Raw genomic sequence first — 55,585 nt, forward strand, 5'->3', positions numbered from 1 at the left:
CACCGTCAGATCATCAGCGAAACGCCGGTCACCCGTCGCATCCGGCACATACTTCACACAGACAACGATCCTCAAGCTCACGCCGGCTCTCCTACTGCATCGTCTTTTCCGGGGGCTGCCTTATTGCTCGCAGCATAGGCGCCTGAAGGGGCGGATTCCGGTCAGGGCGACCGACGCCCCGACCGGAAATATTACTAGTCAGTACACCCAGTGCGCGGCACATCGGCAAGCGCGCGTACCTGTGATGTGCCCAACGTACGGCGACGTGCGCCGCCGGGGACGAATCAGTCCCGCAGCGCGTTGAACCGGCCCTGGTGGTAGAGGAGCGGGCGGCCGTTCCCGGCCGGGTCGCCGACCACGGCCTGGGCGACCACGATCCGGTGGTCACCCGCCGGGATCCGCGCGACCACGCGGCAGACCAGCCACGCCAGCACACCGTCGAGCAGTGGCACGCCTTCGGGGCCGCTGCGCCAGAAGGTGGACGGGCCGAACCGGTCGGCACCGCTGCGGGCGAACGTGGCGGCCAGCTCCCGCTGGTCCTCCCCGAGTATGTGGACGCCGATGTACTCCGCCTCGGCCAGGACCGGCCAGCTGGAGGACCCGGTGCCCGCCCCGAAGGAGAGCAGCGGCGGGTCGGCGGCGACGGAGCTGAGGGAGGTGGCGGTGAAACCGACCGGCCGGTCACCGGCGGCGGTGATCACGGCCACACCGGCCGCGTGCTGCCGGAAGACGGAGCGCAGGAGCTCGGGGGAGGCCTGGGCCGGGGTGCCGGTTTCGGGCGAAGCCGTCATGGAGATGTCCTTCTGCGGGGGAGGTGTACGGGACCGCGGATGCTCAGGCACCCGGACAGCGCGCACTCGCGTTGCGGGCGAGATCGACATGGACCCGGCCGTGGAGAAGGATTTCCGGCGACATAGCGTCAGGCTGACGATGCATGGCCGGTGCCGTCAAGAGTGTCCCGCAATGTGGGAGATGCATCACGGTCCGTCACATCGCCCGGCCCAGCGCGGCGACCACGTCGGCGGTGCGCGGCTGTCCGGCGGCACGGCGGACGATCCGGCCTCCGGCGTCGAGGACCAGCACGGTCGGTGTCCGGCTGATCCCGAGCTCCCGTACGAGCCCGAGGCGGGCCTCGGCGTCGATCTCCACATGGGCGACGCCCTCCACCATGCGCGCCACCTCGGCGAGCGTGCGGCGGGTCGCCCGGCAGGGCTGGCAGAACGCGCTGGAGAACTGCACGAGCGTGGCCCGCTCTCCCAGTTCCGCTCCGAGCCGGGCCGCGTCCAGCGGTCCCCCTTGTACCTGCCCGTCCACCGTCGGCCTCCTGTCAGAGTTCGTCACAGGGGGTCAGCACCGCAGGCCGGCCGGACATTCCCGGAGCTGGCACGTGACGAGAATCTCGCGTCCCGAGCCCGCTGAGACTGGCCACCGCGTCGCGCATGGGGCACGATCGGCGCCATGCCGCAAAACCTACGGCTGCGTAACTTCCGCCGGGAGCATCCTCCGCAGGCGCTGAAGAAGGGTCTTCCCCAGATGGCAGAACTCGTCTATCGACCGGTCATCGGCGCCGCTCGCACGTTTTTCAAGGCGCTTGACCTGAAGATCGACAGCCAGGGTTCCGAGTACATCCCGAAGACCGGCGGCGCGGTACTGGTAAGCAATCACATCAGCTATCTCGACTTCATCTTCACCGGGCTCGCGGCCCTGCCGCAGAAACGGCTCGTCCGCTTCATGGCGAAGGAATCGGTCTTCCGGCACAAGGTCTCGGGACCGCTGATGCGCGGGATGAAGCACATCCCCGTCGACCGCAAGCAGGGTGAGGACGCGTACGCGCACGCGCTGTCCTCGCTGCGTTCCGGCGAGATCGTCGGAGTGTTCCCCGAGGCGACCATCTCGGAGTCGTTCACGCTGAAGAGCTTCAAGTCGGGCGCCGCCCGGCTGGCCCAGGAGGCCGGTGTGCCGCTGATCCCGGTGGCGCTGTGGGGCACGCAGCGACTGTGGACCAAGGGCCGTCCGCGCAATTTCAAGCGCCAGCACGTTCCGGTGACGATCCGGGTCGGCGAGCCGGTGGAGGCGCCCACCGACCAGTACGCGGGTGCGATCACCCGGCGGCTGCGGGAGCGGGTCCAGGAGCTGCTGGAGGCGGCCCAGCGGGCCTATCCGGTACGTCCGAAGGACGCGGGCGACACCTGGTGGGTGCCCGCGCACCTCGGCGGTACGGCGCCGACCCCGGCCGAGGTGCGGGAGCGGGGCTGACCCGGCCGGAACGTGACTTCGGCCCGCTCCGCCCGGAAAACCGGGAGGAGCGGGCCGAAGGCGGACCGGGCGCGGTTACTTCGCCATCTCTTCCTTGAGGGCGAGGACGAAGGCGTCGACGTCGTCCTCCGTCGTGTCGAAGGCGCACATCCAGCGCACGTCGCCCGCCGCCTCGTCCCAGAAGTAGAAGCGGAAGCGCTTCTGCAGCCGTTCGCTCACCGCGTGCGGCAGCCGGGCGAAGACGGCATTGGCCTGGACGGGGTGGAGGATCTCCACGCCGTCCACCGCGCGCACGCCCTCGGCGAGCCGCCGGGCCATCTCGTTGGCGTGCCGGGCGTTGCGCAGCCAGAGGTCCCCGGCCAGCAGCGCCTCCAGCTGCACGGAGACGAAGCGCATCTTCGAGGCCAGCTGCATCGACAGCTTGCGCAGGTGCTTCATGGCGCGGACGGCGTCCGGGTCGAGAACGACCACGGCCTCGCCGAAGAGCGCTCCGTTCTTCGTGCCGCCGAAGGACAGCACGTCCACGCCGACGGTGTTGGTGAACGTGCGCATCGGCACGTTCAGCGACGCCGACGCGTTGGCTATCCGGGCCCCGTCCAGGTGGACCTTCATGCCGAGCCCATGGGCGTGGTCGCAGATGGCGCGGATCTCACCAGGGGTGTAGACCGTGCCGAGCTCGGTGTTCTGGGCGATCGAGACGACCTGCGGCATGGCGCGGTGCTCGTCGTCCCAGCCGAACGCCTGCCGGTCGATCAGCTCGGGGGTGAGCTTGCCGTCCGGGGTGGGCACGGTGAGCAGCTTGATGCCGCCCACCCGCTCGGGGGCGCCGCCCTCGTCCACGTTGATGTGGGCGGACTCGGCGCAGATCACCGCGCCCCAGCGGTCGGTCATCGCCTGGAGGGCGACGACGTTGGCGCCGGTTCCGTTGAACACCGGGAAGGCTTCGGCGGTGGGGCCGAAGTGGCTGTGCATGACGCGCTGGAGGTGCCCGGTGTACTCGTCCTCGCCGTAGGCGATCTGGTGGCCGCCGTTGGCGAGGGCGAGCGCGGCGAGGATCTCCGGGTGAGTGCCCGCGTAGTTGTCGCTGGCGAAGCCACGGACCCGCGGGTCGTGGTGGCGCCGTGCGTCGGTTCTTACGGTTGCGGGGTCAGCCACAGGCGCTTTCCGTTCACTTCCGGGGCAGGCCGGTCCCAGACGCCGGCGATGGCCTCGGCCAGCTCCTTGACGTCGGTGAAGCCCGCGAATTTCGCAGTCGGGCGCTCGGCGCGCATGGCGTCGTGCACCAGTGCCTTGATGACCAGGATGGCAGCCGCGGTCCTCGGGCCCTCCTCGCCCCCCGCCTTGCGGAAGGCGTCCGCGAGCGCGAGCGTCCATGCCTCGGCCGCCGCCTTCGAGGCGGCGTAGGCCGCGTTTCCCGCGGTGGGCTTGCTCGCCCCGGCCGCGCTGATCAGCAGGTAGCGGCCCCGGTCGCTGCGCTGCAGCCCCTCCTGGAAGGCCAGCGAGGTGTGCTGGACCGTGCGGATCAGCAGCTTCTCCAGCAGGTTCCAGTCGGCGAGGTCGGTCTCGGCGAAGCTCTTGCTGCCGCGCCAGCCACCGACCAGGTGGACCAGGCCGTCGATCCGGCCGAACTCCTTCTCGGTCTTGTCCGCCCACTCGCGGGCGGCACCGAGGTCCAGCAGATCGACCGTGTCACCGGTGACGGTGGCGCCTCCATGGGCGTAGCGCGCGGCGTCGACCGCCTCCGCGAGCCGGGTGGGGTCCGCGTCGGACGCGACGACCGTCGCACCGGCCTCGGCGAGCCTCAGCAGCGTGGCCCGGCCGGCCGGGCCCGCGGCACCGGCGACCGCGATCACGGCACCTTCGAGAGCTCCGCTGCCCTTGCCGTTTCCGTTCATGGCCACCGCCTCCTCAGACCGGGCGCTCACGCGGCTGCCTGCTCGGCATCCGCGGCGGTGATCCCCTTGGTGGAGGCGATCACTTTCTTCAGCTTCTTGGAGAGCGCCTCATAGAACATGCTCAGGGGAAACTCGTCCGGAAGCACATCGTCGACGAGCTTACGCGGCGGCTGCGACAGGTCCAGCGCGTCCGGGCCCTTGGCCCAGCGGGAGCCGGGGTGCGGGGCGAGGTAGGCGGAGACGAGCTCGTAGGCGGCGAACCAGTGGACCAGCTTGGGGCGGTCGATGCCGTCGCGGTAGAGCTTCTCGATCTCGGCGCAGAGCTGGTTGGTGATCTGCGGGGCCCGGTCCCAGTCGATCTTCAGCGTGTTGTCGGTCCACCGGACGACGTCGTGCTTGTGGAGGTAGGCGAAGAGCAGCTGGCCGCCGAGGCCGTCGTAGTTGCGGACGCGCTCGCCGGTGACGGGGAAGCGGAACATCCGGTCGAACAGCACGGCGTACTGGACGTCACGGCCCTGGGGGAAGCCGTCGGCCTCCAGCTTCACGGCCTCCTTGAAGGCGGTGAGGTCGCAGCGCAGCTCCTCCAGTCCGTACATCCAGAACGGCTGGCGCTGCTTGATCATGAAGGGGTCGAACGGCAGGTCGCCGTGGCTGTGCGTCCGGTCGTGGACCATGTCCCAGAGCACGAAGGCCTGCTGGCAGCGCTGCTGGTCGCCGACCATCTCCTGGATGTCCTCGGGCAGTTCGAGGCCGAGCAGGTCGACCGAGGCCTCGGTGACCCGGCGGAAGCGGGCCGCCTCGCGGTCGCAGAAGATACCGCCCCAGCTGAACCGCTCGGGGGCCTCGCGCACGGCGATGGTCTCCGGGAAGAGCACAGCGGAGTTGGTGTCGTAACCCGAGGTGAAGTCCTCGAAGGTGATGCCGCAGAACAGCGGGTTGTCGTAGCGGGTGGCTTCGAGCTCGGCCAGCCACTCGGGCCAGACCATCCGCAGGACGACCGCTTCGAGGTTGCGGTCCGGGTTGCCGTTCTGCGTGTACATCGCGAAGACGACCAGGTGCTGGAGACCGTCGGTGCGGTCCTTGGCGGGCTGGAAGGCGAGCAGCGAGTCGAGGAAGTCCGGTACCCCGAATCCCCCGGTGACCCAGCGGCGCAGATCCGCGGCCAGGGCCCGGTGGTAGGCGGCGTCGTGCGGCAGCAGCGGGGAGAGCTCCTCGACCGCGGCGATCACCCGGTCGACCGCCGAACGCGCGGTACCCAGGGACGGGGCGCCCTCGGCGTCGAAGTCGACGGAACCGTCCTTCGACTGCCAGGGGCGGATCTCTTCCACGGCATTCTTGAGCACGGGCCAGGCCGGGTGATCGACCACCGGCTGATCCGTAGCTATGCCTCCTCCGGCACCGTCGTGCACAAGAATTTCCGTCATAACACTTCCTCCACAAAAGAACCTCGCGTTAAGCAACCGTATCCATGCGCGGTTCCCCGAGACAAGTGGGGATCAATAAATTATCCTGCGGACCCCCATGGTCACCGCGATTCTTCCTGTCCCGACCGGGAAACGGGGCCAGTTCCACCGGCCGCCGTGGAAGCGGGCGGAGCCTTGCGCCGACTGCCCCACCGGCGTCATGCCGGGGTGCTCCGTGGGTAGGTACCGCACGCGGGAAGACTCTCGACGGAAGCGGGTTTGCCATGTCTCTTGTCACCATCGGACATCGCGGGGTGATGGGTGTCGAGCCGGAGAACACCCTGCGCTCGTTCGTCCGGGCCGAACGGGCCGGCATGGACGCGATCGAGCTGGACCTCCATCTGAGCAAGGACGGCGCGCTGGCCGTCATGCACGACGCGGAGGTGGACCGGACGACGGACGGCACTGGGCCGATCAGCGGGAAGACCCTGTCCGAGCTGCGCGAACTCGACGCCGGGCAAGGCGAGCGGGTGCCGGTCTTCGAGGAGGTGCTCGACGCCGTGCGCTCCCCGCTGCAGGCCGAGATCAAGGACGCGGCCGCGGCCCGTGCCCTGGCCGAGGTGATGCTGCGCCGCGACCTCGTCGACCGGGTCGAGGTGTCGTCGTTCCACGACGCGGCGGTCACCGAGATCGCCCGGCTGGTCCCCGGGGTGCGGACCGTGCTCATCGCGAGCCGCTGGCAGGGCGATGTGGTGGACCGGGCGAAGGCGGCGGGGGCGGCCACCCTGGCACTGAACATCCGCCGTCTCACCCTGGAGGCGACCGAGCAGGCCCATGCCGAGGGGCTGAAGGTCATCGGCTGGGTGGTGAACACCCAGGACCACCTGCGGCTCGCCCGCGCGCTACGGCTGGACGGCGCGACGACCGACTACCCGGAGATCCGCCGCGCCGGGCGCTTCACCGCCTGACGACCGCCCCGGCGGCCAGATCCTTGACCAGCAGCTCGAAAGCGAGGTCGTCACGCTGCGGGATACCGAAGCGCTCGTCGCCGTACGGGAACGGGCTGAGCTCTCCCGTACGGCGGTAGCCGCGCCGCTCGTACCAGGCGATCAGTTCGTCACGGACCGAGATCACGGTCATGTGCATCTCGCTCACCCCCCAGCTCTCGCGGACGGTGCGCTCGGCCTCGCCGATGATCACCTTGCCCAGACCCGCGCCCTGGAGCTCGGGCCGGACCGCGAACATGCCGAAGTAGGCGGCTTCGCCGCGGTGTTCGAGCTGGCAGCAGGCGACGATCACGCCGTCCCGCTCCACCACCAGCAGCCGGCTGCCGGCCGCTTCGACGACCTGCCGCACCCCGTCGGGGTCGGTCCGCTGCCCCTGGAGGATGTCCGCCTCGGTGGTCCATCCGGCCCGGCTGGCGTCCCCCCGGTAGGCCGACTCGATCAACGCCACGAGAGCGGGCACATCGGTGTCGACGGCGTCGCGGAAGACCAGCCGGTCCGGTTCCCGCGCGGAAGCTGCGTCCATGGTGGTGGCTCTCCGGTTTCTGTTCGGGCACGGCCGTGCCGGTGCAGCGTATCCCGGGGGATCACCCCCTAGGGTCCGAGCATGGTGCATGTGCTGAGCAGCCGGATCCTGCTGCATCCGGTCGATCCCGAACGGTCCCGGCGGTTCTACGGGGAGTGGCTCGCTCTGCCCGTCTACCGGGAGTTCGGCACCGGCCCCGAGCGGGGCACGGTCTACTTCCTCGGCGGGGGCTTCCTGGAGGTGTCCGGACGTGCCCCCGAGCCACCGGTGCCCGGTCTCGAACTGTGGCTGCAGGTCGCGGACGTGCGGGCGGCGCACGTGGAACTGTCCGGCCGCGGCGTCGAAGTGCTGCGGGAACCGGTGCGCGAGCCGTGGGGGCTGGTCGAGATGTGGATCCGTGATCCGGACGGACACCGGATCGTCGTGGTGGAGGTACCGGCTGGCCATCCACTGCGCTACCGCCCCTGACGCCACGCTCTCAGTGCGCGCCTCGGCTGCGCCGCGCGCAGTCGACGAGCACCGGCAGGGCACGGGCCAGTGCGCCGTCCCGGTCGGCGAACGGCAGCCGCACGTGGTGGCGGAAGCCGTCCACGGCGGAGAAGGCCGGACCGGGGACGATCAGCACGCCCGCGCGGCGGGCCAGCTGGGCGGTGGCCTCGGCGTCGGCACCGGGGATCTCGACCCAGAGGGCGGAGCCGCCGTCCGGCCGCCGCCAGCGCCAGCCGGGCGCCTCGTCCCGCAGCAGGCGTTCGGTCTCCGCGAGGCGTTCACGCAGCCGGGTGCGGCGATGCGCCCTGGCCTCGGGGAGCTGCCGGAGCAGCTTCACCGCCAGGATCTGGTCCACCACCGGGCAGGACAGGTCGACGGACTTCTTGATGTCGGCGAGGCGGCGCACGACCGTGGTGGAGGCGCGGATCCACCCGATCCGCAGACCTCCCCAGAAGAGCTTGGAGAGAGTGCCGACGGTGGCCGTGGCGGCGGGCGGCAGCAGTCCGGCCAGCGAGACGGGCGCGGCGTCGTGGTGCAGGGCCAGTTCGGCGTAGGCGTTGTCCTCCACCGTGTACAGGCCCTGGCCTGCGAGTACGGCTGCCCAGGCGCGGCGGGCGGGCTCGTCGGTGGCGCGCCCGGTGGGGTTGTGGAGCGAGGGCTGGAGGTAGACCAGGCGCGGGCGGACGTGGCCGGTCAGCCGGGCCAGTGCGCGGGCGCCGTCCGCGCCGTCGGCGGGCAGCGGGACGAGCCGGGCGCCGCGGGCGCGCAGCGCTTCGAGGGCGCCGCGGTAGGTCGGGTCCTCGACGACGACGGTGTCGCCGGGCTCGACCAGGCCCTGGGTGATCAGCCAGACGGCCTGCTGGGATCCGGTGGTCACCAGGATCTGATCGGCGGTGGTCGGCAGGCCCGCCGACCGGTGGTACCCGGCGATCCCCTCGCGCAGCTCGGGCAGCCCGTACGGGAGGTATCCGTCACCGGTCAGCGCGGCGGTGAGGTCGGCGGCCGAGAGCGCGTCGGCGGCCGCCGCGACGGCGCTCAGGCCGTCCAGCGCGCCGCTGGACAGGTCGATGCCGTCGTCCCTGGTGCCGAAGCTGGCCAGGCGCCCCTCGGTGGCGGGCTCGCCCACCGCCCCCGAGCCCCGCAGCCGGGAACCGCTGCCCTGCCTGCTCTCCAGCCATCCCTCGGCCTCCAGCAGGCCGTACGCGGCCGTGACCGTGGAGCGGCTGATGCCCAGCGCCGCGGCCAGGGCGCGCTGGGAGGGCAGCACCGTGCCCGGCGCGACGTCCCCGCGCTGGGCCAGTTCGCGCAGGGCCTGTGCCAGCAGGCGGGGCAGCGCGCCGGTGCCGTCCTTGGACCATCCGGTCAGCAGGCGGGAGAGCCGGGTGGGAGGAATCCGCTCCATGGCCCCATCATCGCCCGCCGCAGGCCAATTGCCGTCAAGTGGTCTTTGCCGCCGTCGGGCGGCTCACCCATGATCGGAAGGAACGCCGTTGCAAAGGAGCAAGACATGGCGACCGTGGTGCTCGTCGGGACACTGGACACCAAGGGGGCGGAGTACGCGTGGCTGTCGGAGCGGATTCGTGAAGCGGGCTGCGACGTGGTGCTCGTCGACGCCGGGGTGATGCCCTCCCCCACGGACGGACCCGCTGGCGACATCGACGCGGCGGCCGTCGCGCGCCGCGCCGGGCACGGTCTGGACGCGCTGCGGGCCGCCGGGGACCGGGGCGCGGCGGTCACCGCGATGGCCGAGGGCGTCGAACGGATCGTGGGCGATCTGCACCGCGAGGGGCAGCTGCACGCGGTGCTGGCCGTGGCCGGGAGCGGCGGCTCGTTCATCGCCGCGCGTGCGATGCAGGCGCTGCCCATCGGCGTGCCCAAGGTGCTGGTGTCCACCATGGCGAGCGGGGACGTGTCACCGTACGTCGGCAGCAGCGACATCACGATGATGTACAGCGTGGTCGACGTGGCGGGGATCAACTCCGTGTCCTCGCAGATCCTGGGCAACGCGGCCGCGGCGGCGGCCGGTATGGCCGTCCACCACGAGCGCAGCCTGCGCGATCCGGGGCCCCAGGGGCGTCCGCTGGTCGGTGCCAGCCAGTTCGGCGTCACCACCGCGGCGGTCGACGCCGCCCGGGAGCGGCTGGACGAGCTGGGTTACGAGGTCCTGGTCTTCCACGCCACGGGGGCTGGCGGCCGGGCGCTGGAGAAGCTCGCGGCGGGCGGGTTCCTCGCCGGTGTCCTGGACCTGACCACCACCGAGCTGGCGGACGATCTGGTCGGCGGTGTGCTGAGCGCCGGTCCGGACCGGCTCACCGCGGCGGGCCTGGCCGGTGTGCCGCAGGTGGTCGCACCGGGCGCGCTGGACATGGTCAACTTCGGCCCCGCCGACACCGTTCCGGAGCGTTTCGCCGACCGCCGTCTCCTGGTCCACAACCCCACCGTCACCCTGATGCGCACCACGCCCGGCGAGATGGCCGAGCTGGGCGCCTCCATGGGGCGGAAGCTGGCGGCGGCCCACGGGCCGACAGCGGTGCTGTGGCCGCTGGGCGGCGTCTCCGCCGTGGACACCCCGGGCGGCCCGTTCCACGACCCGGTGGCCGACGCGGCGGGGCTGGCGTCCCTGCGCGACGCGGTCCGCGGCAGCGCCGTGGACCTGCGGGAGATCGGCGCCCACCTCAACGACCCGTCGTTCGCCGTCGCCGCCGCCGACCACCTCCATCAGCTGATCACCGCCCGGCGCGCGACGCGCCCGCAGCCCTGAGAAGCCCGGAAGCACCGGCCGCGAACCCTCTCGCGCGCAGTCCCCGCGCGCTTCCGCGCGCGCATCCTCTCGTCCGAACAGGAGCCCATCCGTGAACCGCAAGCAAGCACTGGCCCGTCTGACCGAACAGGTCCGGTCCGGCCGGGCCGTCATCGGCGCAGGCGCGGGCACCGGTCTGTCCGCCAAGTGCGCGGAGGCCGGAGGCGTCGACCTCCTGATCATCTACAACTCCGGCCGCTACCGGATGGCCGGCCGCGGCTCACTGGCGGGCCTGCTGCCCTACGGTGACGCCAACGCTATCGTGCTCGACATGGCGGGTGAGGTCCTGCCGGTGGTGCGGGACGTCCCCGTGCTCGCCGGGGTGTGCGGCACCGACCCGTTCCGGATCATGGGCAACTTCCTCGACCAGCTGAAGGCCGTGGGCTTCACCGGTGTGCAGAACTTCCCCACCGTCGGCCTGTACGACGGAAAGTTCCGCGAGAACCTGGAGGAGACCGGGATGGGGTTCGGCCTGGAGATCGACATGATCCGCCAGGCCCATGAGCGCGACCTGCTCACCGCTCCCTATGTGTTCGACCCCGAGCAGGCCGCCGAGATGGCCCGGGCGGGCGCCGATGTGCTCGTCCCGCACGTCGGGCTGACCACCAAGGGGGCGATCGGCGCCGCGACCGCGCTCACGCTCGACGAGGCCGCCACCGCCGTGCAGGACATGCACGACGCGGCCAAGCGCGTCAATCCCGACATCATCGTGCTCTGTCACGGCGGGCCGATAGCCGAACCCGAGGACGCCCGTTACGTCCTGGAGCACACCTCGGGGATCGCCGGGTTCTTCGGTGCCTCGTCCATGGAGCGGCTGCCCACCGAGCGTGCCATCACCGAGCAGGCGCGCGCCTTCAAGTCCCTCACGCTCGGCTGACCGCGGGCCCGGACGCACATCGCGCGCGGAGGGAAACGCTCCCTCCGCGCGCTCCCCTGTACCCCAGTGCGCTGCGTACGGCAGTTCCCGTACGGGCATCGACTTGGGGGACCGCGTCGTACGTCCAGGGGGGTGTGCCGTGCACGGACCGGCGGTTTCGGGCTGGCTGCTGATGGCCTTGTGCGCGACGGCGGGGGCCTACTGCCTGCTGCGCACCCGCGGCGAGACCGGGCAGGGGCGCAGGACGGCGCGCGCGGAGGCGCTGATGGGCTTCGGCATGGCGGCGATGGCGGTGCCCGCGGCCGTCGTTCCGCCGCCCGCCTGGGGCTGGGCGGTATACGCGGCGCTGTTCGGCGCGGCCTGCCTGCGGGCTCTGTGGTTCGCCCGGCGCGACGCCCACCACCTGCATCATCTGGTCGGTTCCGCGGCGATGGTCTACATGGCGCTGACGATGGCCCCGGGAGGCGGCGCGGCGCACGGCGGTCACGCGGGCCACGGAGCCGTGGCGGCGGGGGGCGTCCCCCTGCTGACCGGGCTGCTGCTGGCCTACTTCGCGGTGTACGTGCTGCGCTCGGGGGCCCGGCTGATACCCGTGGCCGCGGCGGCCGGGGGCGGGTCCGCCGCGGACGGCTGGGGCGCGCGGCCCGAGCTGGCACTCGCCTGCCGTCTCACCATGGGGATGGCCATGTTCGCGATGCTGCTCAGCCTGTGAGACAGCCGCCGGGCAAACCGTGGCGTGCGTCACTTGCCGCGCAGAGCCATACCCGTGGCTGCCGCACCCCTCATAGGCTGGCGCCATGTTGGTCTCCCTCGCACTGCTGCTGCTCGGTGCACTGGCCGCCGTCCTGACCCCGCGGCTGATGGCCAGGGCGCGGTGGCCGGAGCGCGAGCCCGTGGTGGCGCTCTGGGTGTGGCAGTGCGTGGTGGCGGGGGTGCTGCTCTCCTTCGCGCTGTCCATGACGTTAAGCGCCGCCGCTGCCTGGCAGGCGGTGCGCGGGCATGTGTTCGCACCGGCGCCCCGGGGCGTGGTGGAGGCGTACGCGCTCGGCGGGCACGGCTCCTGGTCGGCCGCCATGGCGGTGCTGCTGGCCCTCGGCGGGGTGTGGTCGGCGGTGATGCTGACCCGGGAGATCCACCGGGCCCAGGCGCGCCGCAGGAGGCGGCGCACCGAACTGCTGGTGCGAGCCCCGCTGATGCCCGGCGAGGAGCCCGGCAACAATCGTCTGGTGGTGCTGGAGGGAGACCGTCCGGATGCCTGGTGGCTGCCGGGCGCCGCACCTCAACTGGTCATCACCACCACGGCACTCAGGCGACTGAAAGGCCGTCAGCTCGATGCGGTGCTGGCCCATGAGCAGGGACACGCGAGGGCGCGGCACGACTGGCTGCTGCACTGCTCCGGCGCACTGGCGTCCGGGTTCCCGCAGGTGCCGGTGTTCGCGGCGTTCCGCGACGAGATGCACCGGCTGGTCGAACTGGCCGCGGACGACGTGGCCTCGAAGCGTTTCGGCCGGCTGACGATCGCCCTGGCCCTGGTGGAACTCAACGAGGACCGGGGCGTGTTCGGCCCCTGCCCGGCGCCGGACGCGCAGCTGCCCTCGCGGGTGAACCGGCTGCTGACCCCGGCGGACCGGCTCACCGCGGGCCGCAGGCTCCGGCTGACCGCCGCCGCCGCGCTGGTTCCGGTGGTGCCACTGCTGGTCGCGTTCATCCCGGGACTCAGCGCGCTGCGATAGCGCGCTGCGACGGCGCGCTGCGACGACGCTCCGAAACGGCTCCCCGTGACGCCGCTCCGGGACACCGCCCCGCGATAGCCAGGACGGCCGGCCTTCCGCGAGGATCACCCCATGCCCTCCGCTCCGCTCGCGCCGCCACCGCTCCCCCGCACCCGTTCCCGGTTCACCGCGCTGCGCGCGGGCACGGTCTGCGCGCTGCTCTTCCTGGTCGTCCTGGTCCTGGTCGCCGTGCGGTGGTCGCCGCTGATGGCGCTGGACCGCAGCCTCGCGGACGCCCTGCACCGGCGGGCGGTGACCGAGCCGGGCCTGGTGCACGCCAACCGGATCCTGACCGACTGGGCCTGGGATCCGTGGACCATGCGCGCCCTGATCGCCGTGGCGGTGGTGGTGCTGTGGTGGCGCGGGGCCCGGCTGCTCGCGATGTGGGTGGCGGCGACGAGCCTGCTCGGCACGCTGCTGCAGCAGGGGCTGAAGTCCGTGGTCGGCCGGGCGCGGCCGCACTGGCCCGACCCAGTGGACTCCGCGCATTACGCGGCGTTCCCCTCCGGTCACGCGATGACGGCGGTGGTGACCTGCGGCCTGCTGCTGTGGCTGCTGCGCCGCTACGGCGCCGGGCCCCGGCTGTGGCGGGGGGCGCTGGCCGTGGCGGGCGTCTCGGTCGTCGGAGTGGGGGTGACCCGGCTCTATCTGGGTGTGCACTGGCTGAGCGACGTGCTGGGCGGCTGGCTGCTGGGGGCGGCTCTGGTGGGCCTCTCGGCCGCCGGGTTCGCCCGGCTGCGGCGTCGGCGGGACGGGGCGCGTACGCCCTGATGGACCCGAGCCCGGTGCCGGGGCGGCCTTGCCGGGCGGCCCCGGCGCCAGGAAGTATCACAGCCATGCAGATCAAGGGTGTGCTGTTCGACTTCTCCGGAACCCTCTTCCGTATCGAGCCGGTCCGCTCCTGGCTGCGCGCGGTCCTCACCGAACGCGGGATCGCGGTGGACGGCCCCGCCTTCGAGCGGTACGTGGGCGAGCTGGAGGCCGCCGGGGCGCTGCCGGGCGGCCCGGCTCCCCAGCAGGTCCCCGCCGCGCTCGCCACCGCGTGGGCCACCCGTGACACGAGCGCGCGGGCGCACCGGGAGGCGTTCACCGCGCTGGCCCGGCTGGTGGAACTGCCCGATCCCGGCCTGTACGACGCGCTGTACGAGCGGCACCGGACGCCCGCGGCCTGGCAGCCCTACCCGGACGCGGCGGAGGTGCTCGGGGCGCTGCGCGAGAGCGGCATCCGGGTCGGTGTGGTCAGCAACATCGGCTGGGACCTGCGCCCGGTGTTCCGGGCCCACGGTCTGGACGGGCTGGTCGACACCTACGTCCTGTCGTACGAGCACGGCGTGCAGAAGCCGGACTCACGGATTTTCCACATGGCCTGCACATCTCTCGGGCTGGATCCGGCCGATGTGGTGATGGTCGGGGACGACCGGGAGGCGGACGGCGGAGCCGCCGCACTGGGCTGTGACGTGCGGTTTGTGCGCCATCTCCCGGTGTCCGAGCGTCCCGGCGGACTGCGGATGCTCGAACTGGTACCGGACGTTCCCTGACAGGCATGTGAGAGATGTCCCTGACGCGCAATGGGTCCGATTGTCACATCGTGGCCTTAGCCTGTAAGCATGTCCCGTTCTCCGTGCTCCTCCGAAACCACGCGCACCGCCGCCGCGGTGAACGAAGAGATCCGTGACCTGTGGCAGCGCTCGGGCGGCTGTCTGTCGCCGGAGGACGAGGAGCAGTACCAGCGGTTGCTGGTGGAGTGGGCGGCGGCGACGCGCGACAGCGACAGGCCCGCCGCCTGACGCCCCGGGGACGCCCGGCCCCTTATCGCTCCTCGCCTATCGCTCCTCGCCGATGCGCCGGGCCTGGCGGTTCGCCGCGTCCAGGATGCGATCGAGCAGGCCGGGGAAGAGCTCTTCCAGGTCCTCGCGCCGCAGGCCGTTCATCTTGGCGGTGCCCCGGTAGACCTGCTCGACGATGCCGCTCTCGCGCAGCACCCGGAAGTGGTGCGTGGACGTGGACTTGGACACCGGAAGATCGAACCGCGAGCAGCTGAGCTCGGATTCGGCGGCGGCCAGCTCGCGGACGATACGCAATCGCATCGGGTCGGAGAGCGCGTGCAGCACCGCCTCGACGCGGATCTCGTCCCGGCCTGGGTGGTCGAGCACGCGGCCGCCCGCTTCGGCGGCGCTGGGGGCGGGTGCGCTGGCGGGGGTCACGGCGGCTCCACTTCCTGGACGTGCACCGACCCTCTCCCGGGTCCGCACCGGCCTCCCATAATACGAGACCCGTCGTAGTTCAAGGACCCCGTCCCGCCCCTCCGGCCGGGACGGGGTACGCGCCGAACGGACGGGACGCGCGCCGGACGGTCAGACCGCGCGGAGATACTGGTCAGGGGTGCGCAGCTCACCGCCCAGTTCGCGGGCGGCCTGCTGGACCCACGACGGATTGCGCAGCAGTTCGCGGCCGAGCAGGACGGCGTCCGCCCGCCCCTCCGTGATGATCTTCTCGGCCTGCTGCGGGTCGGTGATCAGGCCCACCGCCGCCACCGGGAGCGAGGTCTCGGTCCTGACCCGCTCGGCGAAGGGAACCTGATAGCCCGGCCCGGCCGCGATGCGGGCACGCGGGGCGTTCCCGCCGCTGGAGACGTCCAGCAGGTCGACGCCGTGGGCCTGGAGCAGCCCGGCCAGGCGCACGGTCTCATCCACCGTCCAGCCCTCGCGCTCGTCCTCCTCGTTCTCCGTGAGCCAGTCCGTGGCGGAGATCCGGAAGAGGACGGGCAGGTCCTTTGGCCAGACCTCGCGGACCGCGTCGACGACCTCCAGGGCAAGGCGGGTGCGGTTCTCGAAACTGCCGCCGTACGCGTCGGTGCGCCGGTTGCTGTGCGGCGAGAGGAACTGGCCGATGAGGTAGCCGTGGGCGCCGTGCACCTCGGCCACCTGGAACCCCGCGTCGAGGGCGCGGCGCGCGGCCTCACGGAAGCGGCCGACGACCTCGCGGATCTCGTCCGTGGTCAGCTCGTGGGGCACGGGGTGGCCGTCGTCGAACGGCAGCGGGCTCGGGGCGACCGGTGTCCAGCCGTGCGCCTCGGGTCCGACCGGGGCGCCGCCCAGCCAGGGAGCCGCCGTGGACGCCTTGCGCCCGGCGTGGGCGAGCTGGATGCCAGGGACAGCGCCCTGCCCCTTGATGAACTCCGTGATCCGGCGGAACGCGGTGACCTGGGTGTCGTTCCAGATGCCGAGGTCCCCCGGGCTGATCCGGCCCTCGGGGCTGACGGCCGTCGCCTCGGTGAGGATGAGCCCCGTTCCCCCGATGGCGCGCGCCGCGAGGTGGGCGAAGTGCCAGTCGGTCGCGACACCGGCCTGCGGCCCTTCCGGCGCGGCGCTGTACTGGCACATGGGCGCCATCCAGACCCTGTTGGGAATAACGAGCGACCGCAGGGTGTACGGCTCGAAGAGGGCACTCACGTCGGACTCCGTTTCGGCGACTGCGGAAAGGTTGCTAGTACGATACATCTCGTACTACGACACCTGTCAAATTACGATGTCTCTCGTACAAGCACCTGTTCCCCGGGCCACGCCGGGGCCGTCCGTGGTCGGCTCACCTCCGGTGCCGCGCGGCCCGGTCACCGCTGTTCGCCGCGCCGCCGGAGCGTGATCGCGGCCTCCGCGTCGTAGCCCTGGGTCCAGCTGCGCCCGGCCCCCGACCGCCAGGTGACATGGACGGTGGCCCCGTCGGCCCGGACGCCGTCCACCGTCATGGCCCGCTCGCCGTCCCGTACGTCCCCCCGGCGCAGCTCGCGCGCCTCGACGGTCACGGGCCGTCCGGCGTCCGCGCGGTCGGCCTCGTCCGCGGCGCGGAGAAGCGCCGCCGCCCACTCCCGGGCGCGCCCGGGGGCACAGAGCAGCGAGACGCCGCCCGAGGGCCCCGTCACCCTGATCCTGACCCGCGCCCCGACGGGGTCCGCCTCCAGGGCCGCCCCGCCCCCCTCGATGTCCTCGGCACCACTCGTCATCGCTCCGCTCCTCCGTTCGCCCGGCCGACGGGGGTCCGTCGGCCCGGTCCAGCCTGCGGGCTGCCGGGCCCTCGGCGCCACTTCCGCCGCACGTCCCCGGTATTGCGTTGCACGACGCGCGTGGCCGTGCGTACCGTCGGCGGCCATGACGACGCCTGAACTGCGCACCGCACGCCTGCGCCTGACTCCCTACACACCGACCGACGAGGAGGACTTCGTCGGGCTGTTCCAGGACGCGTCGGTCGCCCGCTGGATGGGGGAAGGCCTCCAGACCGAGGCCGAGGACCGCGCCCTGTTCGGACGGATCTTCAGCAAGGTGTACGCGCGGGGGCTGTTCGACGTCTGGGCGGTCCGGCACGACGGCCGCTTCATCGGCCACGCGGAGATCAAACCGTCGTCGAGCGTGGGCGGCCAGGAGATCGTGTACGCGCTCACCGCCACGGCGTGGGGCCGGGGGTTCGGCACCGAGATCGCGCGGGCCCTGACCCGGTACGGGCTCGACACGCTCGGACTGCCCGAGGTGCACGCCACGGTGGCCGCGGCGAACACCGCGTCGCTGGCCGTGCTGGACCGGACAGGTTTCCGGCACGTCCGGGACATCACGGAGGACGACGGCAGCATCACCTTGGTCCTGACCTGCACGGAGAATCCCGGCAGCGCCGGGTAGCGCCACACCGGCCCGGGTGCCGGCGGCGGCCCTGCGGGCCTGTGTCAGTGACGGGGTGCAGACTGGCCCTTATCCGGCACAACGGCGTTTCGGGAGGTTCGGCCATGACCGACGTACTGCTCACCGTGAGCACCCGCAAGGGACTCTTCATCGGCCGCAGACACGGTGGTGCGTGGGAGTTCGACGGCCCCCATTTCAATGCCCAGGCCATCTATTCGGTGGCCATCGATACCCGCGGACGGGCTCCACGGCTCCTGGCCGGAGGAGACAGCGCGCACTGGGGACCGTCGGTGTTCCACTCCGACGACCTGGGCCGGAGCTGGGCGGAGCCGGAGCAGCCCGCCGTGAAGTTCCCCCCGTTCACCGGGACGTCCCTGGAGCGGGTCTGGCAGTTGCACCCGGCCGGACCCGAGGCCCCCGGCGTGGTGTACGCGGGCACCGAGCCCGCCGCGCTGTTCCGCTCCGAGGACGGCGGGGAGTCGTTCGAGCTGGTCCGCCCGCTGTGGGAGCATCCGACGCGTTCGCAATGGGTGCCGGGCGGCGGCGGTGAGGGGCTGCACACCATCCTGACGGACCCGAGGGACGCCCGTGCCGTGACGGTGGCGGTCTCCGCGGCCGGGGTGTTCCGCACCAGGGACGGCGGCGCGAGCTGGGCCCCGTCGAACAGAGGGGTGTCCGCGGGCTTCATCCCCGGCCCCGATCCGGAGTTCGGCCAGTGCGTCCACAAGGTGGCGAGGGACGCGGTCGATCCCGACCGCCTCTATCTCCAGAACCACTGGGGTGTCTTCCGCAGCGACGACTCCGGGGACCACTGGACCGATATCGGCCAGGGCCTCCCGTCCGACTTCGGCTTCGCCGCGGCCGCCCATCCCCACCGCGCGAACACCGCGTACATCTTCCCGATCAACGCCGATATCGACCGGGTGCCCGCCGAACACCTCTGCCGGGTGTTCCGCACCGACGACGCGGGCGCCACCTGGGAGCCCCTGTCGACGGGCCTGCCCGAGGAAACGCACTACGGCACCGTGCTGCGCGATGCCCTGTGCACGGACGACGCCGATCCGGCGGGCGTCTACTTCGGCAACCGCAACGGCGAGCTGTACGCGAGCGCGGACGACGGCGACACCTGGCAGCAGCTCGCCTCCCACCTGCCGGACATCCTGTGCGTACGAGCGGCGGTGACCGACGCCTGATCACCGGGGCGGGGCCGGGCCGGCCCCGCCCGGTTCATCCGGAATCCCCGGAGTACGGGAGAAGGGACGTACCGCCCTCCATGACGACGCCGTACGCGTCGTCCGTGGTCAGCCGCTGCTGCGTGCGGTCCCCCTCGAAGAACACGACCCGGCGCCGGTACGGCACAGCGCTGAAGCGCTGGATGACCTCGTGGGCGATGTCCGGGAGCATCCCGGCCGGAGCCGTGACCGCACCGAAGGCACCGTCGGCGAACGCGCCGGTGCGCGGGTCGCGGAGCAGAGCCCACCCGCCGTTCGCCGCGAGGATCTGCAGGAGGTAGGTGTAGGTGCCCGGCCAAGCTCCGCCGGGCGCGGCGGCCGGTACCGCGCTCAGGTGCCTCCTGTGGACGACGGTGATCAGGTAGTCGGTGTCCCGCGCGGCTCCCGCCTTGATGAACATGCGCCTCGACCGTGCCCAGGCACCGGGCGCCAACGCCCCTTCACGCTCCAGGCCGAGGACCAGCGACAGGGCGAGCCGGTCACGGGTGGAACCGTCGCTCATCGCGCCCGGGGACGACCGGCGGATATGGAGCAGGGGCGCGTCCTCGGGGAGAAACGGGAGGAATCTGGTCACCACCACCAGCGCTTCGCCCGGCGTCGGCGCGATGGCCCCGTCCCGGGCGACGACCACGCCTTCGATCGTCTCGGGGTCCATCGGCGTCACATCGTGGCGCCCGGTGGGGAGTACGGGTGTGCCCAGGACTCGGCGGTCGCATGCGGGCTGGGCACACACGGCGAGAACCGGTTCCGTCACGTCGACGGGGCCCGTGTACGAAGACGGCTGACGCCCGTTGATGCACTCCCTGCACAGCGTGTAGCGGCACTTCTGGCACTGGAGGCCGATGGGGTTCGCCACGGTGATTTCTCCGCCGCCCCCCCCGCGTTCAGCACGGTGTGCGACGAGTACCAGCCGACACGGCAGGCCGAGCACTCCGTGGTGACCGGGGCCAGCAGTGCGTTCAACCGCTGCATGTCGGTCAGCGGTTCGGGGGACTCCAGCTGCGCCGTACGGCTCCGGTACACGACCACGAGCGCCACGAACAGCGCGTCGAGGTTCCCCGGATCGCGGCGCAGACGGTGCAGGACTTCGTCCAGCGCCGTACGGTGCCGTTTCTCCCTCAGGAGTCCTTCCACCCTCCGCCGCAGGTCCGTCTCGTGCCGTGCTCGTTCCCATTCCGGCAGCTCGAAACACCGCATGGAGATCACCGCCAGTCCGCGAGTGCGTTCGCCTCGGTATGCCGTCCGGCGCGTGCCAGCGCCTGCGCGGCGGCCGCCCTCACGGTCTCGAAGAACGCCGGGGGCAAGGGCGCGGCCAGCAGCCGGTTGAGCTGGCTGACGGCTTCACCGAGCCGGCCGAGCCGGATCAGAACCCGCGCCAGCGCCAGTTCCCGCTCCCACTGGTCGGTCTGGCGCAGGGAGATCACCGCGGGCTCCACCGGTGGGTTGCGCACCGCCCGGGCAAGCATCTCGCCGAGCATGCGGAACGACTGCGGGCGCTCCGGCACATGCCGGTGCAGGCAGCACGACAGGAGGATGCTGATGTTCTCCCCGGGCGGGGCCACGGGCACCTGCGTCACCTTCGACTGCCCCCAGTAGTACAGCTCTTCGTCACGGAGTTCGGCGTTGGCGGACGCGTGGTAGTCCAGCAGCCGCGCCCGCTGAACGGCCGGGTCGGATGGCAGGTCGAAGGGGTAGGGCAGTCTGCCGGTGCACGCTTCGTAGAGGAGCACGCCGAAGGAGTAGATGTCGGCCCTGGTGTCGCAGGGCTGTCCGCGCAGCACCTCGGGCGCGGCGTATGCCCAGGTGCCTCCCCGCGCGGACGCGAAACGCCCGTGCTCGATGCGCACCTGCCGGGCCAGGCCGAAGTCCGCCACCTTGGCGTGACCGGCACTGTCGATGAGCACGTTCGACGGCTTGAGGTCGAGGTGGGCCACTTCGGCCTCCCTGGACAGGTGAGCCATGCCGGAGCACAACTGCTGGAGGACTCCGGCGAGTCCGAGGCCGGGCCGCCGCCGGATCAGGTCGGCCAGGGTCTCGGGCGCGTAGTCGAGGACGATGCCCGTCCGCCCGCGCACATCGATGACGTCGAGTGCGGTGACGGTGTGGCGGTGCGGTGTGAGCGCGAGCAGCATCGCGAGTTCGGCGTCCCCGGTCAGTGCGCTGGACATCGAGGTCTTGATCGCACGGCGCTCCCCGTGCTCCAGGTCGTCGGCGATGAGGACCCAGGCCTGCCCGCCGCGGCGGATCTCCGCCACCGACCAGCGGCCGGACAGCACTTCACCGATGGCGGCGGGCGCGCCCGCGGGGAGGGGCGGCGGCTCGGCCGCCCCGTCGGCCGTCAGATCGGTTTCGGCGTCCACCCGATGATTCCCTTCCGTCAGTCCAGTGCCTCCGGTGTCACGTTCGCGTTAGGGTCGAAGAGATCGGGCGCCGAGAACTCCACCAGTACGGTTCCGCTGGCGAAACTCAGCCGGTCCTTGTCCCCGACCGGGCAGGATTGCCCCCTGGCGAGCTTCAGCTGGCGCGTGGCACCGGTCACGAACGCGGGGCGGGAGCCCAGGTGCTGGTACATCAGGGCCGTCCCGGCCAGGGTCAGATGGCCGTGGAAACGGCTGTCACGAGGATCCGGCAGACTCACCCGGTTGTGCGCGTTGCGTCCCAGCGAGACGGTGAAGTCATCCGATTCCAGGATGAGTTCCACCGTGCCGCCGCGCAGCCACGACAGCCGGAGAGTTCCGTCGGTGAACCGGTGGACCGGTGCGGCGAGGCGGAGCCGGCCGGGCGCCAGGGCGACGAGCCGGTCGGCCGGGGCGAGCAGCACGGTGTCGCGGTTCCAGCGACCGGTGTTGAGGCGCGCCGAGACGACGCCGATGACACTGCCTGTTCCGGTGAGCAGGACCGGGGCCCCGCTCATCCCCGGCTGGGCGTGCCGGCAGCTCACCTTCACCCAGGCCCGGCCGTGCCGCGCCGTGGTGCCGACGTAGCGGCCGACACCGGAGTCGTAGTCACGCGATGCGGCGTATCCGCTCAGGTGGACGAGGTCTCCGGGGGTGACACTCGTATGCGGGGCGAGCGTCGCCGGTGCCCAGTCCGCCGCTTCGCGTACCTGGATGAGCGCCACGTCGGCCGCACTGTCCAGGGGCAGCGAGCAGTCGACGGGGAGCGACACTCCGGGCGCGGTGATCGGTTCGAAGGTCCAGTCCGCGGCCTGGTCCGGGGCGAGGACATGGGCGGCGGTCGCGGCGAGCCCGTCGGTGGTGAGGACGAAGGCGGTCCCCACGGGCTCCCCGTCGCGCACCAGCCTTCCGACGTTGTCCACGGCGGCGCCTCAGCGCGGGAACAGCCGGTCGGCCAGGGCGAGCAGGGGGTCCGCGCCGGACCGGCTCCCGGACGTCAGCTGTTCCATGTCGCCCCCGCCCGGAGCGCGGGTCGCCTGGACCGCCGCGGCCAGCCGGTGGCCGTTGAGGGCGGCCGTCTCGCTGGCGTCCGCGCGGACTTCGGCGGCCTCGGTCCGGGCCGTCAGGTCCGCCACCCGCTGCCGCTGGATCGACGTACCGAACAGGGCTCCGACGGCGGCGAACGCGACCGCTTCCACAGACCCGAGGACGACGAGCAGACGTGACCAGGTGACGTCGTTCGCGTCGGCGTGGAAGGCCAGCCAGACCAGGAGTGCCAGCCACAGCGTGATCACGGTGACCGCGACGGCCAGCGCGGTCCCGGCGAGCGGTCTGCCCGCCGCCGCGTCGTCCGTCCGCTCGTCCGTCTCAGCGCCGGTGATGTCACCGGCGTTCCCGATTCCAGACACACGTCCCCCTCCCGCACCGCGCCCGGTACGTCCCGTGGCCGTCCCACCGCCTCACCGGCCCCACGGGCACCGTGGGTATCCGGGCGGTGCCTGGCCGTCAACACGGCGTGCGAGTAGCGTGCCACGGATGAGCCCTTCGTGGAGCAGGAAGCCGAAGAGTCAGGCTGTCCGGTTCGTGGGGACCGAGCACAGGCCCTCGGCCACTTACCACGTCTACCGCGGCCCGGACCGGGCCCACGCCCTGGAGTTCCTCCGGGGGACGCCGGTCATGGAACCTCATGTCTACGTCATCGTCGAGACGCCGCAGGGCAATCTCGGCCGCGACCTGATCTACGTCTTCGAGGAGAGCGACGGGCGGCCGGTCGAATTCGGTGCGCGTACCCGGCTGGAGAACCCCGCCTCGTCGGACACGCACTGCGCGTGGTGCGGCTTCTACGTGGTGCCGTTCGCGGTGCCGCGGGAGGCCGCCGCGGCGTCGACCCTGAGCGTGTATCTGACCATGGACGAGGCGCGGGAGAAGGGGCACGGCCTGCGCTGCCACCACTGCGCGCTTCTCCAGTGCGTCTTCTGCGCGGACTTCGCCGCCTCCGGTGACGGTGGGACAGAGCCCCACTGCCGGGCCTGCGGCCGGATGCTGAAGGAACTCGTGAAGGTCCGCGGATCGTGACCCCGGCCACGATCCGCCGGACACTCCTTACGGAAGCTGCCAGTCGACCGGCTGGGCTCCCTGGGCGAGCAGCAGTTCATTGGTGCGGCTGAACGGGCGCGAGCCGAAGAAGCCCCGGTCCGCGGACATGGGCGAGGGGTGCGCGGACTCGATCGCCGGGTAGTCGCCGAGGAAGGGCCGGAGGTTGCGGGCGTCGCGTCCCCACAGCACGGAGACCAGGGGCTTGCCGCGGGCGGCCAGGGCGCGGATGGCCTGCTCGGTGACCTCCTCCCAGCCCTTGCCGCGATGCGCGCCGGGCTTGCGCGGCGCGGTGGTGAGCGCCCTGTTCAGCAGCAGGACACCCTGCCGCGTCCAGGGCGTCAGGTCTCCGTTCGACGGACGCGGGTGCCCGAGGTCCGTGTGCATCTCGCGGAAGATGTTGTCCAGGCTGCCGGGAACCCGCGTCACCTCGGGAGCGACGGAGAAGCTCAGCCCCATCGCCATGCCCGGTGTCGGATAGGGGTCCTGACCGACGATCAGGACGCGTACGTCATCGAAGGGCTGCTGGAACGCGCGCAGCACGTTCGCCCCGGACGGCAGATAGGTGCGTCCGGCCGCCACCTCGGCGCGCAGGAAGTCACCCATCGCCGCGATGCGTCCGGCCACAGGGGTGAGTGCTTCGGCCCAGCCGGGCTCGACTACTTCGTTCAACGGTCGTGGTGCCACGGAACGTCACTCTACCGGCGCACACGGACAGCCCCGCCCCCGAACACCGCTCCCCCGCACCACGCGCACCGGCCTGGGGATAGGCTGCCGCCGTCATTCGTCTTCCCCCCTTCCTGGAGCCGGACATGAGCGCACCGCGGCGATCACCGGAAGCCATCGCCGCGCCGGGGCCCCATGTCCTCGGCGTGGACTCGGGGGGGTCGGGGCTGCGCATCGCGCTGGGCACCGCCGACGGGGCGGAACCGGTGGTGACGGAGGTCTGCGAGACCCCGGTGCGCACCGGTCCCGCCGGAATCGACGCGGGCCATCTGCTGGAACAGCTGCTGCCCGCCGCCCGTCGGCTGCTGGAACGGAGCGGCGCCGGGGACGGCCGCGGGGTGGACGCCGTGGCGATCGGCGCGGCGGGCATGGCGACGCTCGGCGACCAGTTGCGCGCCGAACTCCCCGCGGCGCTGGAGCGGGCCCTCGGGGTCCAGCGGCTGGCACTGGCGGCCGACGCGGTGACGGCGTACGCGGGCGCGGTCGGCCAGCGGCCGGGGGCGGTCGTGGCGGCCGGGACGGGCCTGATCGCGCTGGGCACGGATCTGACGGGCTGGCGCCGGGCCGACGGCTGGGGTCATCTGCTGGGTGACTGCGGCGGCGGGGCCTGGATCGGGCGGGCCGGGCTCGACGCGGCGATGCGCGCCCACGACGGGCGGCGCGGCGGGTCCGCCGCGTTGCTGTCCCGGCTGGAAGCGGTGTTCGGGCCCGCTCCCCGGCTGCCCGCGCTGCTGTATCCGCGAACCGACCGGCCCGCGGTGCTGGCCTCGTTCGCGCCCGAGGTCGCCGCGTGCGCGGGGCACGATCCGGTCGCCGCGGGCATTCTGCGCGAGGCCGCGGCGCATATCGCGGAGGCGGCCGCGGCGGTGTGCCCGGCGGCGGGGGCCGACGGCGGACCGTGCGAAGTCGCTCTGACGGGCGGCCTGTTCCGGATGGGCGATCCGCTCCTGGTGCCGTTGCGCAAGGAGTTGGCCCGGCAGGTCCCACAGGCGCGGGCCGTCGCCGGATCGGGTGATCCGCTGGCCGGCGCCCTGTCCATCGCACGGGGGCTGGCGGCCGGGGACCTGCGCCTGCCCCGCCACCCGACGCTGCTTCAGGTGCCTGGTGAGGGGCCTGGACAGGGGACCGATTAGGCAGCGACAGAGCGGGACAGTCACCAGTTAAGCCACTCATCGGATAAAAGTGGACAGATAACGCCTGTCTGGACCCTCCCCGAACAGAGGCGTACCCAAAACCAGTAGCATGCGGCGCCATGAGCACCCCCACTGGGCCCGCTTCCGGCCTGCCTGTACGAATGCCGCGACCTCGCCAGTCCGGACGGCACCGCCGCCCGGAGCCCGTGGTCGCACCCGAGGGCGCCGCCGCGCTCGTCCTCGCCGTTCCCGGTACCCCCTCTTCGGCCACGCGCAGCCTGGCCGAAGAGGTGATCAGCATCGCCCGTTCCGAGCTGCCCGGCCTCAACGCCAGGATCGGGTACGTCGACGGCGGTGACGAGGAGTACCCCGCACTGAACGCCGTCCTGACGCACTGTGCCGCCGAGCGCGTCGCGCGCTACGAGCAGGCGCGGGCCGCAGGCCGCGAGGTGCCCGAGCCCGAGGGTCCGTCGGCCGTCGTCGTGCCGCTGCTCGCGGGGCCGGACAGCGCCCTGATCCGGCGGATACGACAGGCCGTGATGGACAGCGGTACGCAGGTCGAGCTGACCGATGTGCTCGGCCCGCACCCGCTGCTCGCCGAGGCACTGCACGTGCGGCTCTCGGAGGCCGGTCTGGCCCGTGCCGACCGGGCGAGGCTCTTCACGGTGGCGACCGCCGCCGACGGCATCGTGCTGGCCACGGTCGGGGGCGACGAGGCCGTGCAGGCCGCCGGGATCACCGGCATGCTGCTGGCCGCCCGCCTGGCGGTGCCGGTGATGGCCGCGGCGCTCGATGTCGAGGGTTCCGTCGCCTCGATCGCCGAGCAGCTCACCGGCTCCGGCTCGGCGCAGCTCGCGGTGGCTCCGTACCTGGTCGGTCCGGAGGTGGCCGAGGGGCTGCTGGACGCCGCCGCGAAGGAGGCCGGCTGCCCGGTCGCCGAGCCGCTCGGCGCGTACCCGGCGATCGGCAAGCTCGTGCTGTCGATGTACATGACGACGCTCGGTATCACGCCGGTCGCCCCGCAGGGTGCTCAGGCGCACTGACCCGGCAGTCTTCCGTCCACGATCGCCGTACGGGCCCGGAGAGCCGGGCCGGTACGGCGATCGTGTGGTCTGCGCGGTGATGTGACGCGGCGTGGGCGGTCTCAGGCGAAGACCACGCAGGACGCTGCGGGGGCCTCCAGCGAGCCCGCACGGCGCGGGGTGCCGGTCTCCGGGTCGATGTCGAACCAGCTGACGTCGCCGGAGCGCTCGTTGGCCACGTACAGGCGGCGCCCTGCGGGGTCCAGGGCGAGGTCGCGCGGCCAGTGCCCGCCGCAGTCCACGGTGGCGACCAGGACCGCCCGCTCCCCCGTGGCGTCGAGCGCGAGGACCGAGAGGGTGTCGTCACCCCGGTTGGCGGTCCAGAGGAACCGCCCGTCGTGGGCCACGACCACTTCGGAGGGGTACGTCCGCGGGTCACCGTCTTGCGCCTCACCGGGCAGCACGGAGGTCTCCCCGACGGGTTCGAGGGCGCCCGCGGCGGCGTTCCACCGGCAGACGGTGACGGTCGGGGTGAGTTCGTTCAGTACGTAGGCGTGGCCGCCCGCGGGATGGAAGGCCAGGTGGCGCGGGCCCGTGCCCGGCCGCAGCGCGGTCTCCTCGTGCGGGCGCAGCTCTCCGGTCGCCGGGTCGAGCCCGCAGACGCGTACCGAGTCGGTGCCGAGGTCCACGCTGAGCACCCAGTTCCCCGAGGGATCGGGGAGCACCTGGTGGGCGTGCGGGGAGAGCTGCCGGTCGCGGTCCGGCCCGCTGCCGGTGTGCGGCAGCACCGAGGCCACCGGGCCGGGGGTGCCGTCCGCCCGTACCGGCAGGACGCTGACGCTGCCCGAGCCGTAGTTGGCGGTGAGCAGATGGCCCGCGGCGAGCGCGAGGTGGGTGGGGCCGCCGCCGTCGACCGGCCGGAGCCCGCCCAGCGGCCGGGGCGCGTCGCCGCTGACGTCCAGGGCGGCCACCGCACCGTGTTCGGTCTCGCTGACCGCGTACAGGGTGCTGCCGCCCGGCCCCGGTCCGTGCCCCAGGGCGAGGTACGAGGGGTCGGGCACCGCGTCCGTGGCGCCGAGGACGGTCAGCGCCCCGGTCTCCTGGTCCACCGCGGCGGCGGTGACGCCCCGTCCGCCCGCCGAGGTGAACGACCCGATGAATGCCCGCACCACGACATCGTCGCCGCTCCCCGCAGTGTCCGCCACCGCTTCTCCCCTTCTCCGCGAACCGACCGCGACGGCACGTGCCCCTCACGGTCCTCCGGGGGCGACCGTAGCAGCCGGAGGGAAGGTCCAGACCAGCACCTCGCCCGTCGGGGTTCAGGCGACGGACGGCACCCGGGCGGCCCGGCGGAGGGGCACGGCGAGTTCCAGCAGGGCCTGCTCCAGCGCGTGCAGATGGGTGAGCAGGGGCCCGTCCGCCACGGGCGCCGGCGCGGCGGCGGACGGGCGCCGGGACGCGCCGACCGGCTGTTCCGTCAGCGCCTCGACGGCGACCTCCACACGGCGGCACGCGGCGGCCAGCCGGACGTCGTGCGAGGCGTCCGGGTCGGCCGCGGCCACAGCGAGGCCGCGCACCTCACGGGCGCAGTCGTCGAGCAGGGCGAGCACCCGCCGGGCCCGGCCCTTGCGGGCCTTCATCGGATTGAGCGGATGCACGAGGGGCGCGAGCGACAGCCGCACCCGGCCGAGGACCGCCTCCAGTTCGGCGACGCGCGGCGCCGGGTCGGCGGCGTCGTCGCCCGCCAGGCGCGCGGCCGTCTCGGCGGTGCACGCGCGTACGCAGCGCAGCGCCCGCCCGACCCACGCCTCGGTCACCGCGTGGGTGGTCACCGGCAGCACGAGCAGCACCCCGAACGCGGCGCCCAGTGAGCCGATCGCCGTCTCGCCCACCCGCAGCGCGAGCAGCCCGGTGTCGAGCACGCCCAGCAGACCGTAGAGCATGCTCGCCATCACGGTCACGGCGAGCATCATCCAGGTGTAGGAGACGGCGGCGGTGTAGAAGATCCCGAAGACACCGGCCGCGACGACCACGGCGGCCACCACCGGCTCGTGGTGCAGCGGTACGGCGACGGCGAATCCCAGGACGATCCCGAGCGCGGTGCCGAGGAACCGCCGGAACCCGCGTACCAGCGTCTCCCCGCGCGAGGTGGTGTTGACGAAGACCCACCAGGTGGCGCCGACGGCCCAGTACCACCGCTCACCGGAGAGCGCCTGCCCGATCGCGAGCGCCAGTGCGGCGCCCACCGTGGCCTGCACGGCCTGCCGCGTGGTGATCCGCCGCAGCCCCTTCCCGCCGGCCGGTACGGGGACGGCCGCCGGGGCCGGGAGGCGGCGCTCGTAGCACCAGGCCCCGAACCGTACGGCCGCCGCCGCCGCCAGCGACAGCAGCACGGCCGCGTACAGCTCGGGGAGCTGGCCGGGCACGAGGTGCAGGAACTGTGCGGAGAAGAAGGTCATGAAGGCGAACACACCGAGCGAGTGGCCCCGCGGCCCCCACCGCCGCGCGTACACCCCCGCCCCGACGACGGCGAGGAACGCGAGGTCACGGGCGAGGGGCACATCGTGGAGCGCGGCGGCCAGCGCGAGCACCGGCAGCCCGGCGACGGGCAGCAGCGCCGTCGTCACCGCCTGCCCGCGCACCGTCGCGTCGGTGACCGTGAACAGGGCGAGCAGCGCGGCCAGACCACCGGTGATCGCCGCCACCAGCGAATGCCCGGCCGCCCCGCACAACGCGACGGCGAGCCCGATCCCGAGCACACCCCGGCTCGCGAAGCGCAGCCGCACCCGCCCCGGGTCCGGTGCCACGAACACCCTCTTCAGCAAGTCGCCCCGCCCCTTCCGCACCGTGACGCGTCACGCGTGGCGTCGTCACATGAGAAAGGCGCCGCGGAGGTCCCTCGCGGGATCCGCAGCGCCATTGATGCAGATATTTCAGCATCAGGTCGACTGATGGTTCAAACCGGACCACAGGTGCTGTACCAATGGCACAGCACCCGCGCCCTTCATCCGGCCACCGCAGGGCCAACGGACCACCACGCGCCCGCTCGGCGGGGCGTCCGGGTCATCCGGCGCTCGGCGACTCCTGCTCGACGGGGGTCAGGAGACGGGTCAGATGACGGGCCGACGCCTCCCACGACCAGGACTCCCCGACCCAGGCGCGGCCCGCCTCGCCCATGGCGGCCCGGCCGGGGTCGAGGAGCACCCCGGTCAGCGCCTCGGCCACCGCCTCGGTGTCGGTGCCGTCCACGACCCGGCCGGTTTGGCCGTCCAGGACGGTGTCCGGGGCGCCGCCCGAGTCGCCGACGACCACCGGCAGGCCGCTCGCCGCCGCCTCCAGGAAGACGATGCCGAGCCCCTCCGCCTCCAGACCGCCCCGCCGGGTGCGGCAGGGCATCGCGAAGACGTCAGCCGCGGCGTAGTAGGGCGGTATGCCGGTGTGCGAGACCCCGCCGGCGAAGTGGACGGCACCCTCGGCGTGCCGGGCCGCCAGCTTGCGCAGCCGCGCCTCGTCAGGGCCCTTCCCCACGACCAGCAGCACCGCTTCGGGCACCCGTCGCCTGATCAGCGGCAGGGCCCGGATGAGGGTGTCCTGCCCCTTGCGGGGCACCAGCCTGGCCACGCAGAGGATGACGCGCCGACCGTGCAGCCCGAGCGCGGTGCGCGGGTCGGGCCCGGCGTCGGCGCGGGGGCGGAACGCCTCGGGGTCGACCCCGGGAACGAGGCGGCTCATGCGGGCCCGCGGACCGAGCGCGGGCTCGATCCGGGCGCGGGTGTACTGCCCGAGGTAGGTGACCACGTCGGCCCCGGTGCCTATCCGGCGCATGAGCAGACGCGCGCCGGGCGTCCTGGCCCACCAGATCTCGTGGCCGTGCGTGGTCGCCACGATGCGCCGTACCCCGGCGCTCCGCAGGGCCGGGGCCATCAGGGCCAGCGGAGCCGCGGCGCCGAACCAGACCCGGTCACAGCCGTGCGCCTTGGCTATCTCGACGGCCCTGCGGGTCACCCGGCCGGTCGGCAGCAGCATCCGGCTCCGGTCGCGCACCACGGGGAACGGGAGGCCCGCGTCGTAGGCGGTGTCCCCGGGCTCGTGCGAGGTGTAGACGACCACGTCGTCGTCCGGGACACGGATGGCCATCGCGTGCACGAAGGTCTCGATGCCGCCCTGGCGCGGCGGGAAGTCATTGGTGATGACAAGGGTGGAGCCCATGGGGTTCTCGGTTTCCTTCGGCTGTCGGGGAACGGTCGGGGTCGTACGGAGCCGGTCGGGGCGTACGGGAACGGGCAGCCCGGTGCCCGGCCGCGGGCACGGCTGCTCACCGGGCCGGCCCGGGGGCCGTCCGGTCAGGCGGACGCGGTGTTACGCGGGAGTGGAGTGAGGCGGGTACGGGGTCACGCGGCGGTCGCGGCCAGCGGCGGTTCGGTGGACGGTCGTTCAGTAACCGGCGGGACGCACCAGGCCGGTCTCGTAGGCGTGGACAGCGGCCTGGGTCCGGTCGCGCAGCCCGAGCTTGGACAGGATGCGGCCCACGTGGGTCTTCACGGTCTGTTCGGCCACCACGAGGCGCTCGGCGATCTCGGCGTTGGACAGTCCCTGGGCGACCAGGGCCAGGACCTCGGTCTCGCGTTCGGTCAGTTCCCCCGCCCGCTCCCTGGACGGAGCGCGCGGGCCGGTGCTCACCCGGGCGAACTCGGCGATGAGCCGCTTGGTGATGTTGGGCGCGAGCAGTGCGTCACCCTCGGCCACCACCCGCACGGCGTGGGCGAGTTCACCGGCCGAGGCATCCTTCAGGAGGAAGCCGGAGGCTCCGGCGCGCAGCGCCTCGTAGACGTACTCGTCGAGGTCGAAGGTGGTCAGGACCAGCACCTTGGTGGTGGCGCCGTCGGCCCCGGTGACGGCGCGGGTCGCCTCGATACCGCCGAGCCGGGGCATCCGTATGTCCATCAGGACGACGTCCGGGGCGAGTTCGGCCACCTTCTCCACCGCGTCGGCGCCGTCGACCGCCTGGCCGACCACCTCGATGCCGGGTTCGGCGTTGAGCAGCACCGTGAAGCCCTGGCGGACCATCATCTGGTCGTCGGCGATCAGGACGCGGATGGCCGTCATCGGATGTCCTCGGCGGGGTCGGCGGGCCGGGCGGGCTCCGCGGGGGGCGGTGCGGGCAGTATCGCAGTGACGTCGAATCCTCCGTCAGGGGTGGCTCCGGTGGCGAGTTCGCCGCCCAGCATCGCGGTGCGCTCGCGCATGCCGAGCAGGCCGTGCCCCTCGCCCCGGGCGGGCGGGACGGCCCGGTCCGGTGCGGTGTTGGTGATCCGGACCGTGACCGTGGCCGGCTGGTAGCCGACCTCCACCCGGACCCGGGCACCGGGCGCGTGCCGGATCGCGTTGCTGAGCGCCTCCTGCACGATGCGGAAGGCCGACAGGTCGACGCCCGGTGCCAGCGGACGCCGTTGTCCGGTGGTCCCGGCGGTCACGGCGAGCCCCGCCGCACGGGCGTTGCCGACGAGTTCGCCGAGCTGTCCGAGGGTGGGCTGGGGAGCGTGCCGGGCCGCCTGCGGGAGGGGGTCCTCGGAGCGCAGGACCCCAAGGACGCGGCGGAGTTCGGTGAGGGCGTCGACCGCGTTGCGGCGGATGCCCTCTACGTTCTCCCGGAGCTCGTCGGAGGGGTTGTCGACCAGGTGCGGGACGACCTGGGCCTGGATGGAGATGACGGACATGTGGTGGGCGACCACGTCGTGGAGCTCGCGGGCGATGCGGTTGCGCTCCTCCAGCAGGGTGCGCCGGGCACGTTCCTCGGCGGTCAGTTCCTCCTGTACGACGAGCCGGGTGCGGGCCACGGCCAGGCCGCGCAGCGCGGCGCCCAGCACCGCGGGAACGACGAGGACGGCGAGGGCGAGGCGGGGGCCGGGCCCCCCGCCCCAGGGGACCGTCACATCGCAGGCGAGCCCCACGAGCACGGTGATCGACAGGGCCTCGGCGGTGATCCTGGGCCGCACCCGCAGAGCGAGCAGGAACAGCACAGCGGCCTGCATCACGACGCAGGTCACGTTCCAGGGGTAGGCCACGGGCTCGGGCCCGGGTATCCCGCCGGCGCCGATCGGGGGGAACCTCCCGGCCTCGGAAGCGGTGTTCGCGGCGAACGGGGTGACCAGCACCGTCACGAGCACCGAGGTCCACCAGGCGGGGACCGGGCGGTACAGGGCGGCGAGGAGCGCCGCCGCCTGGGCCCCGGCGAACAGGATGCCGAGCGGGACGCCCGCTCCGAAGGCGAAGGCGTACAGGTTGGTGTTGGCGATGAGCATGCCCACCGCGACCATCGCCAGCGGCACCGTGATGACCGGCCGCCACTCCAGCCAACGCGGCTGCCCGTAGCCCCCGTTCGGGTCGGAAGCCGACGTCAGGAGGTCCTCGCGCAGCGTACGGGGCAACGCCCGCAGCAGCCGCGCCGATCGCTTCACCATGTCTCGCCTGTTCACGGTTGGCACCTTAGGACCTCTCGCTCGGATCACGCCGGGCCCGTCCGGCCGAAAGCCCCTGGGCGCCTCGGGCCGCCGTCCGCCGGGGGCGCATCTCGCGGACCACCAGGCTCCTCCCGCGCGGCCGCCGCTGCTCGTACCCGTGGAAGGCCGCCCGGCAGAGCGCGAGTGCGACGGCGAACACCGGCAGCCAGGCCAGCCGGGCGAGCACCCAGCCGGGGTGGTCGGGCGGGGTGTGCAGGCCCGGCAGCGGGGTGCCCGCCGACAGACCGAGCGCGGTGACCGCGATCATCGCGGTCTGGTGCCACAGGAACACCGTCATCGCGGAGAGGTTGAGCACCGCCACCCCCGCCCAGACGGCGGGTCGTCGCAGCACCCGGCGCAGCGGTCCGAGCAGCAGCAGCGCCGCACCGCACTGTGCGAGGCCGAAGGTGACCACCGCGAGGGTCGGCGGGTCGAGGTTGGAGATCTCCGTACCGGGCACCCCGACCATGGCCGCGGGGTAGCCGCCCCACCGGACGAGTGCGGCGGTGGCGCCAGCGCCGCCGAGCAGCAGGGTCCAGCCGGTCCGGCGGCCGCACAGTTCGCCGCGTGCCCAGGCCGCACCGAGGCAGTACGGCACCAGCCAGCCGGCCGCCACGTTGACCGAGGCGAACGCGGTGGGTGTGTCCAGGCCGAACCGGTAGAGGTCGACGACGAGCACCACGGCGAACGGCCAGAGCGGGTGGAGCCTCGCCACCAGCGGGGTCGCCGCCGTCAGGGCCAGGTAGACGACGATGAACCACAGCGGGGACCACACCAGTTTGCACAGGGCGCGCACGGTGTCCTGGTCGGTGCCGGAAACGAGCATGGTGACCACCGCGACGGCCCATACGGCCAGGACGACGGCGACCGGGCGCAGCAGCCGTCCCGTCCGGGCCTTCAGCCATGGGCCGTAGCCCTCGCCCCGGGCGCGGGCCGCGGCGTGGCTCCGCGCCCCTGCCAGTCCGCCGACCAGGAAGAAGACCGCGAGGGTCTGGAACAGCCAGGACGCCGGGACGAGTCCGGGCAGGTAGCGCAGCGGGCTCGCGCCGTGCACGGTGCCGCTGTCGACGACCAGGGCGGTCACCAGCCAGTGGCCGAGGACGACGCCGAGGATGGCGAGGGCGCGCAGGGCGTCGACGGCGCGGTCGCGGCTGGCGGGGGTGGCGGATTCGATCCGCCGGACTGCCTCACGCACGGTGCCCTCCTGGGAGTTGTACGGATCCGGCCGTCCCGGCCACGATCCGGGCCATGTTCCTCAGCGGTTCGGAGCCGGGCCTCAGGTAGTCGCTGTGGCCGCCGTCGCCCGCCGCGAAGATCCGGGCACCGAACCCGGGCCCGGCGGGGTCCGGGCCGAACCCCAGCTCCAGGAAGGGCAGTCGCAGCCGGATGTGCGGGACGCCGGCGATCCAGTCGTCGCGGGCGCGGCCCGCCCAGACGGTGGCCCCGGTGCGCAGGGCGGCGGCGTCCGGGAAGCCGGTACCCGGGCTGCCGTACAGGACGATGTCCGCGACCCGCAGTCCGTGCGCGGCCCGCGCGCAGACCACCGAGCCGTAGGAGTGGCAGAGCAGGGTGGTCCGGGCCGTGGGCTTCAGCCGCTCCAGTTCCCGGACGAACGCGTCGAGTCCGGGGGCTGCTTCGGCGGCGCGCGCCGGGGTGAGCGCGTCGCTGCTCACCGTCCGCGGGGTCCGGTATCCGAGCCAGGCGACCACCGCCGAGCGTCCGCCCAGTTCGCGGAGCAGAGCGCGCGATCCGTTGCGCAGCCGCCAGTAGTGGTCGAGGTCGATGCCCGCGCCGGGGACCAGCACGGCGATCCGTTCGGCCCGCGCCAGATCACCGAAGACCTCGGCGGAGCGGCCACCGTCCCGGCCGTCGAAGGTGAGGAAGCGGCGGGCGGAGGTCCCCATCGTGTGCAGGGAGGCGGCCCGTACGTGGTCCCCGTGCCCACGCGCCGCCCGCTCGGCCGCGCCGATGTCGGCCCGGGAGGCCGCGTAGCGGCCGGCGAGGGCGGCGGGGTCCGCGCTGCGCAGGGGGGCCGCGGCGGACGGGGCGGGCGCCGGGACGGTCTCGGGGCGCGCGGCGCCGGAGACCGGCACGGCCACCGAGGCGGCCACCAGCACGGCGAGCAGACCGCGGCGCAGGCGGTCGCTGCGCGGTGGGGACGGCATGAGGGGTGTTTCCTTCCGTACCTGGCGGCTTCGCGGACCGGATGCGAGGTGGCGTGGCGGTACAGAAGTTAGGGAAGGGGCCTTGTAATCGGCGTCCCGCCTGGGTGTGAACCTGTTTCCTAGCTCTGGAGGACTACGGGTATGACATGCCGTCGGCCGTGGGACCGGGCCGGGCGGGGCGGGCCCGTTCTGTGCCGTTGGTACAGTCACAGCCCGAATTGCCCGACCAGGAAGAGGCCAGCGGACCATGGCGGTGGACGACCTCGACACCCGTATCCTCCGGCTGCTGATCGAGCAGCCGCGTACCAGTGTCCGTGAGTACGCCCGCATCCTCTCCGTCGCGCGGGGCACCCTCCAGGCACGGATCGACCGGCTGGAGCGGGAGGGTGTGATCACCGGCACCGGGCCGGTGCTGTCCCCGGCGGCGCTGGGCCATCCGGTGCTGGCCTTCGCCCATCTCGAAGTGACCCAGGGGCATCTGGACGAGGTCGGTGAGGCGCTCGCGGCGGTGCCGGAGATCGTGGAGGCGTTCTCGACGACGGGCGGCGGGGACCTGCTGGCGCGGGTGGTGGCCCGCGACAACGGGCATCTGGAGGACGTGATCCAGCGGCTGATCCAGCTGCCCGGCGTCGTCAGGACGCGTACGGAGGTGGCGTTGCGGGAGCGGGTGGCCCACCGGCTGCTGCCGCTGGTCGAATCGGTGGGCCGGACGGCGGCGGCCGACCGGAAATGATCATGGGTCGGGCATGCCGGGTATGCCGGGCGGCGGGAACCACTCGGCGGTTTCGAAGGCGCCGCGGACCGATATCCTGATCTTGCCGCGCGCCCCCCACCCCGTCCCGGTTGCGGCCGGGGCGCCGCCGTGGCAGCAGATGCAGAAGCGGCCCACGATCCGAGAATGGTGTACAGGTGCTGGTAGCTGGTCGGTACCGGTTGATATCCCCCATCGGCCGCGGCGGCATGGGCGAGGTGTGGCGCGCCGCCGACGAAGTGCTGGGCAGGGCCGTCGCGGTGAAGCTGCTGCTGGGCGACCACGCGGACGAGTCGGCCACCGCCCGGTTCCGGCTGGAGGCGCAGACCGCGGCCCGGCTGAGCCATCCTCATCTGGTGGCGGTGTTCGACTTCGGCGCCTGGGAGAACCGCTTCTATCTGGTGATGGAGCTCATCGAGGGCAGAAGTCTGGGCGCCCTCCTCACGGCCGAGGAACGGCTCGGCGCCGAGCAGGTCGCCCGGATCGCCGGACAGGCGGCCGCGGGGCTCGCCGCCGCCCACCGCCAGGGCATCGTGCACCGCGACATCAAGCCCGGGAACCTGATGCTGGACGCCGAGGGCTCGGTCAAGATCGGCGATTTCGGGATCGCCCAGTTCGTCGACGACCCGTCAGCGGCACTGACCACCACGGGGCAGATCGTCGGCACCAGTCTCTATCTCGCCCCGGAGCGGGCCCTGGGGCGTACGGCCGGTTCGGCGTCCGACATGTACTCCCTCGGCTGCGTCATCTACCAGCTCCTGCTGGGCGATCCGCCGTTCCGCTCGGACACGGCAACCGCGACGCTCTATCAGCATGTCGACACCGCACCCGTGCCGCTGCGCCAGCGGGGCGTCGATCTGCCCCCGGCCTTCGACTCCTACCTCCTCGGGCTGCTCGCCAAGCAGCCGGAGGACCGGCCCAGCGCCCAGGAGGTCGCCGAGTGGTTCCAGAGCGACGCCTGGCGGGGACAGCCCGAGCCGCTGCCGATGTACGCCCCGGCCCCGCACCCGGCCGCCGGGGTTCCGCACCGCGCCGGGCCCGCCCCGGCCGCGCCGGGCCTCCCGCACACCTCGGCCACCGCCCCTCCGTACGGCGCCGCCGCGGCACCCGGCCCCGCCGAGCAGGACGCGGGCCCGGCGGCGTACCGGCTGCCGCAGTCCGGCGGTCACCGCCGCCGCCAGCCGGACCGGTCCGCGCCCGCCCGGCGCACCGGCGCCCGGGAGGCGATCAGGCGCCGCCCCCGGGTGGCGAGCGCCATCGCCGGGTCGGTCGCCTTCGTCGCGGCCGTCTACCTGGGGATGACCCTGTTCTCCCCGGACTCCGACGATTCCGTCACCCCGGACTCCTCCCCGTCCGCGACCAGCGGACCGCAGGACGGTTCCGCCCCCCTGCCGCCCGCGCAGAACACGCAGGACACGCAGGACTCAGAGGAAGGCGGCCAGGGCGATCAGGGCGATCAGGATGACTGAAGAGGTCACCCGCCGTCGTTCCTGACGCGCTGCCACCCGCCGCCCTCCGCTGAGCCCGCGGGCTGCGCGAGGACCTGTGGCCCGAACGCGGCGAGACCGGCGCGTCCAACGGCTTCCCGCCCTTCCTGTGGCAGATCTCCGTCGGCACCGCCGAGGCCCCGTCCGGTCACGTGGCACCCCGGTGCGGCGGCGCCGCATCACACGGGCCGAGCGGTGCGTGCGCCGCTTCGCGGCCCGTACCCGCCGGGAGTCCGGACCCGGCGCCGGGGGGAGGGCGTTGTCCGCCCGCCGGACGGGCTGGAGCCGACCGGCCTGCCCAGGCCGACGGCACCGGCGTCCGGGGCGTCCTGCGGACGGACCGCGTCGGTGAGACCGCCGAGGCGGTGCGGGACGACGTGGCGGCACGCTACCGGACGGCCTGGCCGCCATGCCCCGCCCACCGGCTCGGCTGCCACCTGGTGGCAGCCGGTGGCGTCGCCCTGGGGGAGTACTCGTGCGCAGGGCATCGCGGACCGGCGCTGGGGGCCGGTCCATGACGCCCCGGGAATCCGGACACCGCCGGGGCGAGGCGGCCGGGCGGTCCGCGTCCCTCACGACCGGGTGTCAGACAACCGTCAAAACCGCGCGCCGCGACGTCAGCGGTCCGTCAACGGGGGCCGGGGACGCGGCGTTCGCACCTAGCGTCACTGCCATGCGTCACCACACCCCCCGTACCGGGGCGTGTCCGGCCCGTTCCGGCACGCTCGCCCACGACCTCGGCTGGGCCGCTGATCTGCGGTTCGCGGTGCACTGCTCGGTGGTCCTGCTCGTACTGCTGCTGGGGGTGGACGGGGCGGCCGGGCGGCTCACCTGGCCGCGCGTCCTGCTGTGGTCCGGGCTGGCGGCCCTGCTGTGCGCGGTCCTGGTGCCGCCCCGGGTCCGCGCGGGCGCCGGGTGGCTGTCCTGCCGGGCGCTGCTGCGCGAACGGACCGTGCGGACCGACCGGCTGGTCTCGGTGTGCTGGCCGGACGGCATCGCCCAGCGCGTGGTGTTCCGGGACGCCGACGGCTGCCGGGTCGAGGTCGATCCGGAGGTGTTCCTGGCGAATCCGGCGCTGTGGCACCGGGTGGACACGGACGCCCGCGGCAGCGCCCGGCGCGGCACCCTGCGATGCGGGGTGACGGCGCTGCGCCGACTGTCGGAGCGCGTCGACAGCAGGCACGCGCTGCGGGTGTTCACCCTCTCCGGGCTGGAGTGACCCGCCGCACCGGGCCGTTGTGCGATCCCACTACGACGGCTTGACCAAACTTGCCAAGTTCCCCGGCTGCCCCCGCAGTTCATTGACGCGCCCATGACCACATGTGAGTGTTCGGTCGCTCGATCACGGGCACCGGGGCGCGGGCGGCCGACGAAGGCCGGGATGCGTGCGCCGTAGTACACGGCTGCCTGTGATCGGGGCCCCCACTGATTCAAGGAGCCTCGATGAATCTCAGACCGATGACGGCCGGGACGACCCTGGCCGTCCTCGCCGCAATGCTGGTCGTCACCGGCGGGCCGTCGGCGTCCGCCGAACCGTCCCCGCCGCCCGCCCCGAGCGCGCTCACGGCCGCCGTCTCGGCCGCCGACCGGGCAGCCGCCAGCGGTCTCGACACCCTGGCGAAGGGCCCCGAGGAACGGTACGAGCGACAGATGGTGACCCCGTGGGTCAAGGGTCTGTACTCCGTCGCGTACCAGCGCACCTACCGCGGCCTGCCGGTCGTCGGCGGAGACGCCGTCGTGGTGGCCGACTCGAAGGGCCGGGTGCGCGGCACCCAGTCCGCGGTCTCCCGGCGGATCAACGTGCCGACCACACCGACCGTCTCCGCCAAGGCGGCCGAGAAGACCTCCCGCACGAAGCTGCGCACCGTGCAGCGGGTGGAGTCACACCGGCTCGTCGTCCGCGCCACCGAGAAGTCCTCCCGGCTGGCCTGGGAGACGGTCCTGGCCGGACGCACCGCCAAGTCCCCCAGCCGGCTCCACGTCTTCGTCGACGCGGGCACCGGCAAGGTGCTCGACAGTTACGACGACGTCCGGGCGGGCACCGGCAACAGCCAGTGGAACGGCCCGTCCCCGCTGGCCATCGACACCACCTCCTCGGGCGGCAGCTACTCCCTGCGCGACCCGAACCGGCCCGGCCTGAGCTGCGCCGACTACAGCACGGGCGGGGTCTTCACCAAGTCGACCGACTCCTGGGGCACCGGCAGCGCCTCCAGCAAGGAGACCGGCTGCGTCGACGTGATGTGGGCGGCGCAGCACGAGTGGAACATGCTGAAGGACTGGCTGGGCCGCAACGGGCACAACGGCAACGGCGGCAGCTGGCCGGTGAAGGTCGGGCTGAACGACGTCAACGCCTACTGGGACGGCTCCTCGGTCTCCATCGGCCACAACAACGCCAGCCAGTGGATCGGCGCGATGGACGTGGTCGGCCACGAGTTCGGCCACGGCATCGACCAGTACACCCCGGGCGGTGCCAACAACGAGTCCGGGCTCGGCGAGGCCACCGGCGACATCATGGGCGCCCTGACCGAGGCGTACACCAATGAGCCGGCTCCGTACGACGACCCCGACTACACCGTCGGTGAGAAGATCAACCTGGTCGGCAACGGGCCGATCCGGATCATGTACAACCCGGGGCAGATCGGCGACCCGAACTGCTACAGCTCCTCGATACCCAACACCGAGGAGCACGCCGCGGCCGGGCCGCTCAACCACTGGTTCTACCTGCTGGCGGAGGGCTCGAACCCCGGCGGCGGCAAGCCGGCCAGCCCCACCTGCAACAGTTCCTCGGTCACGGGCATCGGCATCCAGAACGCCGGCAAGGTCTTCTACGGCGGCATGCTGCTGAAGACGAGCGGGATGACGTACAAGCGCTACCGCACGGCCACGCTGACCGCAGCGAAGAACCTCGACCAGAGCTGTGTGTTCTTCGACCGGGCCAGGGCCGCCTGGGACGCCGTCAGCGTCCCCGCCCAGACCGGCGACCCGACCTGTACGCCGAGCGGCAACAACGACTTCACGATGTCCCTGGACCCGTCGTCCGGTTCCGTGAAGGCGGGCGCCTCGGTGACCGCCACGGTGCGGACCACGGTCAGCTCCGGCAGCGCGCAGACGGTCAGCCTGTCGGCGAGCGGGCTGCCGAGCGGGGTCACCGCGGCCTTCAGCCCCTCGTCGGTGCAGGCCGGTGCCGCCTCGACGATGACCGTGACGGCGTCCTCGAACGCCGCGCCCGGCTCGTACACCTTCACGGTGAAGGGTGACGGCACCCAGAGCCACACCGCGCAGTACACCCTCACCGTCGACAACGGGGGCGGCAACCCGGGCGGCAGCGCGCCGGACATCAGCGTCGCCAACGTGCAGGCGCACCTCGCGCAGCTGAGCACCATCGCCACCCAGAACGGCGGCCACCGCCGGGCCGGAAGCGCCGGTTACACGGCGTCCGTCGCCTATGTGAAGAGCAAGCTCCAGGCCGCCGGATACACCGTCAGTGAGCAGACCTGCGCCAGCTGCACCTACGGCGGCAACAACCTGATCGCCGACTGGCCGGGCGGCCCGTCCGACCAGACCATCATGTTCGGCGCCCACCTGGACGGGATCTCGGCCGGTCCCGGCATCAACGACAACGGCTCCGGGTCGGCGACCCTGCTGGAGAACGCGCTCACCCTGGCCCAGAAGAACCCGGCCATGGCCAAGCACGTCCGCTTCGCCTGGTGGACCGGCGAGGAGCAGGGCATGCAGGGCTCCGCGTACTACGTCGGCCAGCTGAGCTCAGCCCAGCGCAGCGCCATCAAGGCGTATTACAACTTCGACATGATCGCGTCGACCAACGCCGGCTACTTCATCAACAACGTCAGCTCGGCCGCCTCGGCCCCGATGAAGGAGTACTGGGACTCGCTGAACCTCGCGCCGGAGGAGAACATCGAGGGCCGGGGCCGGTCCGACGACTACTCCTTCCAGCAGGGCGGCATCCCCACCTCCGGCTACGCCACCGGCGCCAGCGCCACCAAGACCTCGGCGCAGGCCGCCAAGTGGGGCGGCACCGCGGGCCGTGCCTACGACCCCTGCTACCACTCGTCCTGCGACACCACGTCCAACATCAGCGCGACCGCGCTCGACCGCAGCGCGGACGGCGTGGCCTACACCCTGTGGAAGACGGCGGTCGGCACCACCGCGCCCGGCGACGACTTCTCCGTCTCGGTGAAGCCGGTGTCGGGCAGCGTCCAGCCCGGCGCCTCGGTCACCGCGACGGTCTCCACCGCGACGACCGCGGGCTCCGCGCAGTCCGTGCAGCTGGCCGCCTCCGGCGCGCCGAGCGGGGTCACCGTCTCCTTCGCCCCGGCGTCCGTGCAGTCGGGTTCCTCCTCGACGATGACCGTCACCGCCGGGGCCCAGGCCGCGGCCGGTACGTACACCCTGACGGTGACCGGCACCGGGAAGGCCACCCACACCACCACGTACTCGCTGGTCGTGGGCGGTAGCGGCAGCTGCCAGCCGCGGCAGGTCGTCGGCAACGACGGTTTCGAGAACGGCACCGCCCCGTGGACCCAGACGGACGGTGTGATCAACAACCGGACGTCGGAGAAGCCGGCTCACACGGGCTCGTACCAGGCCTGGCTCGGTGGCTGGGGATCGGCGCACTCGGACGCGGTCTCGCAGTCGCTGACCATCCCCTCGGGCTGCTCGGCGTACAAGCTGTCGTTCTACCTGCGAGCCGACACCGACGAGTCGGCGGGTGACCCGACCGCGTACGACACGCTCACCGTGAAACTGGGCACCAAGTCGCTCGCGACGTACTCCAACGCGGACGCCACCAGCTCCTACGTCCAGAAGACCTTCGACGTCGGTGACCTCGCCGGTCAGACGGTCACCCTGAGTTTCACCAGCAGTGAGGACGCGTATCTACAGACGAGCTTCGTCCTGGACGACGTGACACTGAACGCGAGCTGATCCTCGACGGTTCCGGACGGTTCGGCACCATGGGGCGGGGCGTGTACGCACACGTCCCGCCTCCGGCGTTCTCAGCGGACGACGGCGGCCAGCCGACGGGTGAAGTCCTCGGTCTCCGGCCGGTTGTCGTGACCGGCCGCCAGCCGGGCGTGCAGTCCGCGCAGTTCCTGCCCCAGCAGGGTCGAGGCGTTGATCTCGGTGGTGTCGAGCACCGGACCGGCGATGGCGATCGCCGCCTGCGGGTCACGGGCGCAGGCGTGGGCGTCCGCCATCCGGGCGAGGAAGAGCATCCGCGCCGAGTGCATCCCGGGCGGGAGCAGCCCCAGCGCCGACCGGGCCGCCCCGACCGCGCGCAGCGCCAGCCGGCGGTCCCCGGTCGCCGCGGCGAGATCCCGCAGTGCCCCGGCAGCGCCGGACTCCACGCGCAGCCGGACGGAGGCGACGGACAGCCAGGGCGCCTCCGTCTCGTCCTGCTCGCCGACCCGGTCCAGCTGCGACCAGGCGCGGTCGATGTGGCCGAGGGCCTGGCGCGTGTCGCCCCGGACGGCGTGGCCGCGCGCCAGGTACAGATCGCTCATCGCGCCCGCCCAGTACCGGCCCGCGGCGGCCTGCCGGATGGCGCCCCCGTAGGAGAGGGCGGACGGGCCGTCACCCTCCAGCCGGGCCAGGGTGCTCATGTCGCTGAGCGCGGCCACCGCCGTCCCTACGTGCCCGGCCAGTCCGGCCCAGCCCAGGGAGCGGTCGAGCCAGGCCATCGCCGTCGCGTTGCGGCCCCACAGCAGCCGCAGGCAGCCCGCGGACTGCGCGTACTCCGCGGCCAGGGGCGCGAGTTGGCGCTGGTAGGGCGCCGCGGGCAGGGCCATCCAGCGGAGCATCGCGTGCAGGGTGCGCTCGACGACGGCGGTCGCTCCGGGCCAGGCGCGTTCCTCGTCGGCGCGCAGGCAGGCGGCGAGCAGCGCCGTCAGGGCGTGCACGGTGTCGAGGTCCAGTGCCGGGGCCTCGACGGTGGCCGGGCCGAGGGAGCAGAACGCGGCGTGCAGGGCGACGGCATCGGCGAGCACCGGGACGGTACAGCCGTCCCGGCCGTGCACCGGGCACATCAGACCGTAGCTGGGCAGGCGGGCGGGCAGGACGGTGTCCGGCGGCAGCATCGCGAGCAGGGTGCCGCCCGCGGGCTCTCCGGGCAGCGGGCCCCGGCGGGCGGGCGCGGGCGGGGGGAGCGCGGCCGGGCCCTCCTCCCCCGCGCCGCCCGCCCCGGCTTCCTCCGCCTCCTCGCAGGCGGCCAGGAGCGCCCCGTCCGCCGACATCAGTTCGTCCAGCCTGCGGGCCAGCGGCAGCGGGGTGCGGCGGGTTCCGTGCTCCAGTTTGCTGATGGCGGTGTGGTCGTACCCGACGCGGGCCCCCACCTGCGCCTGGGTGAGTCCGGCGCGCCTGCGCCACTGGCGCAGCCGGTTACCGAAGACCCGCCACGCCTCGGCGGTGCGGGCGTCCGGCGCGGGGCCCACGCCCTCGGTCACCCGGCGCTCCGCGGAGCCGCGCCGGACGCTCCACCCTTGCCGTGCTCATGACTCATGGCGGGGAGAATAGCGAGCGCGTGGCCGCACTGTCGCGCACGCGCCGGGAAGATGGCGCCTTCGCTCCCCCTCCCGCCGCGGCGGCGGCCTGACCACGGCGCCGCCGTTCGCACATTCCGTCATATCCCCGCTGCCGTATGCCCGGTGACACGATCCGGCCGTTCCGGGCCGGTGGCCAGGACGATGGGCGCGCCGCCGCATGAACGGACCGCCCGCCGGGCATATGACGGAGTACCGACAGGGGGTGATGGCAGTGGGCCGCATCAGAATCGTCCGACGACCACAGTCGCCGAACCGGCCGCCGCCGCTCGATCTGCGGACCCCGTCCGGCCGTCCGCTGCCCTACTGAACCCGCGCGGCCCCCGGCGCGCCGTGCCGTGGCCGGTGGAGCGTCCGGGGCACCGTTCTGCGTGATGATGGGCGGCGAGCCGTCGTGGCGAGCGGTGTCCGGCCGCGGGCGCCCCGCCGCCCGGCCCGGAAGGGACGGTCTTCATGCACGCATCCCGGACGAGGAGACCGGCCGCGGCGGCACCGGCCGCGCTGGCACTGCTCCTCGCGGCCCTGGCCGGCTGCCAGGGCGGTACGGGCACCTCACCCGGCGCCACCACCCCTCCCCCGTCCGCCGCACGCGGCCATGTGCTCGCCGTGAAGATCGACAACGTTCCCGCCGCCCGCCCGCAGTCCGGGCTGAACGAGGCGGATCTGATCTACGTGGAGCAGGTCGAGGCCGGTCTCAGCCGCATGATGGCCGTCTATTCCTCCCGGCTGCCCTCCACGGCCGGCCCGGTGCGCAGCGCCCGGGAGACCGATCTGGAGCTGCTCCGCCAGTTCGACCGGCCGACACTCGCCTTCTCCGGGGCGCAGTCGAAGCTCCTCCCGGTCATCGCGGCGGCCCCGCTGAACCCGCTGACCCCGGACAAGGACCCGGACGCGTTCTTCCGCGCCGGGGACCGTGCGGCACCGCACAACCTCTATCTGCGCCCCGGCCGGGCCCCGCACGTCACCACGGGGGTGAACGCGGCCGAGGACCTCGGGCTGCGGTTCGCCGCCGCCGTGCCCGGGGGCAGACCCACCACCGGCCGTACGGTTCGCTATCCGGCGACGAGTCTCGCCTTCGCCTGGTCGGCCGGGGAGCGCCGGTGGCTCGTTTCCATGGACGGCGCCCCGGCCCGTTCGGCCGACGGGGGGCGGCTCGGCGCGGCCGATGTGGTGGTGCAGTACGTGACGGTGCGCCCGTCCGCGTACCGGGACAAGTGGGGCAGTACGTCGCCGTACACCGAGACCGTGGGCTCCGGGGACGCGCTGGTGCTGCGGGACGGCAAGGAGTACGAGGCCCGCTGGTCGCGGCCCGCGGCCGGGGCCACGACGGCCTTCACCGCCCCGGACGGCGGGCGGATGACCTTCGCGGCGGGGCAGGTCTGGTTCGTCCTCGCGGAGAAGTGAGGCCCGGGGGCGGTACGGTCTCAGCCCCGCCGGACGTCGGCCTACCGGCTCAGGAAGATCACACAGAAGATCCGGTACGCGCTGGAGACGTCCGCGACCGGCGCGTACGTCAGGGCGATGGCGGTGGTCAGGACACCCTGGGTGACGGGATGTCCCGCTGGACGCCGTTCCCGTTCAGCCTCTGCGGGAACGGCGGCAGACAGCCCTCGCGGGAGGTCATCAGCCGTCCCCCGGACGGTCCCGCCAGCCGGGTCAGCGTGCCTCCGCGCGCCGCGGCGACCAGCGCGACACGGCCGGCTCGGCTGGCTCGGCTTCCGAGGGGGCGTCCACGGTGCTCATGCGGCGCTCCTCACGGTGGCAGAAACGTACATTCTCATGGTTTCAGCCGCTTCCCCTCCCGGCTTGCGCGCAGGGGGGTGGAGGTTTCCCGGACCTGCCCACAGAGCGGCCGCCCGTGATCGATGATGTGCGGACGACTGCCGTCCCCGGTACGGCACCGGCTCCAGGAAGGGGTTCACGATGCGGGGCACGACACCCGAGCGGTCCACGTCCGACACGCGGTCCGGCCACGGCCCGGACGAGGAAGCCCAGGTGATCGTGGTGGGGGCGGGGCCCGCGGGCTCGGCCGCCGCCTTCCACCTCGCCAGAGCCGGTGTCGACGTCCTGCTGCTGGAGAAGTCCCAGTTCCCCCGGGAGAAGGTGTGCGGGGACGGGCTGACCCCGCGGGCGGTGCATCAGCTCATCAGAATGGGCGTCGACATCAACGCGCCGGGATGGACGCGCTCACGCGGCATGCGCTGGATCGCCGGGAAGCACCGGGTGCACATCGACTGGCCCGCACTGGGCCAGCACCCGGACTTCGGACTCTCCCGCAGCAGGCACGACTTCGACGACATCCTCGCCCGGCACGCGGCCGCCGCAGGGGCCCGGCTGCGCACCGGGGTGAAGGTGACCGGGCCGCTGACCGACCGGACCGGCCGGATCACGGGGGTCGCGGCCACGGCCGAGGCGAAGGAGCCACTGACCTTCCGCGCGCCGATCGTGATCGCCGCCGACGGCGCCTCGGCGCGCCTCGCCCTCGCCATGGGGCTCCAGCGCGACCCGGTCCGGCAGATCGCGACGGCCGCCCGCCGCTATTACCACAGCCCCGAGCGCTCGGCGGAGGAGTACCTGGAGCTGTGGGCCGACCTCACGTTCCCCGGCAGCGACCGCTTCCTGCCCGGGTACGGATGGATCTTCCCCATGGGCGACGGGCGCGTCAACGTCGGCCTCGGTGCGCTGCCGCACCGGCGGCACGGCACGGCCGACCTGCGTGCCGCACTGGACGAGTGGCTGGCCCGTACACCGCAGTCCTGGGGGCTGCGCGAGGAGAACGCACAGGGTCCGGTCCGCAGCGCGGCACTGCCGATGGGCTTCAACCGCCACCCGCTCTACACCCGCGGACTGCTGCTCGTCGGTGACTCCGGCGGCATGATCAGCCCCTGGAACGGTGAGGGGATCGGCCAGGCCATGGAGGCCGGGGAGGTCGCCGCCGAGTCCGCCACGCTGGCCCTCGCGATGCCCCGGGGGCCCCGGCGCGAGCGGGTGCTGCGCGGCTACCCCGTCGAGATGAACCGCCGCTGGGGACGCTACTACCGCCTCGGCAACACGGCCGCCGATCTCGTCTTCAGCCGCTCAGGTTTCCAGCCGGTCCTCAACCGGTACGTGATGGGGTCGCCGTTCCTGCTCAACACCATGGCCCGGCTCCTGACCAACCTCACGGACAAGCCCTCGCGCGACCTGATCGACCATCTGCTCAACGGCGCCGTACGGCTCGTACCGGAGCCGAAGGCGCGGCACCGACGCCGCTGAGGCAGCGCGTCGTCCGACGCCCGCTCAGGACCGGCGGCGGGGCTTGCCCCGATGGGTGGACTTGGCCTGCCTGGCCCCGCCGGAACCGGTCCCCGGCTTCCTTCCGCCCGAACCGCCGCCCTGCTTCCCGGCCGTGCGGCCGGGGGCGGGCTTGCGGCGCGTACCGTCCGCGTCGGCGCGCTTGTCCTCCGGCTGGACCCGGGAACGGGGGCGGCCCCGGGTGCTGTTGACGGTCCGCCCCCGGACGATCCCGATGAACTCCTCCACCAGGTCGGTGGTCTCCTCCTCCGGCCAGGACAGCACGACGCTCGACCCGGGGGCGTCCAGGACCGGCCGGTAGGTGAGGTCCTTGCGGTGGTGGAGGCGGGCGAGCGACTGCGGGACGACGAGCACCCCGACCCCCGCCGCCACCAGCTCGACGGCATCCGCCGTGGTGGCCGGACGCTCGATCGCGGGCCGCCCCGGGAGCTCCTCCCATTCGAGGGTGTCGTCAAGCGGGTGCAGCACGATGTCGTCGGCCAGCTCCGCGACCGAGACCTCCTCGGCCGCGGCGACGGCGTGGTCCTTCGGCACGACGACCACGGTCGTCTCGGTGTAGAGCGGGATGGCGCTCAGGGCCGTCCGGTCGACGGGCAGCCGTACGAGCCCGACGTCGGCGTCCCGCCTCCGCAGGACGTCGGACGCCTCGGCGGCCGTCACGCCCACGAGGGCCAGCGGAACGTCCGGCAGCCGCTCGTTCCAGATCCGCACCCACTTCCCGGGGGTCACTCCCGGGACGTACGCGAGCCGGAACGACGGGGTTTCTTCCGAGCTTGTCACTCCGCCAGGTTACCGGCCCTGGTCAGAGGTAGCGCACATGCTCGATACCCTGGTGAGCATGACGTCGCACAAGACCGCCCAGACGATGAAGCCCGCGACCGCGGCGAAGAAGCTGGGTGTGTACCTCGAGGCCACCCCCGCCGAGTTCCAGGAGGGTGTCGTCTCGCGCACCGAGTTCAACACGCTCCAGGCCGATCCGCCCGAGTGGCTGCGGGAGCTGCGACGCAACGGCCCGCACCCCCGGCCGGTCGTCGCCGCGAAGCTCGGCGTCTCCATCTCGGGCCTCGCCCGCGGCGGAGTCACCGAGGCGCTCACCACCGAGCAGATCGACGCGCTGAAGCAGGAGGACCCCGAGTGGCTCCGCCAGGAGCGTGCCACCCAGGCCGATGTCCGCAAGGAAGCCGTGCGCATCAAGGAGAAGCACGCGGCCCGCGAGGCCCAAAACGACGACGACGCGCGTTCCTGATCCCTCCCGTCGCCGCCCGGGGAGCTCCTGCTCCCTTGGGCGGCGACGGCGTTCCGGCCGCGGCGTTCGGGGGCTGGGCCTCAGGCCACGCCCAGCATCCGGGCGTGCAGGGAGCGGACTTCCCCGGCGAGCTCCGGGTCGGGGCCCGACACCGGGACGCCGGGGGCGACGACGTGCACCGGCAGGGCCGCGACCGGCCCCGCGCCGAAGCCCCAGCTCTGGCGCCAGGCGACGAGCTGCCCGCTGCTCGACGCGTACACGATGCGGCCCAGGCCGACCCAGGCGTGGGCCGCGCTGCACATCGGGCAGTGCTCGCCCGAGGTGTAGACGACGCTCGCCCGCCGCTCCTGCGGGGAGAGGTTGTCGGCTGCCCAGCGGGCGATCTCGAACTCCGGGTGGCGAGTCGCGTCGCCGTCCTTGACCCGGTTGCGGTCCTCGAACCGGATCGCGCCGTGCTCGTCCACGAGCAGCGAGCCGAACGGCTCGTCACCGGCGGTGAGCGCCTCCCGGGCGAGCTCCACGCAGCGGCGGAGGAACACCCGCTCCGCCTCCGTGACCGGCTGTCCGGGGCCCTGCGCGTGCGTCGCGTTCTCCGCCGTCTCGTTCTCTGTGCTCATGCCACTCTCCGTGCTCGTCCTCGCGGGCTGACAGCCCCGCGGCATTCGGTATACCATCCATGATTCCATGGCTGTTCCCGCCACGGCGTCGCGGATTCCCGGCCACATGAAGCATGCGACACGGAGGCACGGTCAGTGAGCAACGCCCCGGTGAACAGCCCCGCGCGCACACCGGCGTCGGTGTGGAGGGCTCCGGGCATGCCCGCCCTGCTGCTCCTGACGGCCACCGGATTCTCGGGCTTCTCGGCGCTGCTGCCCACCGTGCCGCTCTGGGCGGTGCGCGGCGGCGCCGGTACCGCGGGGGCCGGTTCGGTCAACGCGGTCCTGATGCTCTGCACCGTATGCGCGCAGACCCTGATGCCGGCCGCGATCCGCCGGCTGGGCTGGCGGGTCACCCTGACCGGCGGGGCGGTGCTGCTCGGCGCCCCCGCGCTCGCGCACCCGCTGTCCACGGACCTGAGCGCGGTGCTGGGCCTGGCCGCGGTGCGCGGGCTCGGGTTCGGGGTACTCACGGTCTGCGGCGCCACGGCGGTCGCCGAACTCGTCGGGCCAGAACGGCGCGGGAAGGCGGTCGGGGCCTACGGGCTGGCCATCGCGGGGCCGCAGTTCGTTCTGGTGTCGACCGCGCCGTGGGCTGCGGAGAACATCGGATTCACGGCCGTGTTCGCGGTCGGCGCGCTGCCCCTGCTCGGGGTGGTGCCCGCGCTCCGGCTGGCCCGCCGGCTGGACGGCGGCGCGGCCGGAACCGGGGGACTTCCGGCCCGGGACAGCACGGCGGGCCCGCGCGCCGCGTACCGTCCGCTGCTGCGGCCGATGCTGATTCTGCTCGGGGTCACGACCGCCGGGGGCGCCCTGATCACCTTCGCCCCCCAGATGAGCGAGGACCCGGCCGCGACGCTGGCCGGACTGCTCCTGCTGACCGGAACGGCGGCCGTCTCCCGCTGGCGGTTCGGAGGACCGGCCGACCGGTACGGCACCCGGCCGTTCCTCTGGCCGCTGGTGACCACCACCGCCGTCGGCCTCGCACTGACCGCCTGGGCCGTGGCCCCGCCAGGAGCGACCCGCGTGGTGCCGCTGCTGGCCGGGATGGCCCTGGTCGGGATCAGCTACGGCGGGCTCCAGAACCTGACCCTGGTGGACGCCTTCGCCGCCGTGGACCGCCGGTCCAGCGGGGTGGCGAGCGCCGTGTGGAACATCGGCTTCGACGGCGGGACGGGGCTGGGCGCCCTGCTCGTCGGCTTCGTCGCGACGGGGACCTCCTTCTCCGTGGCGCTCCTGGTCACCGCCGCGCTCTCGCTCGCCACCCTGCCGCTCACCCTCACCCGCCGGAACGGCTGACGAGACCACCCTTTGGCATACCATTCAGTCATGGCTGATGTGATTCTGACGAACGTCCGTCCCTGGGGCGCGGCCCCGGTGGACCTCGTGATGTCCGGCGCCGAGATCCGCTCCGTCCTGCCCGCCGGAACGGCCCCGGCCGTCGGCGACCGTCTCGACGGCGGCGGTCTCCTTGCCCTGCCCGGCTTCATCAACGCGCATGCCCATGTCGACAAGAGCTGGTGGGGGCAGTCCTGGGTGTCCTACGGCGGGGAGGCCACGACACAGGGGCGCATCTCCCACGAACGCGCCGAACGTGAGGCACTTGGTATCCCGGGCGCGGACGCGACTGCCGCCGTACTGCGCGAGTTCCTCCGGCACGGCACGACCGCGGTGCGCAGCCATGTGGACGTGGACCTCGGTGTCGGGCTGCGCGGGATCGAGGTGGTCCGCGAGGCGGCGGCCGCGCTCGACGGCGCGGTCGACGTGGAGATCGTGGCCTTCCCGCAGGACGGTGTAGTGCGCCGTCCCGGCGTGCTGGACCTCCTCGACCGTGCCGCCTCGGCGGGGGCGACAGCGATCGGCGGCCTCGACCCGGCCTCGATCGACCGCGACCCGGTGGCGCAGCTCGACGGCCTCTTCGGCATCGCGGAGCGGCGCGGGGTCGGGCTGGACATCCATCTGCACGACCGGGGCGAGCTCGGCGCCTTCCAGTTCGAGCTCATCATCGACCGCACCCTGCGCACGGGGCTGCGCGGCAGGGTGACGGTCTCGCACGGTTTCGCGCTGGGCGAGCTCCCTGCCGACCGGCAGCGGCGCCTGGTCGAGGAGTGCGCACAGGCCGGGGTCTCCTGGGCGACCGTGGCCCCGGTCCGTACGGCGCCACTGCCCTGGCAGGCGATGCGGGAGCACGGCGTCCCGGTCGGCCTGGGCACCGACGGCATCCGGGACCTGTGGTCACCGTACGGTGACGGCGACATCCTCCGCGTCGCGCTCGGCTTCGCCCGGCTGCACGGGCTGCGCACCGACGAGGAGCTGGCGTACGCGGTGGAACTGGCCACTACCCGCGCGGCGGACTTCGTGCACCGTGACACCCACGACATCGCAGCGGGGGCGCGGGCCGACATCGTGCTGCTGGACGCGGAGAACGTCCAGGACGCCCTGGTGCGCGCGCCGCGCAGACAGCTGGTGGTCGCCGGTGGCCGGGTGGTCGTCCGGGGCGGCGAACTCCTGGTCTGAACCCGGCCGGTGACCGGCTTCGGGGATCCAGGGGAGCCCGCACCCGCCGGATTCCCCGAAGCCGCGGTCGCGGTCGGCCCGTTCGCGCCCAGCACGGCCCCGGGATCAGACGGGCGGCATCAGATCGCTCTCGCTGACGGTGTAGGTCAACAGGGGATAGACGAAGTCCGTCTCGTTGTTCTCACGGCGCCGCATCCGGTAGAACTCGCGCCTCTGCCCGTCGTCGGCCGAGGTGAGACGCGTGCCCTGCGGGAGGTACGCATGTCCCTCGCGAAACCGCACGAAGGTCTTTGACGTCCGGAACGTTACTCCCAGCCAATGATGGTCCGCCGTCCGGACGGGCGCTTCCCGTACGATCTTGTGCCTGAGCCGCCGGTTCAGGTCAACGGAGAACACGACGACGCTGTTGTGGACGAGGGGGATCTCGAACGGTTCGCCACCAGGCGCCTTCGACTCGAAGACCAGCTTCCTCAGCGGGCCCGCCTCGGGATGCCGGTAGCAGGAGAAGACGGCGACGGACGACCCGTCGGCCAGATCGAGGGCCTGGTCGGAATGGCTGCCCATGGTCGTGCAGGCGTTCGTGTAGCTCTCGATGAGAGCGTTGTTGAAGCCGGCCGAAAGCCCCGCACGGTCTTGAATCTGCCGCGCCAGGCGTTCGTGCACCGCCCGGAAGCGCTGCGCCGGGCTGCTGTACTGAGTGGTGGTACGCACGAGCGGCACACCACCCGCCTCGTCGGCCTTGGTCAGCACGGCGCCACTCCGGCCTTTCCCCACGTCTTCCAGACGGGCCGACGCGGACAGCTCCGCAAAGAGATCCGCATCGACCGGAAGAACGCACGAGAGGATCTCGTCCGACCTCTCAGAGCTGGGGGGCAACGTAGTCTCCCGTGTTCATGCTGAAGTGAAATCCGTCGCCGTAATCGATGAAGGACGAGGTCCTGTTCTCCTCGGCGTACAGCCCGCGCAGCTCGTCCATTCCCTCGTGCGCAGGCGGCCCCAGCTCCACCAGGTCTCCGGCCGCTTTCAGGAACGTGTGGCCGTTCTTGTGAACGGCTTCGGCGCTCGAACAGCGCACGACGTATCCGAGGCGGGTCGGGAGCAGCTCGGCGTCCAGTGCCGAGGGCCGGATTTCGTGCGTGTACAGGCGGTTGGTGGACAGCGGCATGAAGAAGACGGAACCCGGGTGGAGCGTCAGGGTGAACTGCGGCGGGAGCGCGGCCCCGTCGCGTTCTGCGACCGGCTCCTTGAGACGGAAGTGGAGTCTGGTCAGCCCGCTGACGCCCTTCGCACCGTAGTCGAAGGGGTCGTCGGGCAGGGGCTTCAGTCCGTCGAGCCGGTCGTAGAAGGTGCAGAAGGCCATGATCCCGTTGGCAGGCATGTCCTTGGTCTTGTCGGCATGGGCCGAGATCTTGGCCTTGGACTGCTTGCGGTCCGCTGTGGCAAGGGTGTTGTGGTAGATCTGAGCGAGGACGTGGTTCAGCGGCGCCTGGTTCCGGAAGACGGCGGCGGCCTCGCGGTTCAGAGCCTCGACGATGCCCGTGTCGGTCGGGCGGAAGTTCTCGGTCGGCCCCGAGAGATTCGTGGAGCAGCGCAGCAGGCGGAAATGCAGCCCGTCGCCGCTCCGCGTGACGGGTGTCAGATAGATTCCGCTGCGACGGGCTGTCCCCGGCTTGGTGGACTCCGTCAGGGCCTGGAACGTGTGCTCCGCACGGATCCGCTCGAAGTGATCGGTTCCGGGTCCGAAAAAGCGGCGGTAGTACACGCCGACACCGTGTACGCGGAGGGGAACCCGGCCGGGACCGATGAGAGTCCACGGTGCGCCGACGTCCTCGTGATATCCGTGTGACAGCTCCCGGACAACGAATACCCGGGCAGCCGCCCGCAGTTGACGGCCGCTGATCCCGGACACATCACCACACAGATAGACGGTCTTTCGGGTGAGGTCGGGCAAGCCGGAGGCGAGATCCTCCGGCGTGACGGCGGGCCCGAGGAAGTCCCTGACCAGGTCATGGTCCTGCAGAGCCGACGGCGCGACCAGGATGTTGCCGGCATCCTCGACGCGGGCTTCGTTAAGGCCTGCTGTGTACATCAAACGGTACCTGCCGTTCGCGGATCTCGGTGGACTGCTCACAACCGCTCACAACCGTGGACACGGCAACGGCCCGCGCTCTTTCGCGTGCGCCACGAAGCGCGAACGAAAGGAGACGGACCGTTGAACCCTGATGCTCTCACGGGGTCTTGACAGCGGGCAACAGGTTCTGCTGTAGGGGCGGGGTCTTCGGTGCCGGAAGCATGGCCGCGATCCCCCCTGAGCGCGTCCGGGCGACCGCGGCCTCGTACGTCGGCGGCGGGAATGGCCTCTCCTCGCGTCGGCGGCGGCTGCTCACACCGCCGGGGGAGGCGATGCTGTCCACCGCGCCGGAACCCGGCCCAGCGGCTGTCGGCCCGGGGCCCCCGGGCGTGAAAGCTGTGGCGCCTGATCACCCGTAGGGGGACACTGCTTCGGGTGACTGGTTCCGGACTGCCCCGACTGCTTCGCCCCCGCGCCCTGGAGCCTGGGGATCTCGTCGTCGTCGCGTCCCTCTCCGGACCGCTTCATGCCGCTTACGAGCCCGATCTCGACCAGGCGGTACGCGTGCTTGAGCGGATGGGATTCCGCGTGCGCCGGGCGCCCCTGCTCGAAGCCGGGCGGCACCATGGGTGGAGCGCGGCCACACCGGCGGAGATCGCCGGGGAGTTCAATGCGCTTCTCCGTCATCCTGAGGTGCGTGCCGTCATCGCACACGACGGTGGCCAGACGGTACTCGGCTACCTGGACCTGATCGACGTCGACGCGATCGCCGCCGACCCCAAGCCGATCCTCGGCCACAGCGACATCTCGCTGCTGCATCTCGCGCTCTACGCGCGCACGGGACTGGTCGGATTCCATACCGACCTCGCCACTCCCGGACTCGGCGGACACTGGCAGGCCGCGCCCGCGGCACGCAGAGCGGAACTGGAGAAGCTCTACACGGCGCTGCTGACCAGTACGGAGCCGATCGGCGCGCTGCCCACCGGCCCGGCATGGGAGTGCTGGCGCGCCGGTCGCGCGGAGGGCCGGCTGGTCGGCGGGGTGATCAACCGCATCGTGCTGGCGCAGGCGACGCCCTACGCGCTGCCGCTCCCCTGCTTCGACGGCGCGGTGCTGTTCTGGGAGGAGACGGGGGGTCACGCCTCGCATGTGTGGAGCTACCTACAGGTGCTGCGGCACTGCGGCATCCTCGACCGGATCTCCGGCATGGTCGTGGGCGTCCCCTACGAGATCGGCGGACTCGGCTCGCCCGACGCGTCCCCGAACCTGTCCGAGCTGGTCCTCGACGTCCTCGGCGACCGTGACATCCCGGTCCTGGGCAACGTCGACTTCGGACACGCCGGGCCGAATCTGCCGATGCCGGTCGGCATCCGCGTCGCCCTCGACGCGCGGCAACGGACGCTCTCGCTGCTCGAACCCGCGGTACGGCCGGACGCGATGACGGGTCCGATCGCCTGAGCGACGGAAGGGCCGGTGAGCCCGCGGCCTCGGCAGCGGCAGCGGCAGCGGCAGCGGCAGCGGCAGCGGCAGCGGCAGCGGCAGCGGCCCACGATCCTGCTCACGCACCCGCGTGCCCGACAGCCTCGTCAGCCGCACCGCCCTCCGCGTCCGCGCCGGGTCCGCCTCCGGCGCGAAGAGCCCTTCGCCGAGGGCGGCGCGGAGAGGGTTCACAGCGGCTCCCGGCGAACTCGGCGACAGCATCACCACGGCGCGGAGGTGATGATCTGCGGCGCCAGCTCGTCCACCGGACGCCGCCACGCGTCCTCAGCATCACGCGCCGTACGGCGACCGCGGCGACGGGTACGCCAAAGGCTCCCCGGCCCTCGCGCGCACACCTGCGGCTCCTGCGGCCCGACGTCGAACACCACGGCAACGGTGGGGAGTTCTTCGGCGCGAGGTTTTCGGAGCCGCTCGCTAGGCGGCGCCCACCCCGCTGTAGCGGACCAGTTGCGGAACCCGGGCCGCGAGGGTCAGCAGCACCGCGACCAGCAGGAGTCCGCTGAGGAAAGCGGTGGTCGCGACGCCCACCAGTTCGGCGGCCGCGCCGAG

The 55,585-nt window shown here is 72.7% G+C and carries 53 protein-coding genes and 1 pseudogene (1 of these 54 cut by a window edge); 25 read left to right on the forward strand and 29 right to left on the reverse strand.

Translation table 11 applies throughout. The features are described from left to right. From ACFVWY_RS11005 to ACFVWY_RS11015, 3 genes and pseudogenes are all read right to left on the reverse strand, one after another. A pseudogene (locus tag ACFVWY_RS11005) lies at nucleotides 1-81 on the reverse strand (electron transfer flavoprotein subunit beta); the annotation flags it as partial. 203 nt (nucleotides 82-284) lie between these two features. Further along, on the reverse strand, nucleotides 285-791 hold the full coding sequence (locus tag ACFVWY_RS11010) for a flavin reductase family protein (protein ID WP_389869735.1): 507 nt from the start codon (nucleotides 789-791) through the stop codon (nucleotides 285-287). 196 nt (nucleotides 792-987) lie between these two features. Then, nucleotides 988-1,314, reverse strand: coding sequence for a TlpA family protein disulfide reductase (locus tag ACFVWY_RS11015; protein WP_389869737.1), 327 nt, complete (start codon nucleotides 1,312-1,314; stop codon nucleotides 988-990). Nucleotides 1,315-1,533: 219 nt separating this feature from the next. Between ACFVWY_RS11015 and ACFVWY_RS11020 the strand changes: the two genes are divergently transcribed. Further along, nucleotides 1,534-2,256 carry a lysophospholipid acyltransferase family protein gene (locus ACFVWY_RS11020; RefSeq protein ID WP_389870366.1) on the forward strand — a complete coding sequence of 241 codons (723 nt, stop codon included), beginning with the start codon at nucleotides 1,534-1,536 and terminating at the stop codon, nucleotides 2,254-2,256. 75 nt (nucleotides 2,257-2,331) lie between these two features. Here ACFVWY_RS11020 and ACFVWY_RS11025 read toward each other — a convergent pair whose 3' ends face one another. From ACFVWY_RS11025 to ACFVWY_RS11035, 3 genes are read right to left on the reverse strand one after another with little or no spacing between them, the layout of a single operon-like run. Then, nucleotides 2,332-3,411, reverse strand: a complete 1,080-nt coding sequence (locus ACFVWY_RS11025) for a threonine aldolase family protein (protein ID WP_389869739.1) — start codon at nucleotides 3,409-3,411, stop codon at nucleotides 2,332-2,334. Further along, on the reverse strand, nucleotides 3,390-4,151 hold the full coding sequence (locus ACFVWY_RS11030; protein WP_389869741.1) for an SDR family NAD(P)-dependent oxidoreductase: 762 nt from the start codon (nucleotides 4,149-4,151) through the stop codon (nucleotides 3,390-3,392). Before ACFVWY_RS11030 ends, ACFVWY_RS11025 begins: the two co-directional genes overlap by 22 nt. Nucleotides 4,152-4,177: 26 nt before the next feature. Beyond that, nucleotides 4,178-5,575, reverse strand: coding sequence for a DUF6421 family protein (locus tag ACFVWY_RS11035; protein ID WP_389869742.1), 1,398 nt, complete (start codon nucleotides 5,573-5,575; stop codon nucleotides 4,178-4,180). A 263-nt stretch (nucleotides 5,576-5,838) separates the two neighbouring features. Between ACFVWY_RS11035 and ACFVWY_RS11040 the strand changes: the two genes are divergently transcribed. Beyond that, nucleotides 5,839-6,522 carry a glycerophosphodiester phosphodiesterase gene (locus ACFVWY_RS11040; RefSeq protein WP_389869745.1) on the forward strand — a complete coding sequence of 228 codons (684 nt, stop codon included), beginning with the start codon at nucleotides 5,839-5,841 and terminating at the stop codon, nucleotides 6,520-6,522. On the opposite strand, the gene ACFVWY_RS11045 is transcribed toward ACFVWY_RS11040, so the two are convergent. After that, entirely contained in the window at nucleotides 6,512-7,084 is a 573-nt protein-coding gene (locus ACFVWY_RS11045; RefSeq protein ID WP_389869748.1) for a GNAT family N-acetyltransferase, read from the reverse strand. The genes ACFVWY_RS11040 and ACFVWY_RS11045 overlap by 11 nt on opposite strands. A gap of 81 nt (nucleotides 7,085-7,165) precedes the next feature. Between ACFVWY_RS11045 and ACFVWY_RS11050 the strand changes: the two genes are divergently transcribed. Next, nucleotides 7,166-7,552, forward strand: coding sequence for a VOC family protein (locus tag ACFVWY_RS11050; RefSeq protein ID WP_389869751.1), 387 nt, complete (start codon nucleotides 7,166-7,168; stop codon nucleotides 7,550-7,552). A 10-nt stretch (nucleotides 7,553-7,562) separates the two neighbouring features. Here ACFVWY_RS11050 and ACFVWY_RS11055 read toward each other — a convergent pair whose 3' ends face one another. Next, nucleotides 7,563-8,975 (reverse strand): PLP-dependent aminotransferase family protein, encoded by a 1,413-nt coding sequence (locus ACFVWY_RS11055; protein WP_389869754.1) that lies wholly within the window; start codon nucleotides 8,973-8,975, stop codon nucleotides 7,563-7,565. Between the two features lie 105 nt (nucleotides 8,976-9,080). Here ACFVWY_RS11055 and ACFVWY_RS11060 point away from each other — a divergent pair, with 105 nt between their 5' ends. The 7 genes from ACFVWY_RS11060 (at nucleotide 9,081) to ACFVWY_RS11090 (ending at nucleotide 14,809) form a co-directional block, all read left to right on the forward strand. Beyond that, complete coding sequence (locus ACFVWY_RS11060; RefSeq protein ID WP_389869757.1) at nucleotides 9,081-10,334, forward strand: Tm-1-like ATP-binding domain-containing protein; 1,254 nt, start codon at nucleotides 9,081-9,083, stop codon at nucleotides 10,332-10,334. A 91-nt stretch (nucleotides 10,335-10,425) separates the two neighbouring features. Further along, entirely contained in the window at nucleotides 10,426-11,250 is an 825-nt protein-coding gene (locus tag ACFVWY_RS11065) for a phosphoenolpyruvate hydrolase family protein (RefSeq protein ID WP_389869760.1), read from the forward strand. 139 nt (nucleotides 11,251-11,389) lie between these two features. Then, complete coding sequence (locus ACFVWY_RS11070; RefSeq protein ID WP_389869761.1) at nucleotides 11,390-11,962, forward strand: DUF5134 domain-containing protein; 573 nt, start codon at nucleotides 11,390-11,392, stop codon at nucleotides 11,960-11,962. Between the two features lie 85 nt (nucleotides 11,963-12,047). Continuing rightward, entirely contained in the window at nucleotides 12,048-12,983 is a 936-nt protein-coding gene (locus ACFVWY_RS11075) for a M56 family metallopeptidase (RefSeq protein ID WP_389869763.1), read from the forward strand. Between the two features lie 111 nt (nucleotides 12,984-13,094). Continuing rightward, nucleotides 13,095-13,793: a phosphatase PAP2 family protein gene (locus ACFVWY_RS11080; protein ID WP_389869765.1), complete on the forward strand. Its 699-nt coding sequence runs from the start codon at nucleotides 13,095-13,097 to the stop codon at nucleotides 13,791-13,793. A 65-nt stretch (nucleotides 13,794-13,858) separates the two neighbouring features. Then, the gene (locus ACFVWY_RS11085) at nucleotides 13,859-14,560 is read left to right on the forward strand and encodes an HAD family hydrolase (RefSeq protein WP_389869767.1); all 702 of its coding nucleotides are present in this window, start codon (nucleotides 13,859-13,861) and stop codon (nucleotides 14,558-14,560) included. Between the two features lie 69 nt (nucleotides 14,561-14,629). Next, nucleotides 14,630-14,809, forward strand: a complete 180-nt coding sequence (locus ACFVWY_RS11090) for a hypothetical protein (protein WP_389869770.1) — start codon at nucleotides 14,630-14,632, stop codon at nucleotides 14,807-14,809. A 36-nt stretch (nucleotides 14,810-14,845) separates the two neighbouring features. On the opposite strand, the gene ACFVWY_RS11095 is transcribed toward ACFVWY_RS11090, so the two are convergent. The 3 genes from ACFVWY_RS11095 to ACFVWY_RS11105 all read right to left on the reverse strand — a co-directional run bounded on the left by ACFVWY_RS11095 (nucleotide 14,846) and on the right by ACFVWY_RS11105 (nucleotide 17,022). Then, on the reverse strand, nucleotides 14,846-15,226 hold the full coding sequence (locus ACFVWY_RS11095; RefSeq protein WP_389869773.1) for an ArsR/SmtB family transcription factor: 381 nt from the start codon (nucleotides 15,224-15,226) through the stop codon (nucleotides 14,846-14,848). Nucleotides 15,227-15,376: 150 nt separating this feature from the next. Continuing rightward, complete coding sequence (locus ACFVWY_RS11100) at nucleotides 15,377-16,474, reverse strand: NADH:flavin oxidoreductase/NADH oxidase (RefSeq protein WP_389869775.1); 1,098 nt, start codon at nucleotides 16,472-16,474, stop codon at nucleotides 15,377-15,379. Nucleotides 16,475-16,632: 158 nt separating this feature from the next. Continuing rightward, complete coding sequence (locus tag ACFVWY_RS11105; RefSeq protein WP_389869778.1) at nucleotides 16,633-17,022, reverse strand: hypothetical protein; 390 nt, start codon at nucleotides 17,020-17,022, stop codon at nucleotides 16,633-16,635. A gap of 145 nt (nucleotides 17,023-17,167) precedes the next feature. On the opposite strand from ACFVWY_RS11105, the gene ACFVWY_RS11110 reads away from it, so the two are divergent. Further along, nucleotides 17,168-17,689: a GNAT family N-acetyltransferase gene (locus tag ACFVWY_RS11110; protein WP_389869780.1), complete on the forward strand. Its 522-nt coding sequence runs from the start codon at nucleotides 17,168-17,170 to the stop codon at nucleotides 17,687-17,689. 104 nt (nucleotides 17,690-17,793) lie between these two features. Continuing rightward, nucleotides 17,794-18,882 (forward strand): WD40/YVTN/BNR-like repeat-containing protein, encoded by a 1,089-nt coding sequence (locus ACFVWY_RS11115; protein ID WP_389869782.1) that lies wholly within the window; start codon nucleotides 17,794-17,796, stop codon nucleotides 18,880-18,882. Between the two features lie 34 nt (nucleotides 18,883-18,916). On the opposite strand, the gene ACFVWY_RS11120 is transcribed toward ACFVWY_RS11115, so the two are convergent. The 4 genes from ACFVWY_RS11120 to ACFVWY_RS11135 all read right to left on the reverse strand — a co-directional run bounded on the left by ACFVWY_RS11120 (nucleotide 18,917) and on the right by ACFVWY_RS11135 (nucleotide 22,726). After that, entirely contained in the window at nucleotides 18,917-19,777 is an 861-nt protein-coding gene (locus ACFVWY_RS11120; RefSeq protein WP_389869784.1) for a hypothetical protein, read from the reverse strand. Nucleotides 19,778-20,123: 346 nt separating this feature from the next. After that, entirely contained in the window at nucleotides 20,124-21,281 is a 1,158-nt protein-coding gene (locus ACFVWY_RS11125) for a serine/threonine-protein kinase (protein WP_389869787.1), read from the reverse strand. Between the two features lie 17 nt (nucleotides 21,282-21,298). Next, the gene (locus tag ACFVWY_RS11130; RefSeq protein WP_389869789.1) at nucleotides 21,299-22,240 is read right to left on the reverse strand and encodes a trypsin-like peptidase domain-containing protein; all 942 of its coding nucleotides are present in this window, start codon (nucleotides 22,238-22,240) and stop codon (nucleotides 21,299-21,301) included. A 9-nt stretch (nucleotides 22,241-22,249) separates the two neighbouring features. Continuing rightward, nucleotides 22,250-22,726, reverse strand: coding sequence for a hypothetical protein (locus ACFVWY_RS11135; RefSeq protein WP_389869792.1), 477 nt, complete (start codon nucleotides 22,724-22,726; stop codon nucleotides 22,250-22,252). A gap of 175 nt (nucleotides 22,727-22,901) precedes the next feature. Between ACFVWY_RS11135 and ACFVWY_RS11140 the strand changes: the two genes are divergently transcribed. Next, nucleotides 22,902-23,393, forward strand: a complete 492-nt coding sequence (locus ACFVWY_RS11140; protein ID WP_389869794.1) for a hypothetical protein — start codon at nucleotides 22,902-22,904, stop codon at nucleotides 23,391-23,393. Nucleotides 23,394-23,420: 27 nt separating this feature from the next. Here the strand turns inward: ACFVWY_RS11140 and ACFVWY_RS11145 are convergent, their stop codons facing one another. Further along, entirely contained in the window at nucleotides 23,421-24,098 is a 678-nt protein-coding gene (locus tag ACFVWY_RS11145) for a uracil-DNA glycosylase (RefSeq protein WP_389869796.1), read from the reverse strand. A 125-nt stretch (nucleotides 24,099-24,223) separates the two neighbouring features. Between ACFVWY_RS11145 and ACFVWY_RS11150 the strand changes: the two genes are divergently transcribed. Further along, the gene (locus ACFVWY_RS11150) at nucleotides 24,224-25,270 is read left to right on the forward strand and encodes an N-acetylglucosamine kinase (protein ID WP_389869799.1); all 1,047 of its coding nucleotides are present in this window, start codon (nucleotides 24,224-24,226) and stop codon (nucleotides 25,268-25,270) included. Nucleotides 25,271-25,389: 119 nt separating this feature from the next. Further along, nucleotides 25,390-26,313, forward strand: coding sequence for a sirohydrochlorin chelatase (locus ACFVWY_RS11155; protein WP_389869801.1), 924 nt, complete (start codon nucleotides 25,390-25,392; stop codon nucleotides 26,311-26,313). Nucleotides 26,314-26,414: 101 nt separating this feature from the next. Here ACFVWY_RS11155 and ACFVWY_RS11160 read toward each other — a convergent pair whose 3' ends face one another. The 7 genes from ACFVWY_RS11160 to ACFVWY_RS11190 form a co-directional block, all read right to left on the reverse strand. Next, the gene (locus ACFVWY_RS11160; protein WP_389869804.1) at nucleotides 26,415-27,497 is read right to left on the reverse strand and encodes a lactonase family protein; all 1,083 of its coding nucleotides are present in this window, start codon (nucleotides 27,495-27,497) and stop codon (nucleotides 26,415-26,417) included. A 114-nt stretch (nucleotides 27,498-27,611) separates the two neighbouring features. Next, nucleotides 27,612-29,117 (reverse strand): FUSC family protein, encoded by a 1,506-nt coding sequence (locus ACFVWY_RS11165; protein WP_389869806.1) that lies wholly within the window; start codon nucleotides 29,115-29,117, stop codon nucleotides 27,612-27,614. Nucleotides 29,118-29,355: 238 nt separating this feature from the next. Beyond that, on the reverse strand, nucleotides 29,356-30,501 hold the full coding sequence (locus tag ACFVWY_RS11170; RefSeq protein WP_389869809.1) for a glycosyltransferase family 4 protein: 1,146 nt from the start codon (nucleotides 30,499-30,501) through the stop codon (nucleotides 29,356-29,358). Between the two features lie 225 nt (nucleotides 30,502-30,726). Beyond that, entirely contained in the window at nucleotides 30,727-31,398 is a 672-nt protein-coding gene (locus tag ACFVWY_RS11175) for a response regulator (protein ID WP_389869811.1), read from the reverse strand. Next, nucleotides 31,395-32,753, reverse strand: a complete 1,359-nt coding sequence (locus ACFVWY_RS11180) for a sensor histidine kinase (RefSeq protein WP_389870368.1) — start codon at nucleotides 32,751-32,753, stop codon at nucleotides 31,395-31,397. The genes ACFVWY_RS11175 and ACFVWY_RS11180 overlap by 4 nt, the downstream gene beginning before the upstream one ends. Before the next feature lie 25 nt (nucleotides 32,754-32,778). Then, nucleotides 32,779-33,987, reverse strand: coding sequence for an acyltransferase (locus ACFVWY_RS11185; RefSeq protein WP_389869814.1), 1,209 nt, complete (start codon nucleotides 33,985-33,987; stop codon nucleotides 32,779-32,781). Beyond that, nucleotides 33,980-34,957, reverse strand: coding sequence for an alpha/beta hydrolase (locus ACFVWY_RS11190; protein ID WP_389869817.1), 978 nt, complete (start codon nucleotides 34,955-34,957; stop codon nucleotides 33,980-33,982). The genes ACFVWY_RS11185 and ACFVWY_RS11190 overlap by 8 nt, the downstream gene beginning before the upstream one ends. A gap of 247 nt (nucleotides 34,958-35,204) precedes the next feature. Here ACFVWY_RS11190 and ACFVWY_RS11195 point away from each other — a divergent pair, with 247 nt between their 5' ends. The 4 genes from ACFVWY_RS11195 to ACFVWY_RS11210 all read left to right on the forward strand — a co-directional run bounded on the left by ACFVWY_RS11195 (nucleotide 35,205) and on the right by ACFVWY_RS11210 (nucleotide 42,139). Next, nucleotides 35,205-35,690 (forward strand): Lrp/AsnC family transcriptional regulator, encoded by a 486-nt coding sequence (locus ACFVWY_RS11195; protein ID WP_389869820.1) that lies wholly within the window; start codon nucleotides 35,205-35,207, stop codon nucleotides 35,688-35,690. 227 nt (nucleotides 35,691-35,917) lie between these two features. Beyond that, nucleotides 35,918-37,177: a protein kinase gene (locus tag ACFVWY_RS11200; RefSeq protein ID WP_389870370.1), complete on the forward strand. Its 1,260-nt coding sequence runs from the start codon at nucleotides 35,918-35,920 to the stop codon at nucleotides 37,175-37,177. 691 nt (nucleotides 37,178-37,868) lie between these two features. Beyond that, nucleotides 37,869-38,414: a hypothetical protein gene (locus ACFVWY_RS11205; RefSeq protein WP_389869822.1), complete on the forward strand. Its 546-nt coding sequence runs from the start codon at nucleotides 37,869-37,871 to the stop codon at nucleotides 38,412-38,414. A gap of 239 nt (nucleotides 38,415-38,653) precedes the next feature. Continuing rightward, the gene (locus tag ACFVWY_RS11210) at nucleotides 38,654-42,139 is read left to right on the forward strand and encodes a M28 family peptidase (RefSeq protein WP_389870372.1); all 3,486 of its coding nucleotides are present in this window, start codon (nucleotides 38,654-38,656) and stop codon (nucleotides 42,137-42,139) included. 71 nt (nucleotides 42,140-42,210) lie between these two features. On the opposite strand, the gene ACFVWY_RS11215 is transcribed toward ACFVWY_RS11210, so the two are convergent. Next, entirely contained in the window at nucleotides 42,211-43,656 is a 1,446-nt protein-coding gene (locus ACFVWY_RS11215) for a helix-turn-helix domain-containing protein (protein WP_389869824.1), read from the reverse strand. A gap of 549 nt (nucleotides 43,657-44,205) precedes the next feature. Here ACFVWY_RS11215 and ACFVWY_RS11220 point away from each other — a divergent pair. Both ACFVWY_RS11220 and ACFVWY_RS11225 read left to right on the forward strand, forming a co-directional pair. After that, a complete protein-coding gene (locus ACFVWY_RS11220; protein WP_389869826.1) occupies nucleotides 44,206-45,156 on the forward strand; it encodes a DUF3048 domain-containing protein in 951 nt (316 codons plus the stop codon). Between the two features lie 519 nt (nucleotides 45,157-45,675). Continuing rightward, entirely contained in the window at nucleotides 45,676-47,007 is a 1,332-nt protein-coding gene (locus tag ACFVWY_RS11225; protein ID WP_389869828.1) for a geranylgeranyl reductase family protein, read from the forward strand. Between the two features lie 24 nt (nucleotides 47,008-47,031). Here the strand turns inward: ACFVWY_RS11225 and ACFVWY_RS11230 are convergent, their stop codons facing one another. Further along, nucleotides 47,032-47,826, reverse strand: coding sequence for a LysR substrate-binding domain-containing protein (locus tag ACFVWY_RS11230; protein WP_389869829.1), 795 nt, complete (start codon nucleotides 47,824-47,826; stop codon nucleotides 47,032-47,034). Nucleotides 47,827-47,884: 58 nt separating this feature from the next. Between ACFVWY_RS11230 and ACFVWY_RS11235 the strand changes: the two genes are divergently transcribed. Beyond that, complete coding sequence (locus tag ACFVWY_RS11235; RefSeq protein ID WP_389869832.1) at nucleotides 47,885-48,292, forward strand: DUF5997 family protein; 408 nt, start codon at nucleotides 47,885-47,887, stop codon at nucleotides 48,290-48,292. Between the two features lie 80 nt (nucleotides 48,293-48,372). Here ACFVWY_RS11235 and ACFVWY_RS11240 read toward each other — a convergent pair whose 3' ends face one another. Continuing rightward, nucleotides 48,373-48,909: a nucleoside deaminase gene (locus ACFVWY_RS11240; RefSeq protein ID WP_389869835.1), complete on the reverse strand. Its 537-nt coding sequence runs from the start codon at nucleotides 48,907-48,909 to the stop codon at nucleotides 48,373-48,375. Nucleotides 48,910-49,107: 198 nt separating this feature from the next. Between ACFVWY_RS11240 and ACFVWY_RS11245 the strand changes: the two genes are divergently transcribed. Both ACFVWY_RS11245 and ACFVWY_RS11250 read left to right on the forward strand, forming a co-directional pair. Then, nucleotides 49,108-50,247 (forward strand): MFS transporter, encoded by a 1,140-nt coding sequence (locus tag ACFVWY_RS11245; RefSeq protein WP_389869838.1) that lies wholly within the window; start codon nucleotides 49,108-49,110, stop codon nucleotides 50,245-50,247. 30 nt (nucleotides 50,248-50,277) lie between these two features. Continuing rightward, complete coding sequence (locus ACFVWY_RS11250) at nucleotides 50,278-51,465, forward strand: amidohydrolase (protein WP_389869841.1); 1,188 nt, start codon at nucleotides 50,278-50,280, stop codon at nucleotides 51,463-51,465. Nucleotides 51,466-51,570: 105 nt separating this feature from the next. On the opposite strand, the gene ACFVWY_RS11255 is transcribed toward ACFVWY_RS11250, so the two are convergent. Next, a complete protein-coding gene (locus tag ACFVWY_RS11255; protein WP_389869843.1) occupies nucleotides 51,571-52,341 on the reverse strand; it encodes an alpha-ketoglutarate-dependent dioxygenase AlkB in 771 nt (256 codons plus the stop codon). Further along, complete coding sequence (locus ACFVWY_RS11260) at nucleotides 52,325-53,554, reverse strand: hypothetical protein (RefSeq protein WP_389870375.1); 1,230 nt, start codon at nucleotides 53,552-53,554, stop codon at nucleotides 52,325-52,327. Before ACFVWY_RS11260 ends, ACFVWY_RS11255 begins: the two co-directional genes overlap by 17 nt. 417 nt (nucleotides 53,555-53,971) lie before the next feature. Here ACFVWY_RS11260 and ACFVWY_RS11265 point away from each other — a divergent pair, with 417 nt between their 5' ends. Continuing rightward, nucleotides 53,972-54,994, forward strand: coding sequence for an LD-carboxypeptidase (locus tag ACFVWY_RS11265; RefSeq protein ID WP_389869846.1), 1,023 nt, complete (start codon nucleotides 53,972-53,974; stop codon nucleotides 54,992-54,994). 456 nt (nucleotides 54,995-55,450) lie between these two features. Here ACFVWY_RS11265 and ACFVWY_RS11270 read toward each other — a convergent pair whose 3' ends face one another. After that, nucleotides 55,451-55,585, reverse strand: partial view of an MFS transporter gene (locus ACFVWY_RS11270; RefSeq protein ID WP_389869848.1) — the 3' end only. The gene runs 1,152 nt beyond the window's last position; the window shows 135 of its 1,287 coding nt (coding positions 1,153-1,287); the start codon falls outside the window, past its right edge; it ends in the stop codon at nucleotides 55,451-55,453.

The sequence above is a fragment of the Streptomyces sp. NPDC058195 genome (genome assembly GCF_042883525.1).
Lineage (GTDB): Bacteria > Actinomycetota > Actinomycetes > Streptomycetales > Streptomycetaceae > Streptomyces.

Excerpts from the sequence above, each read along its gene's own strand:
- ACFVWY_RS11010 (WP_389869735.1), bottom strand. The coding sequence starts at position 791 with ATGACGGCTTCGCCCGAAACCGGCACCCCGGCCCAGGCCTCCCCCGAG.
- ACFVWY_RS11020 (WP_389870366.1), top strand. The coding sequence starts at position 1,534 with ATGGCAGAACTCGTCTATCGACCGGTCATCGGCGCCGCTCGCACGTTT.
- ACFVWY_RS11030 (WP_389869741.1), bottom strand. The coding sequence starts at position 4,151 with ATGAACGGAAACGGCAAGGGCAGCGGAGCTCTCGAAGGTGCCGTGATC.
- ACFVWY_RS11035 (WP_389869742.1), bottom strand. The coding sequence starts at position 5,575 with ATGACGGAAATTCTTGTGCACGACGGTGCCGGAGGAGGCATAGCTACG.
- ACFVWY_RS11040 (WP_389869745.1), top strand. The coding sequence starts at position 5,839 with ATGTCTCTTGTCACCATCGGACATCGCGGGGTGATGGGTGTCGAGCCG.
- ACFVWY_RS11045 (WP_389869748.1), bottom strand. The coding sequence starts at position 7,084 with ATGGACGCAGCTTCCGCGCGGGAACCGGACCGGCTGGTCTTCCGCGAC.
- ACFVWY_RS11050 (WP_389869751.1), top strand. The coding sequence starts at position 7,166 with ATGGTGCATGTGCTGAGCAGCCGGATCCTGCTGCATCCGGTCGATCCC.
- ACFVWY_RS11055 (WP_389869754.1), bottom strand. The coding sequence starts at position 8,975 with ATGGAGCGGATTCCTCCCACCCGGCTCTCCCGCCTGCTGACCGGATGG.
- ACFVWY_RS11060 (WP_389869757.1), top strand. The coding sequence starts at position 9,081 with ATGGCGACCGTGGTGCTCGTCGGGACACTGGACACCAAGGGGGCGGAG.
- ACFVWY_RS11075 (WP_389869763.1), top strand. The coding sequence starts at position 12,048 with ATGTTGGTCTCCCTCGCACTGCTGCTGCTCGGTGCACTGGCCGCCGTC.
- ACFVWY_RS11080 (WP_389869765.1), top strand. The coding sequence starts at position 13,095 with ATGCCCTCCGCTCCGCTCGCGCCGCCACCGCTCCCCCGCACCCGTTCC.
- ACFVWY_RS11085 (WP_389869767.1), top strand. The coding sequence starts at position 13,859 with ATGCAGATCAAGGGTGTGCTGTTCGACTTCTCCGGAACCCTCTTCCGT.
- ACFVWY_RS11090 (WP_389869770.1), top strand. The coding sequence starts at position 14,630 with ATGTCCCGTTCTCCGTGCTCCTCCGAAACCACGCGCACCGCCGCCGCG.
- ACFVWY_RS11105 (WP_389869778.1), bottom strand. The coding sequence starts at position 17,022 with ATGACGAGTGGTGCCGAGGACATCGAGGGGGGCGGGGCGGCCCTGGAG.
- ACFVWY_RS11110 (WP_389869780.1), top strand. The coding sequence starts at position 17,168 with ATGACGACGCCTGAACTGCGCACCGCACGCCTGCGCCTGACTCCCTAC.
- ACFVWY_RS11115 (WP_389869782.1), top strand. The coding sequence starts at position 17,794 with ATGACCGACGTACTGCTCACCGTGAGCACCCGCAAGGGACTCTTCATC.
- ACFVWY_RS11150 (WP_389869799.1), top strand. The coding sequence starts at position 24,224 with ATGAGCGCACCGCGGCGATCACCGGAAGCCATCGCCGCGCCGGGGCCC.
- ACFVWY_RS11155 (WP_389869801.1), top strand. The coding sequence starts at position 25,390 with ATGAGCACCCCCACTGGGCCCGCTTCCGGCCTGCCTGTACGAATGCCG.
- ACFVWY_RS11170 (WP_389869809.1), bottom strand. The coding sequence starts at position 30,501 with ATGGGCTCCACCCTTGTCATCACCAATGACTTCCCGCCGCGCCAGGGC.
- ACFVWY_RS11175 (WP_389869811.1), bottom strand. The coding sequence starts at position 31,398 with ATGACGGCCATCCGCGTCCTGATCGCCGACGACCAGATGATGGTCCGC.
- ACFVWY_RS11180 (WP_389870368.1), bottom strand. The coding sequence starts at position 32,753 with ATGGTGAAGCGATCGGCGCGGCTGCTGCGGGCGTTGCCCCGTACGCTG.
- ACFVWY_RS11190 (WP_389869817.1), bottom strand. The coding sequence starts at position 34,957 with ATGCCGTCCCCACCGCGCAGCGACCGCCTGCGCCGCGGTCTGCTCGCC.
- ACFVWY_RS11195 (WP_389869820.1), top strand. The coding sequence starts at position 35,205 with ATGGCGGTGGACGACCTCGACACCCGTATCCTCCGGCTGCTGATCGAG.
- ACFVWY_RS11200 (WP_389870370.1), top strand. The coding sequence starts at position 35,918 with ATGGGCGAGGTGTGGCGCGCCGCCGACGAAGTGCTGGGCAGGGCCGTC.
- ACFVWY_RS11205 (WP_389869822.1), top strand. The coding sequence starts at position 37,869 with ATGCGTCACCACACCCCCCGTACCGGGGCGTGTCCGGCCCGTTCCGGC.
- ACFVWY_RS11210 (WP_389870372.1), top strand. The coding sequence starts at position 38,654 with ATGACGGCCGGGACGACCCTGGCCGTCCTCGCCGCAATGCTGGTCGTC.
- ACFVWY_RS11220 (WP_389869826.1), top strand. The coding sequence starts at position 44,206 with ATGCACGCATCCCGGACGAGGAGACCGGCCGCGGCGGCACCGGCCGCG.
- ACFVWY_RS11225 (WP_389869828.1), top strand. The coding sequence starts at position 45,676 with ATGCGGGGCACGACACCCGAGCGGTCCACGTCCGACACGCGGTCCGGC.
- ACFVWY_RS11235 (WP_389869832.1), top strand. The coding sequence starts at position 47,885 with ATGACGTCGCACAAGACCGCCCAGACGATGAAGCCCGCGACCGCGGCG.
- ACFVWY_RS11240 (WP_389869835.1), bottom strand. The coding sequence starts at position 48,909 with ATGAGCACAGAGAACGAGACGGCGGAGAACGCGACGCACGCGCAGGGC.
- ACFVWY_RS11245 (WP_389869838.1), top strand. The coding sequence starts at position 49,108 with ATGCCCGCCCTGCTGCTCCTGACGGCCACCGGATTCTCGGGCTTCTCG.
- ACFVWY_RS11250 (WP_389869841.1), top strand. The coding sequence starts at position 50,278 with ATGGCTGATGTGATTCTGACGAACGTCCGTCCCTGGGGCGCGGCCCCG.
- ACFVWY_RS11260 (WP_389870375.1), bottom strand. The coding sequence starts at position 53,554 with ATGTACACAGCAGGCCTTAACGAAGCCCGCGTCGAGGATGCCGGCAAC.